The 57,671-nt window shown below is 47.3% G+C and carries 49 protein-coding genes (1 of these 49 running past the window's edge); 10 read left to right on the top strand and 39 right to left on the bottom strand.

The window, feature by feature from the left end; all coding sequences use genetic code 11:
* From J2Z65_RS32415 to J2Z65_RS32345, 15 genes are all read right to left on the bottom strand, one after another.
* A protein-coding gene (locus tag J2Z65_RS32415) for a carbon starvation CstA family protein (protein ID WP_167067795.1) crosses the window boundary here: on the bottom strand, positions 1-992 show its 5' end (the start). Its footprint begins 1,078 nt before the window's first position; the window shows 992 of its 2,070 coding nt (coding positions 1-992); its start codon is at positions 990-992; its stop codon lies beyond the left edge, outside the window.
* A 114-nt stretch (positions 993-1,106) separates the two neighbouring features.
* A complete protein-coding gene (locus J2Z65_RS36010) occupies positions 1,107-1,856 on the bottom strand; it encodes a LytTR family transcriptional regulator DNA-binding domain-containing protein (protein WP_167067798.1) in 750 nt (249 codons plus the stop codon).
* A gap of 6 nt (positions 1,857-1,862) precedes the next feature.
* A complete protein-coding gene (locus tag J2Z65_RS32405; protein WP_167067801.1) occupies positions 1,863-3,467 on the bottom strand; it encodes a LytS/YhcK type 5TM receptor domain-containing protein in 1,605 nt (534 codons plus the stop codon).
* Positions 3,468-4,252: 785 nt separating this feature from the next.
* Complete coding sequence (locus J2Z65_RS32400; RefSeq protein WP_167067922.1) at positions 4,253-5,491, bottom strand: MFS transporter; 1,239 nt, start codon at positions 5,489-5,491, stop codon at positions 4,253-4,255.
* Between the two features lie 193 nt (positions 5,492-5,684).
* On the bottom strand, positions 5,685-6,728 hold the full coding sequence (locus J2Z65_RS32395) for an ROK family protein (RefSeq protein WP_167067804.1): 1,044 nt from the start codon (positions 6,726-6,728) through the stop codon (positions 5,685-5,687).
* Positions 6,725-8,359, bottom strand: a complete 1,635-nt coding sequence (gene nagZ / locus J2Z65_RS32390; protein WP_167067807.1) for a beta-N-acetylhexosaminidase — start codon at positions 8,357-8,359, stop codon at positions 6,725-6,727. Before nagZ ends, J2Z65_RS32395 begins: the two co-directional genes overlap by 4 nt.
* Before the next feature lie 28 nt (positions 8,360-8,387).
* Positions 8,388-9,221, bottom strand: a complete 834-nt coding sequence (locus tag J2Z65_RS32385; RefSeq protein ID WP_240160060.1) for a carbohydrate ABC transporter permease — start codon at positions 9,219-9,221, stop codon at positions 8,388-8,390.
* Positions 9,218-10,078, bottom strand: a complete 861-nt coding sequence (locus J2Z65_RS32380; RefSeq protein WP_338111818.1) for a carbohydrate ABC transporter permease — start codon at positions 10,076-10,078, stop codon at positions 9,218-9,220. Before J2Z65_RS32380 ends, J2Z65_RS32385 begins: the two co-directional genes overlap by 4 nt.
* A gap of 35 nt (positions 10,079-10,113) precedes the next feature.
* A complete protein-coding gene (locus tag J2Z65_RS32375) occupies positions 10,114-11,454 on the bottom strand; it encodes an extracellular solute-binding protein (RefSeq protein ID WP_167067813.1) in 1,341 nt (446 codons plus the stop codon).
* Between the two features lie 94 nt (positions 11,455-11,548).
* Entirely contained in the window at positions 11,549-13,183 is a 1,635-nt protein-coding gene (locus J2Z65_RS32370) for a response regulator (protein ID WP_167067816.1), read from the bottom strand.
* Positions 13,180-15,000, bottom strand: a complete 1,821-nt coding sequence (locus tag J2Z65_RS32365; RefSeq protein WP_167067819.1) for a sensor histidine kinase — start codon at positions 14,998-15,000, stop codon at positions 13,180-13,182. Before J2Z65_RS32365 ends, J2Z65_RS32370 begins: the two co-directional genes overlap by 4 nt.
* A gap of 145 nt (positions 15,001-15,145) precedes the next feature.
* Entirely contained in the window at positions 15,146-15,583 is a 438-nt protein-coding gene (locus J2Z65_RS32360; protein ID WP_167067822.1) for an OsmC family protein, read from the bottom strand.
* Positions 15,580-15,981, bottom strand: coding sequence for a DMT family transporter (locus tag J2Z65_RS32355; protein WP_167067928.1), 402 nt, complete (start codon positions 15,979-15,981; stop codon positions 15,580-15,582). Before J2Z65_RS32355 ends, J2Z65_RS32360 begins: the two co-directional genes overlap by 4 nt.
* A gap of 177 nt (positions 15,982-16,158) precedes the next feature.
* Positions 16,159-16,953: a sugar phosphate isomerase/epimerase family protein gene (locus tag J2Z65_RS32350; protein WP_167067825.1), complete on the bottom strand. Its 795-nt coding sequence runs from the start codon at positions 16,951-16,953 to the stop codon at positions 16,159-16,161.
* A gap of 662 nt (positions 16,954-17,615) precedes the next feature.
* Entirely contained in the window at positions 17,616-19,388 is a 1,773-nt protein-coding gene (locus J2Z65_RS32345; RefSeq protein ID WP_167067828.1) for a methyl-accepting chemotaxis protein, read from the bottom strand.
* A 202-nt stretch (positions 19,389-19,590) separates the two neighbouring features.
* Here J2Z65_RS32345 and J2Z65_RS32340 point away from each other — a divergent pair, with 202 nt between their 5' ends.
* A complete protein-coding gene (locus tag J2Z65_RS32340) occupies positions 19,591-20,508 on the top strand; it encodes a diacylglycerol/lipid kinase family protein (protein ID WP_167067831.1) in 918 nt (305 codons plus the stop codon).
* Here J2Z65_RS32340 and lplT read toward each other — a convergent pair.
* The 4 genes from lplT to J2Z65_RS32320 all read right to left on the bottom strand — a co-directional run bounded on the left by lplT (position 20,505) and on the right by J2Z65_RS32320 (position 25,414).
* Positions 20,505-21,674: a lysophospholipid transporter LplT gene (gene lplT / locus J2Z65_RS32335; protein ID WP_167067834.1), complete on the bottom strand. Its 1,170-nt coding sequence runs from the start codon at positions 21,672-21,674 to the stop codon at positions 20,505-20,507. The genes J2Z65_RS32340 and lplT overlap by 4 nt on opposite strands.
* 14 nt (positions 21,675-21,688) lie before the next feature.
* Entirely contained in the window at positions 21,689-23,848 is a 2,160-nt protein-coding gene (locus J2Z65_RS32330; protein WP_167067837.1) for an AMP-binding protein, read from the bottom strand.
* Between the two features lie 389 nt (positions 23,849-24,237).
* A complete protein-coding gene (locus J2Z65_RS32325; RefSeq protein ID WP_167067840.1) occupies positions 24,238-24,615 on the bottom strand; it encodes a VOC family protein in 378 nt (125 codons plus the stop codon).
* A 67-nt stretch (positions 24,616-24,682) separates the two neighbouring features.
* A complete protein-coding gene (locus tag J2Z65_RS32320) occupies positions 24,683-25,414 on the bottom strand; it encodes a glycerophosphodiester phosphodiesterase (protein ID WP_167067843.1) in 732 nt (243 codons plus the stop codon).
* A 228-nt stretch (positions 25,415-25,642) separates the two neighbouring features.
* Between J2Z65_RS32320 and J2Z65_RS32315 the strand changes: the two genes are divergently transcribed.
* From J2Z65_RS32315 to serC, 4 genes are all read left to right on the top strand, one after another.
* Positions 25,643-26,605, top strand: a complete 963-nt coding sequence (locus J2Z65_RS32315) for a carbohydrate ABC transporter permease (RefSeq protein ID WP_167067846.1) — start codon at positions 25,643-25,645, stop codon at positions 26,603-26,605.
* Positions 26,602-27,423 (top strand): carbohydrate ABC transporter permease, encoded by an 822-nt coding sequence (locus tag J2Z65_RS32310; RefSeq protein WP_167067849.1) that lies wholly within the window; start codon positions 26,602-26,604, stop codon positions 27,421-27,423. The genes J2Z65_RS32315 and J2Z65_RS32310 overlap by 4 nt, the downstream gene beginning before the upstream one ends.
* 88 nt (positions 27,424-27,511) lie before the next feature.
* Positions 27,512-28,897: an ABC transporter substrate-binding protein gene (locus J2Z65_RS32305; RefSeq protein WP_167067852.1), complete on the top strand. Its 1,386-nt coding sequence runs from the start codon at positions 27,512-27,514 to the stop codon at positions 28,895-28,897.
* A gap of 282 nt (positions 28,898-29,179) precedes the next feature.
* Positions 29,180-30,274 carry a 3-phosphoserine/phosphohydroxythreonine transaminase gene (gene serC / locus J2Z65_RS32300; protein ID WP_167067855.1) on the top strand — a complete coding sequence of 365 codons (1,095 nt, stop codon included), beginning with the start codon at positions 29,180-29,182 and terminating at the stop codon, positions 30,272-30,274.
* A gap of 84 nt (positions 30,275-30,358) precedes the next feature.
* Here serC and lpdA read toward each other — a convergent pair whose 3' ends face one another.
* From lpdA to pdhA, 4 genes are read right to left on the bottom strand one after another with little or no spacing between them, the layout of a single operon-like run.
* Complete coding sequence (gene lpdA, locus J2Z65_RS32295) at positions 30,359-31,774, bottom strand: dihydrolipoyl dehydrogenase (protein ID WP_167067858.1); 1,416 nt, start codon at positions 31,772-31,774, stop codon at positions 30,359-30,361.
* Positions 31,775-31,778: 4 nt separating this feature from the next.
* The gene (locus J2Z65_RS32290) at positions 31,779-33,110 is read right to left on the bottom strand and encodes a 2-oxo acid dehydrogenase subunit E2 (RefSeq protein ID WP_167067861.1); all 1,332 of its coding nucleotides are present in this window, start codon (positions 33,108-33,110) and stop codon (positions 31,779-31,781) included.
* Positions 33,111-33,142: 32 nt separating this feature from the next.
* Positions 33,143-34,123, bottom strand: a complete 981-nt coding sequence (locus tag J2Z65_RS32285) for an alpha-ketoacid dehydrogenase subunit beta (RefSeq protein ID WP_167067864.1) — start codon at positions 34,121-34,123, stop codon at positions 33,143-33,145.
* Positions 34,124-34,159: 36 nt separating this feature from the next.
* Positions 34,160-35,242 (bottom strand): pyruvate dehydrogenase (acetyl-transferring) E1 component subunit alpha, encoded by a 1,083-nt coding sequence (gene pdhA, locus J2Z65_RS32280; RefSeq protein ID WP_167067867.1) that lies wholly within the window; start codon positions 35,240-35,242, stop codon positions 34,160-34,162.
* 263 nt (positions 35,243-35,505) lie between these two features.
* Between pdhA and J2Z65_RS32275 the strand changes: the two genes are divergently transcribed.
* Positions 35,506-36,237: an alpha/beta hydrolase gene (locus J2Z65_RS32275; protein ID WP_167067869.1), complete on the top strand. Its 732-nt coding sequence runs from the start codon at positions 35,506-35,508 to the stop codon at positions 36,235-36,237.
* A gap of 399 nt (positions 36,238-36,636) precedes the next feature.
* Here J2Z65_RS32275 and J2Z65_RS32270 read toward each other — a convergent pair whose 3' ends face one another.
* A complete protein-coding gene (locus J2Z65_RS32270) occupies positions 36,637-37,461 on the bottom strand; it encodes a lipoate--protein ligase family protein (protein ID WP_167067872.1) in 825 nt (274 codons plus the stop codon).
* Between the two features lie 192 nt (positions 37,462-37,653).
* On the opposite strand from J2Z65_RS32270, the gene J2Z65_RS32265 reads away from it, so the two are divergent.
* The gene (locus tag J2Z65_RS32265; protein ID WP_209856242.1) at positions 37,654-38,925 is read left to right on the top strand and encodes an ATP-binding protein; all 1,272 of its coding nucleotides are present in this window, start codon (positions 37,654-37,656) and stop codon (positions 38,923-38,925) included.
* Here J2Z65_RS32265 and J2Z65_RS32260 read toward each other — a convergent pair.
* The 10 genes from J2Z65_RS32260 to alaS form a co-directional block, all read right to left on the bottom strand.
* Positions 38,908-40,725, bottom strand: a complete 1,818-nt coding sequence (locus J2Z65_RS32260; protein WP_167067878.1) for a peptidoglycan D,D-transpeptidase FtsI family protein — start codon at positions 40,723-40,725, stop codon at positions 38,908-38,910. The genes J2Z65_RS32265 and J2Z65_RS32260 overlap by 18 nt on opposite strands.
* 150 nt (positions 40,726-40,875) lie before the next feature.
* Positions 40,876-43,053, bottom strand: a complete 2,178-nt coding sequence (locus J2Z65_RS32255) for a methyl-accepting chemotaxis protein (RefSeq protein ID WP_240160061.1) — start codon at positions 43,051-43,053, stop codon at positions 40,876-40,878.
* A gap of 190 nt (positions 43,054-43,243) precedes the next feature.
* A complete protein-coding gene (locus J2Z65_RS32250; RefSeq protein WP_167067881.1) occupies positions 43,244-44,527 on the bottom strand; it encodes a peptidase U32 family protein in 1,284 nt (427 codons plus the stop codon).
* 26 nt (positions 44,528-44,553) lie between these two features.
* Positions 44,554-45,483 carry a U32 family peptidase gene (locus J2Z65_RS32245; protein WP_167067884.1) on the bottom strand — a complete coding sequence of 310 codons (930 nt, stop codon included), beginning with the start codon at positions 45,481-45,483 and terminating at the stop codon, positions 44,554-44,556.
* A 37-nt stretch (positions 45,484-45,520) separates the two neighbouring features.
* The gene (mltG, locus tag J2Z65_RS32240) at positions 45,521-46,621 is read right to left on the bottom strand and encodes an endolytic transglycosylase MltG (protein WP_167067934.1); all 1,101 of its coding nucleotides are present in this window, start codon (positions 46,619-46,621) and stop codon (positions 45,521-45,523) included.
* Positions 46,622-46,730: 109 nt separating this feature from the next.
* Positions 46,731-47,027, bottom strand: coding sequence for a DUF1292 domain-containing protein (locus J2Z65_RS32235; protein ID WP_167067887.1), 297 nt, complete (start codon positions 47,025-47,027; stop codon positions 46,731-46,733).
* Positions 47,024-47,332, bottom strand: coding sequence for a DUF1292 domain-containing protein (locus tag J2Z65_RS32230; protein ID WP_167067890.1), 309 nt, complete (start codon positions 47,330-47,332; stop codon positions 47,024-47,026). The genes J2Z65_RS32235 and J2Z65_RS32230 overlap by 4 nt, the downstream gene beginning before the upstream one ends.
* Before the next feature lie 6 nt (positions 47,333-47,338).
* On the bottom strand, positions 47,339-47,755 hold the full coding sequence (ruvX, locus tag J2Z65_RS32225) for a Holliday junction resolvase RuvX (protein WP_167067893.1): 417 nt from the start codon (positions 47,753-47,755) through the stop codon (positions 47,339-47,341).
* Between the two features lie 18 nt (positions 47,756-47,773).
* Positions 47,774-48,034 carry an IreB family regulatory phosphoprotein gene (locus J2Z65_RS32220; RefSeq protein ID WP_167067896.1) on the bottom strand — a complete coding sequence of 87 codons (261 nt, stop codon included), beginning with the start codon at positions 48,032-48,034 and terminating at the stop codon, positions 47,774-47,776.
* A gap of 114 nt (positions 48,035-48,148) precedes the next feature.
* Positions 48,149-50,776 carry an alanine--tRNA ligase gene (gene alaS / locus J2Z65_RS32215; RefSeq protein ID WP_167067899.1) on the bottom strand — a complete coding sequence of 876 codons (2,628 nt, stop codon included), beginning with the start codon at positions 50,774-50,776 and terminating at the stop codon, positions 48,149-48,151.
* A gap of 461 nt (positions 50,777-51,237) precedes the next feature.
* Here alaS and J2Z65_RS32210 point away from each other — a divergent pair, with 461 nt between their 5' ends.
* A complete protein-coding gene (locus tag J2Z65_RS32210; RefSeq protein ID WP_167067902.1) occupies positions 51,238-51,462 on the top strand; it encodes a DUF3951 domain-containing protein in 225 nt (74 codons plus the stop codon).
* Between the two features lie 225 nt (positions 51,463-51,687).
* On the opposite strand, the gene J2Z65_RS32205 is transcribed toward J2Z65_RS32210, so the two are convergent.
* The 5 genes from J2Z65_RS32205 to cymR form a co-directional block, all read right to left on the bottom strand.
* On the bottom strand, positions 51,688-52,758 hold the full coding sequence (locus tag J2Z65_RS32205) for an AI-2E family transporter (protein ID WP_167067905.1): 1,071 nt from the start codon (positions 52,756-52,758) through the stop codon (positions 51,688-51,690).
* 153 nt (positions 52,759-52,911) lie between these two features.
* Positions 52,912-53,112 carry a hypothetical protein gene (locus tag J2Z65_RS32200; protein ID WP_079419326.1) on the bottom strand — a complete coding sequence of 67 codons (201 nt, stop codon included), beginning with the start codon at positions 53,110-53,112 and terminating at the stop codon, positions 52,912-52,914.
* Between the two features lie 10 nt (positions 53,113-53,122).
* Positions 53,123-53,644 (bottom strand): PRC-barrel domain-containing protein, encoded by a 522-nt coding sequence (locus J2Z65_RS32195; protein WP_167067908.1) that lies wholly within the window; start codon positions 53,642-53,644, stop codon positions 53,123-53,125.
* A gap of 28 nt (positions 53,645-53,672) precedes the next feature.
* Complete coding sequence (locus J2Z65_RS32190) at positions 53,673-54,821, bottom strand: cysteine desulfurase family protein (protein ID WP_167067911.1); 1,149 nt, start codon at positions 54,819-54,821, stop codon at positions 53,673-53,675.
* A gap of 9 nt (positions 54,822-54,830) precedes the next feature.
* Positions 54,831-55,250 (bottom strand): cysteine metabolism transcriptional regulator CymR, encoded by a 420-nt coding sequence (gene cymR, locus J2Z65_RS32185; protein ID WP_167067914.1) that lies wholly within the window; start codon positions 55,248-55,250, stop codon positions 54,831-54,833.
* Between the two features lie 309 nt (positions 55,251-55,559).
* Here cymR and mnmA point away from each other — a divergent pair, with 309 nt between their 5' ends.
* Both mnmA and J2Z65_RS32175 read left to right on the top strand, forming a co-directional pair.
* The gene (gene mnmA, locus J2Z65_RS32180) at positions 55,560-56,648 is read left to right on the top strand and encodes a tRNA 2-thiouridine(34) synthase MnmA (protein WP_167067917.1); all 1,089 of its coding nucleotides are present in this window, start codon (positions 55,560-55,562) and stop codon (positions 56,646-56,648) included.
* Positions 56,649-56,681: 33 nt separating this feature from the next.
* Entirely contained in the window at positions 56,682-57,380 is a 699-nt protein-coding gene (locus tag J2Z65_RS32175) for an AlkZ-related protein (RefSeq protein WP_167067919.1), read from the top strand.
* The last annotated feature ends 291 nt before the right edge of the window (positions 57,381-57,671 follow it).

The following is a 57,671-nucleotide window of genomic DNA, read 5'->3' as shown; positions in this document are numbered from 1 at the left end:
GGGAACAAATTGCCGGAAAACACAGGCCCGGTTCCATCAATAAACTTCGTTACAGCAGGCATTTTCAATTGGGGTAAAATAACCATAATGCCGCCAGCGAGTAAGAGAATGACGCCGATTTTCAAAAATGAGCTTAAATAATCCCGTGGAGCAAGCAGCACCCAGACGGGTAAAATGGACGCGATCAGACCATAGATCACCATCAAAACAGCGATTTGCGGGGCTGTGAATGTAAACATTTTAGCTAATGCCGGACTTTCTGCAATATACTGGCCCGACCATAGAACAATCATCAACAAGACGAAGCCAATGATAGAACCCTCGATCACTTTGCCCGGACGAATGTAGCGCATGTAAAAGCCCATAAATATAGCGATCGGCATCGTCATGGCGATGGTGAACATGCCCCACGGAGATTCCGCCAACGCTTTGACCACAACAAGTCCAAGAACAGCGACGATAATAATTAGAATCGCGAGTGTGGCAATAGAAGCTAAAGTACCGCTAAATCGGCCAACCTCATCCTTGGCCATTTGTCCGAGCGATTTGCCGTCGCGGCGCATGGATCCGACAAGGGTCACAAAGTCCTGCACGCAGCCTGCAAGAACAGCACCGATAATAATCCAGAGAATGCTTGGCAGGTACCCCATTTGTGCGGCTAAAATCGGACCAACCAACGGTCCTGCTCCTGCGATCGCAGCAAAATGGTGTCCAAACAATACAAATTTATTCGTCGGAACGAAGTCTTTGGAATCGTTATGGACATGAGCGGGGGTTGCGCGGTTGTCATTTAGCTCATAGATCTTTTTTGCGATAAAACGGCTGTAGAAACGGTACCCGAACGAATACGTGCATATGGCAGCAATGATTAACCATATCGCCGAAATGCTTTCGCCTCTCGAAAGCGCGAGCATGGCGAAACCTGACGCACCAAGTAAAGCAATGGCAGCCCAGATCACATAGGAAGCAGCTTTGTTTTTTAATAGTAACATGTCTATGAACACCCTCCAATTAACATGATTGTTAGCGCTTACAAGGAGTATATCTTGTTTGGATAACAAGCGGAATACCTGAAACGCAACATGCCAATTTCGTGCCTCATGATGTTAAATTTCGAGTTTCAAACGCAGCAGCTTTACATAATTTCGGCTGACAGGTATGGTGCTGCGCCCAGCATCTTCCATGAGCAGATTATACGCTCCGTTCACCCAGGTCTTCATTTCTGAGATGGAAGCCAGGTTGACCAGATAGCTTTTGTGGCAGCGGAAAAAACCGTATGGCTCCAGCTTCTGTTCCAGCTCCGATAAGGTATAAGAGACAATATAAGCCTTATCATAGAGGTGAACCTGTACATGCTTAATCTCCTTGCTGATATACATAATATCTTTAGGCGATACATAAATAATTCCCTCGTCCAATTCCAGTGCAAGCTTTACGCTTGTCTTAGCAGATAACGTCCGGCTTTGGCTTGCAGACGCTGCGTCGCTGCGAGGCTGCGTTTTGCGCAGTTCGCGGAAAACAATCGCGATATCCTCTTCATCGTACGGCTTGAGCATATAATGAAACGCTCGCAGCTTAAACGCGTGAACGGCATATTGATCATAGGCTGTGGAAAAAACAATTTTCACCTGAGGATTGATTTCTCCTACAATTTCTGCAACCTGCAGTCCATTTAGATCCGGCATGTCCATATCGAGAAATAAAACATCCGGCGCTAACTCTTTAACCTTCTTAATCGCATCCATTCCGCCAGTTGCCGCGGTAACCTTATCCACCTCTTCACAGCTTTCTAAGAGATAGATCAATTCTTCTCTAGCCGGCTCTTCATCATCCGCAATGACAATATTCCAACCCACTCGCCATCACCTCACCCAAAATGTAATCATCGTGCCTTCTCCCGGCTTGCTTTCAATTTCCAGCGGATGCTCCTTGCCGTAATGATAGTTCAAACGCTGCTCGATATTCCGCAAAGCCATCCCCGCATGCTCCCCCTGATTATCGGGTCCCGCAGTTTCAAGACCCACTCCGTTGTCCTGCACGGTAATACGTGCTTGGAGCCTACCCTCCTCCAGCTCCTCCTTTACCGTAAGTCTGATGACGCCGATGCCTGGCTTGTTTTTGATGCCATGAACAATGGCATTCTCGATCAGAGGCTGAATCGTGAACGGAGGAATGGAGTGGTCTAACAGCCCTTCATCAATTTCGGCGTAAAACTCCATCTGATCGCCCAAACGTGATTTGATCAAGCTGAGGTAAGACATCACGAGTTCGTACTCATCACGAATCGTGATGAGACGCTGGTTGCCGTGGCTCATATTTTTACGCAAAAATTTGGATAAGTGCATGACCATCTGACGCGCCTCTTCCGGCCTCGTGCGGATAAAGGATTTGACTGTGTTCAGCACATTAAAAAGGAAGTGAGGATTCATTTGTGCCTGCAGCGAGCGAATCTCCGCATCTGCTAGCAGCAATGTTTGCCTCTCGGATTCAACAAACGCATACTGCTGTGAAAGCAGCTCCGCAAGGGAGGACAGCATACGCCTGCGGGATGGATTATCATCCTGTTCCCGCTCAAAATATAAGCGAAACTGGCCGACCAGCGGCCGATTTGGAACTCGGATGTATAAATCGTTCCAGTGATGCGTTTTTCTGCCTTCTGCTACCCATGCTTCGCCATCTTTACTGAAAAAAGCACCGACGGCCCTCATTTCCTCATTCAGCACTTTCCCAATTTCTGATACGGCTTTATCGAACTCCAACCGCCAGAGCGGCATCGTCATATCCGCAATTTGCAGCGCTTTGCGAGCATGTTCCGCACCAATCCGTGCCTCTTCCCGCTCCATCGTATTATATAGCACAAAATACAAGGCAACCCCGACGCTGTTTGCGAGCGTCTGTGGCAAGCCAATGAGCGAAACCAAATTGGCCGCATCGTCCCATGGTTTGGCTAGAGCAAGAATAAGAACCATCTGCAAAGATTCGGCCATGAATCCAACAAGGAATGCGAGCTGTACGGACGATACTTTACGGAAGCGCTTCTTGAACGCATTGCGGCAAAGTCCTGCTAAGACACCTTGGAGAATCGGCGCAATCATACAAGCAACGGCAACGAATCCCCCTAAGCTGTAGCGATGCACCCCTGCGATAATGCCGACGATGAGCCCGCTTTTTACGCCGCCAAGCAGTCCGGCAATGACAACGCCAACGGTTCGCGCATTCGCGATCGCCGCTGTTGGTGAAACTTCCCCGATCCACGGGGCAGGCCTGTATGTATAATCGGATACCGTCACACCCGAATACGTTGCAAGAATCGCATAGGCTGAAAAAAAGAACAGGAAGCGCCATTGATACGTCCTGTCACCCTGATAGCTCATGTAACTGCGCATCCAGCGGCTGCGGGAGAAGGCAAACGCAAGCGCAATCAAGAAACCGACCCGTTCCATCATATCCACGAACAACTGAAGCATGATTCACTCACCTTTTACATTCTCATACCGTAATCCTAACAGAAATCGCATTTGCTTGCAGTAGGATGAGTTGAAGGGCTGTGGGTCTGAGTAAAACATTGTAGGAAGGCGCACACAGTGGGGAGATGGTGGCTATTCGCAGCTGTAACGATGGGAAACATCGTTACGGGCCTCGAACAGTGTGGAGGTGAGGGCTTTTCGCAGCTGTAACGATGCGAAACATCGTTACGGGCCGGGACTCGCACAGCGTGGAGGTGAGACTTTTTCGCAGCTGTAACGATGGGAAACATCGTTGCGGGCCTCGAACAGCGTGGAGGTGCTGGTTTTTCGCAGCTGTAACGATGGGAAACATCGTTACAGGCCTCGCACAGCGTGGAGGTGCGGGGTTTTCGCAGCTGTAACGATGCGAAACATCGTTGCAGACCTCGCACAGAGAGGAGGTGCGGGTTTTTCGCAGCTGTAACGATGCGAAACATCGTTGCAGGCCTCGCACAGCGTGGAAGTGAGACTTTTTCGCAGCTGTAACGATGCGAAACATCGTTGCAGCGCGTGTCTGCCACGATGATGTAGCTGTAACGATGGAAAACATCGTTGCAGGCCTCGCACAGCGTGGAGGTGAGACTTTTTCGCACCTCCAACGAAGCGCAACTTCTCGGTTGGTGGCACCCACTTGAGAAATCACTTTTCGACTTTTCACCTCCAGCCAAAAAAGGACTGCCCCAAGAAGTCGGATATGACCTTCTCAGAGAGTCCCAATTGTAATTTTTCGACGAAACAATCAAGCTCTACCCTGCTTTAGCTTCTTCATTGCCCGGCTGACCCGCGCCGCTGATTTTGTACTTCAACGTTGGCAGCATAATAAATACGCCAATCAGGAATAGAACAGCTGAAGTGACATAAATGGACTCCAGCGAGAAGGAAGCCTTAATGCTTCCCGCCAAACTCATCGTAAGCACCATCGCTCCCATGAACAGCGGGTTCAAAATCCCATTTACCCGGCCAACAAATGCTTCTTCCGTATTGCCAAGAATCATCGTTGAGATCCCAATTTGGATCGCAGGCATAACTAGTCCGGAGAAGAATTGCATCAAGAGTGCCAGCCATACCAAATGGGTCAATCCCATGACGGCAAAAGCCACAACACTTACACTCATCCCGACAATCAACAGCGCTTGCGGGGACACCTTTTTGGCAAAAGCCATGGTCACACCGCCACCGATAATCATCGCAATCCCGTTGGCTGCCATAAACCATTGCAAATCTTCCTTCGGCAGGCCAAGATTCTCAGTCACTAGAAAGATCCCCAGCGGAGAGATTAAACCGATCGCCAGACCAGCAACGGCAAAGCAGCCGCCTAACGTAACAAGCATTTTATTTTTCAGAACATACTTAAAACCTTGACCCATTTCTGCAAAAATGTGCGTGGATGGCTTCTCGGCACCTTCCTCATTTTTACGATCTGCAGGCAGGAACGTTAGTACGAGCGCGGAAAGCAGGAAGCATACGCCCATAATGGCGACTGCAACTTCAATCCCGAAGTGATAATAGACAAAGGTGCCCATGATTGGCCCCAAGATCATAAAGATCGCCATCATGGATTGAAACAACGACATCCCCATCTGCATTTGGGATTCATGCACATGTACCTTGAACAGCTTCATCCCGGACGGTTGGGAGAACTGGGACAAGATGGAGGAAACCAATGTAGCGAAAAAGATCGCCTTCCAGGAACCGTAATACAGAGTAATCATAATGACAAACACGGAAGCTGCACTGAGGATATCGCACCATACCATCGTCAATTTAGGTCTCCATCGGTCCGCAAAGGCACCGCCGATAAAAGAGAAAATAAAGATCGGCGCGAACTCCGCCACTGAAATCAAAGAAACCGAGTAAGGATCATTATTAGTCATGTCTGTGACATAGAGAAGAATCGCAAAGTTACGAATCCAGATTCCGATTTGGAGAAAAAGACCGGATAGCATGATGGATTGCACGAAACGATTGGCAAAAAAGGAACGCATCGTCGGCGCATCCGAAGCTATTACATTAGACAAAACAAACACCCCTTCGCAAAATAAAGTAGATCCATGAAACATAACTTCTTTCTAACGTTACACGAAGAAAAAAAGTTTCACTAACCTCATCTAATTTAACGAAAAAGGGTGCTTGACGTCTAGTGACATAGGTCATATGACCAGTCATAACATGAATGCCTCAGCGTGACTGAGACATAAGCAGCGCGGCGCCAACGGCTCCTGCGGCTGAACCAAGCGCAGACGTTACGAACCGTACCGGCTTGCGTATTGAAGGCAAACAGCGCTCTTCGATGATCTCTCTCATCGGTCCTAACAAAGGCTCGCCGATATGCGAAGCGCCGCCGCCAAGGATAACCACCTGCGGATTCAGCAGGTGGAGAATGCTCACGAGCCCGATGCCGAGGGATCGTCCCGCTTCGCGCAAGATGCCACTAGCCTCGGCATCCCCTTCCGCGGCTGCGGCCGCGACCAACCGCGCATCCACGCGGTTCGGGTCGCCTCCTGCAAGCCGCGCGAGCGCGCCCGCGCCACCACGTCGCACCTGCTCCGCGCCGCGGCGACCAATAGCAGTGCCTGACGCGTACAGCTCCAGGCACCCCACATTCCCGCAGGGGCAGAGCGGCCCATTTCCATCAATGGAAATGTGACCGAGCTCCCCTGCGTTATGGTTCGTGCCGGCGATCACGCGACCGCCGGAAATGATGCCCCCGCCGATCCCCGTGGAGATCGTCACAAAAATACAGTCCGGCGCTCCCTCGCCCGCGCCGGCCAGCCATTCGCCGACCGCCGCTGCGGTGGCGTCGTTCTCGAGCCTGACCGCGCATGCGAAGCGGTCAGAGAGCACGGCAGCGACGGCCACGTCGCGCCAGCCGAGATTGGCGGCGAAGGTGACGACACCGTTCGCCGTATCGAGCGTGCCCGCGGTGGCGACGCCAATCCCGCGGAGAACGCTGCGGCCGCCGGGCACGGCCGCAAGCAGCCCCTCGATCAGGCTGCCGAGCCGATCGAGCACAGCCGCCTCCCCCTGCTGCGCCAGAGTGGGGAGCTCTTCCTTCGCGATGATGCTGCCATCGCCGGAAATCAACGCGGCCAACATTTTCGTGCCGCCCAAATCCACCCCGACATAGTACTCCCGCAGGAACACGTCTTGACCCTCAGCCCAATCCTTCCCTGCTGCCTTCTCCCCACTCACTCGACCCTCAGTCCATTTCCCACCGCTCATACTTCCTGCCTCCATCCAATCGGGTATTGTTCAGACAAGGTGACTGGCAGTCGCCCTACCGGCTTCTCTATCCCAAGCAGCACATTCGCTAGGGATACCATCGCCAGCGGACGATTTTCGTAACAGGCCAAATACGTCTTCACCTCAGGAAACTCAAGCAAATCATAAGGGTTTCGGCCTGCGGCTACGATAAGATGCAGTTCTTCTTTCTCTGCCAATGTTTTCACCAACCGCGTCTGTCCAGGCGAGAACGCAGCATTGTAAGTCACCACGATCACTTGTTTCATGCCTTCGGCAGCTTGAAGAGTCGCGGTAATCTCCGTTTCCGAAGGGTACAGTCCCAAATACACTTCTCGAACGGGTTTTCCGGAGATTGCTGAGAGCGCGGTGCCCAGCGTCCCCTGCCTGTCCACAACCTCATCGATTTCTGTTCCCGTTTGCACTTCCGTCCAAATTACAAGCGTCGGTTCGTTCATATCCAGAAATTGCCCGACTTCGTCCTTTACCAGCGTAATACTTTTACGGCTAAGCTCTTTAGCCAATAGCTGATTCTCCGGCGTTGAAATAGGTCCTTCCGGGATGGGCTCAAACTTTTCAAACTGAATGTCCCGTTTACATTTATAGGTCATAACCCGCAGGACAGACTCATCAATGCGCGACTCCGGAATGCGTCCGCTTTCGACGGCTGCAATTACTGCTTCAATCGCGGATATTTGACGATCCAACCTATGACTAACCAAAATAAGATCCGATCCGGCTTCTATGGCACGAACTGCGCCTTCTGCGACTCCGATGCCTTCGGAAATCGCCTTCATCTCCAGACAGTCTGTTACGATGAGCCCCTTGAAGCCCAGCTTCTCCCGCAGCAGTTCCGTTAAAATGCGATACGATAACGTAGACGGTACACCGTTTTGTTCCAGTGCCGCGAACACGACGTGCGCGGTCATAATCGCATCTACGCCGCCTTCAATCGCTTTGATGAAAGGGTCCAGTTCGAGCTCCATAAGCCGCTCCATGCTATGCGGAACAACCGGAAGATCATGATGCGAGTCCTCTGATGTATCCCCATGCCCTGGAAAATGCTTAACCGTCGCAATAACGCCCATATCCTGCAAGCCTTTCACGGCGTGCGTCCCCATATCGCCTACGATCGCAGCGGTTTCCCCATATGAACGTACTCCGATGACGGGATTCAACCGGTTATTGTTAATATCGAGGCATGGCGCAAAGTTCATGTTGACGCCCATCTGGCGCAGCTCCTTGCCCATGATTTTGGAGCTGGCATACACGCCTGCCGGCGCAAAGGCAGCCCCTAGCGCCATATTTCCCGGCAGCAGCGTGGCTCCTTCTTCAATCCGCGAGACCATCCCGCCCTCTTGATCCACCGCAATAAATAACGGCTGTCCGCCGCTGCGAAGACTCATCCCTTGCAGTTTTGCCGACAAATGAGCCAATTGATGCGCATCTTTCACATTACGACGGAAATAGATGACGCCGCCTAGTCCGTACTCTTCAATTAATTGCGTAATTGCTGCATTAGGCTCCAGAGACTCAAAGCCGCAAATGAACAATTGACCGACCTTTTGACGCAGCGTTAACGGTTGATGCGGGTTGGTGGATGACGATGACATATGGCGGACACACTCCTTGGTTAAGTGATTAGGCTTTAACGCATTCAATAATGCGTTTCTGCAGAATGACATACATCAGTAGAACAGGGATAAGGCTGAACATAATGGACGCACAAAGCGAACCATAGTTCATATTCAATTGGTCGTAGAAGGCCACCATACTTACAGGCAGCGTTCGAAATTTTTCTTTTGTCAGGAACAGATTCGCCATCATGAACTCGTTCCAGTTGCTGAGGAAATTGAGCATAAACACGGGAATAAGAGGCGGTACAGTAATTGGAACAAGAACACGCCACAGCAGCCCATAGATGGATAACCCATCCATAATGCCTGCTTCCTCCAGCTCGCTGGGAATAGACTTGAAAAACGCACTAATCATAAAAACAGTCAGCGGCAGCCCGACCGTAATGTAAGGGAGAATAAGAGCCAACGGGGTATTATACAAATGCATACTTCTAAGCAGCATATAAAGAGGGACAAGCAAGGAGCCCGCAGGCACAAGTAAAGCAAGCAGCAGCACTCGGTTGATCACCTTGCTCAGTCCCGGAAATTTCATTCGCGTCAAGGCAAATGATGTGGCCGTGCCAAGCATCAACGTCATCATTGCCGATATCAAGGAAATCACTACACTGTTCGTAAAATATTGCGAGACATGCGCCCCTGTCCAGGCGTTCCAGTAATTGGACAACAGCCACTCGTCCGGAAAGGACCACGGGAATGCAATAATTTCTTTATTCGTTTTAAAAGAGGAATTGAGCACCCACACGAGCGGAAAGAGGATGATTCCTATGTACACCACAAGAACGGCATGCGGGATGACACCGCGGAGAGCGCTTGCTTTTCTCATGTTCAAATTTTTCAAAATCGCACCTCCTCTTGCTTCGCCGTCATCCAGCCAAACACAGAAGTCAGCGCCCCTGTAAACAAAAGAATAAGAAGCGCGATGGCGTTCGCATAACCGTACTCGCCGATGCGGTACGCTTTTTTATACATATAAGTCGCCATCACTTCAGTAATCCCATACGGATTGCCGCCTGTCATTACAAAGACGATATCTAAGGCTTTCATCGCTCCTGTAATCGAAAGCAGGATCATCACAATGATCACAGGACGCAGAAGAGGGAACATAATCGACCATGCCTGTCGAGAGCTTGACGCTCCGTCAATTTCTGCTGCTTCCAGGATCGTTTTGGGAATGGCATAAATGGCCGATAAAACAAGAATGACATAAAAACCAACCCATTGCCACGCATTGGTAACAAGTACAGAGAGCATGGCTGTCGATTCATCAGCTAACCATGTATGCTTCCAAGCCCCCAAACCGACAGCTTCTAACAGCTTATTCAGCAGTCCAGCCTCAGGATGATAAATAAATCCCCACAGCACGCCGACGACAGCCGTTGATAGAATCGTCGGAAGGAAAATCATTGTTTTGTAAAAGCCCGTCCACCGCCTTATTTTGCTCACTACTAACGCTAAAAAAAGAATGAACGGGATCTGCAAGCCGACTGAAAAACCAATAAAATACAAGTTGTTTTGCACAGCCATCCAGAAATACTTATCCTGAAACGCTTGAGTGAAATTGTCCAGGCCATTCCACTTTGCCGGCGATATTCCGTTCCATGCTGTGAACCCGTAACGCATGGACATCAGCATCGGATATAAGAAAAAAATGACGAGCAACAACAGCGTAGGGATCGTAAAAATAGCGTATGCCAATGGGTTTCTTCCTGCTTTGTTCATAGTTCATCCTACTAATTCGTATGAGTTTCTTCCTTATTCGAAGCATCCTGCTGCTTCTGGATTTCCGACATCAGGGTAACAGGATCCGTTCTTCCGCCGACTAATTCCTGCATGCCTCGCTCGAGCTTCTCACGGACCTTGGTTTGAATGCGCGAATCGAAAGCGGGGAATGCCCCTTTGCTATTTGCAAACACATCCAAAATTTGTGTAATCAAAGGATTCACATTGCTCGTATCCTGCAGCTTCATGGCCGGCGGCATGCCTTCTTCAACCAGCTGCCTTTTTTGCATCGACTCATTGTACATCTGTACGATGAATTCTTTGATCGCGACAAGCTGCGCGGGAGTTACCTTTTTGGAGAATCCATAGGCGTTTGACCATCCGCCATTGATGTAACCATCGCCGGGCCCGCCCATGTCTGGGAAGCTCATGAAGCCTATATCCTTCACGATGGCAGACTTCTCCGGATCAAGCAGCGGTGTATTGGCCCAACTTCCGTCAAACATGAATGCTGCTTCTCCGCTGCTGAATTTGTTTTGCTGCTCGGCGTACGAAAGCGCTAAGCTGCCCTCTTGGAAGTATCCTTTTTTCACCAGCAAATTGTATTTCTCAAAAGCATCCACGACATCGGGATCGGTCCAATGTTTACTTCCATCAAGAAAACCTTCGATCGAACTCGGCCCTGCTGTGCGTACCCACATCGTATTACTCATCATGTTAATAACCCATGAATCTTTGGCTGCCAGCGCGAACGGCGTTATTTTCTGAGCTTTCAGCTTGGCTGCAGCGGCAAGCAGGTCATCCCACGTTTGAGGCGGTTTGATTTGATTATCGGACAAAATCTTCTTGTTATAATACAAGCCCTCGACATACCCGGCCATGGGGATTCCATAAATTTTACCGTCGACTGTAAATTCCTCAAAGCTATAGAACTTATCCATTAATCCCAGTTCATTTAATATTGGCGTCAGATCAAGCAGTCTGTTGGCTTTCACATAATCCTTCGTGTCCGTTCCGCCGAACAAGTCGAAAATTTCCGGTGGATTGCCAGCAGCCATCTCAGCTCTCAGCTTTTCAAAACGATTCACCTTGTCCTCTACACCATCCAGTGTAATCGAGAGACCCGGCACCTTAGCCTCCGTGTTTTTCACGACCTCCTGCAGCATCGCCAACCGCTTTTTCTGCGTATCTTTGACCTGCGTATGACGGATGGTCAGCATGACAGGTTCTCCTTTTGCCCCGGGGGCAGGCGTTGCGCTGCCTGAATTGGTTAGGTTTAAACTGCTGCAAGCGGACAGGATGAACGATACGGTCACGCCTCCTGCTACCTGGATCAATGTTCTTCTTCTCATCTTCCTTGATCTCCCTTAGGCTTGCAATTTAAGTATAAAATAACGGTTGATCGTCCTAAAGACCGACAAATTCCTTATACAGGGGCAAAATTCTCTACTTCGCCCCCATGCGCTTCTCGCGATACTCCGAAGGAATTTCACCGGTAAACTTCTGAAATACTTTCGTAAAATATCGCCTTTCGATATAACCAACCGACCTTCCTATGTCGGTAATGCTTTTATCGCTATGCAGCAGCATGGACTTTGCCAGCTCCATCCGGTGCTTGGTGACATATTCAACGAAAGTTTCTCCGAAATGCTGCTTAAATAATAAGCTAAAATAGCTTGAAGAGATGCCAAGGGAGCTCGCAATTTCTTCAATTCCGAAATCATTGGAATAATGCGTTCGAATGTATTCCTTCGCTGCTGTCATAAGCAGTTCGCTGTTTTTCTTCTTATTCGTCCCTTCCAATCCGATAGCTGCAAGCTGCACCATGACCTGAAGCAGGTGCGGGATGCTCTCGCTTTTATCCAGCTGGCACCAAATCTGTTCCTCTTCCTGCACATCGAGGGAATTCATCTCGCGCAATTCGCGAAGCACATGGAGGATCAGGAAATGCAGCATTTGATAGGCTCTGGCAAAAGAACTGTTCGGCAGGCCTTCAAGCAGCAGCTTTAACCGGTTCAGAGCATCCTCCGTTTTGTTACGATTCAACTGTTTGAGGCCTGTCACAATCTCCTCGACAAGAAACCATAAAGAGCTATTCGCATCCGAAGGCTCTTTGGATTCCTTATAAGGCAGCACAGACTCTTTCTTATCTAAATTTAACTGCATGAACCGCTGCAGCTTCCGATACGTTGCGGAGAGTTCGCGCAGTCCGACAGTGCCAGGAAAAAAGCCTACGCTAATGCCCAGTTTGACGGATTCCCGGACATCTTTTTGCAATTTAACAGCCACTTCATTTAAGCGAGACCGCACAAAAGCTACATCGGTTTTACTTCCATTACTTCCATTTTCAACGTCTCCGGCATCGTCCCATTGAATAAACAGACACCATTCGCCTTCACGCATCTGCAGAACAGAGAATTCGGCCATGAAATCGGCTAATGAATCTTGCACAACATTCCGAACCGCAAAATTCCACAGTTTTCGTTCTTGCTCGGACCAAGGAAGCGATTTTTGCGAGTAATCATCCACATCGATCATTATGAAAGAATACTGCAACGTTTCCAGGTCCATATGATCTATCGGAAGAAGTGTTTGGGCAGAAATTTCCGTATAATTCATGAGGACATCCTGCAAAATTTTCTCATAGGCCAAATTTTTCATTTTGCCCCACTTTTGCTGCTCCTCCTGCTTGGTGGCTTTGGAGTCCCTGATTTCACTTGCCAGTTTACGAATACAATTTTCTAATTCCTCGTAATTTATCGGCTTTAATATGTAATCACTGACCCCGACCCGCATGAGTGAACGCGCATACTCGAAATCCTGATAGCCAGTCACCATCAACACTTTGCATTCCTCATTGATTTCACGCAGCTTCTGGACGAACGTAATTCCGTCCATCAAAGGCATCCTGATGTCGCTCATCACCAGATCCGGCACATGCAGCTCGCATAGATCCAGCGCTTCGACACCATTCTTAGCTGTCCCGACAAGATCGATTTCCAGCTCTCCCCAAGGAATTACCGCTTGTAAATTCCGTAATATATTAGGCTCATCATCGGCCAATATTGCCTTAAGTTTCATAGGCCTGCCCCCTTTATTTTGGGAATTACGATTTTTATCGTCGTTCCATGCCCTTCCATGCTGCAAATAAACATGCCGTAATGCTGACCGTATTGGATGCGTATGCGATCAGCTACATTGCTGACGCCAAGTCCTCTTCGCTCTTCATTGACATTGGCGCCCAGTATCTCGTGAAAAGGCGTTTCCAGCTCTGTTTTATAATGAAATTTAGCTAATTTCTCGGTGGAGATGCCTATCCCGTTATCTGAAACGTACAAGCCGATCTGTTCCCCTTCATTGGCAACTTTGATCGAAATTACGCCCATATAGTCGATAGGCTCAAAACCGTGCTGCAAAGCATTTTCAACCAAGGGTTGAAGGGTGAGCTTCAAAATACTGAAATCCAAAATCCCAGCATCCGCCTCAATTTCATACCGGAATTGATCTTCAAATCGGAACTCCTGAATTTCCAGATAGCTTTTGAGATGCTCCAGCTCTTGTTTAAGCGAAATCTCTTCCCTGCTCTCCATGCCGATCCGCAGCAAATTACCCAGTCGATACACCATTTGACTGACTTTCTTTCCTTGATTTTGGATCGCGAGCACATTGATGGACTCCAACGTATTAAAAAGAAAATGCGGCTTGATCTGCGCCTGCAGCAGCATAAGCTCTGCTTTATTTTTACGGTCCTGCTGGCGTTTGACCTCTTCCAGGAGATCCTCGACCCGTACAACCAGACTATTAAATCCTCTGGCTAGCGCTGATGTTTCATCCTTACCGCTTTCCTCCATGCGCGTCGTCAAGTCGCCGCGTTCTACTTTTTTCATGGAATTGAGCATGCGCAGAATTAACTGAACAATGCGGCGAACGAACACTAAATTATAGACCAGTGCAAAAAACAAACAGACGAACGTGATCCCGGCGACCAGCTTCATAATCGTCTCGATCTCACCCGCCACGTATTTCCAAGAGGTAATCGATACGACGCTCCAATCCTGTACGCCCATCTGATTAATATTTAAATGATAGAGAGAAACTAAACTTTTTTCATTTTGAAAATTGGCTTGAAAGCTTTGATTGCCTTGCCGCAGATCCAACTTACCTTGCAGCAGCTGAAGCACATTGGCGCCCTCCAAATGCTGCTTATTGTCATAGAAAATAAGTCCGCTTTTATTTACAAGCAAGTAACGCTTCGAGCTTTCTTCATTCGTATTAAAAGATTTGAAAATTTGATCCAGCTCATTAAACTTAAATTTCAACAGCATATAGCCCAGATTGTCCATCGTCCAAAAATCCTTGACCATCCTCGCTTGATAAAACTCGCCGCGGCCAGCACCCATCTCCTTATATTCAGAAGGTCCGATCCACATCGGGCTCCCATTCAATTCCTTGATCTGTTCAAAAGCCGTGCTGCTCGACAGCGTTTTCCATGGCAGCGCATTTCCGCTCGTTCTTCCCGCGCTGAAGGATTTGCCGGCATTGTTATAAATCACGACCGATTGGATCGGCGAATAGGTTAGAATCGAGCCGCGCAGCAGCGTATCAAACGTATTCAAATCGTACGACGAGGGGGCTTCTTCATTGGACCCCACTTCATCAATCGTTCGATAGATGCCTTGAATGCTGTCCTTGACCATCCAGAAGTCAGAGAAATAGTTCGCTTCTTTGAACATGTAATAAATGTTACGGGAAATCGCTTGCAAAGTAACCTCCGTCAAGTCACCGTACTTCTTTTCAATCAGTTGTTGGGATACCGTATATACCGCAGTTCCCAGCACGAACAAAGGGATAATAATAAAAAACAAAAACCCGATAAACACCTTTTTGTTCAAATTCATCGACGTATGGCAGACCCCTTCTAAACCGAATCAGGCACCATCCTCGTGCTGGCGCCTTTTCACTATATCTTTTCATTATAAATGACCCGTCTTTTCGTGACCTAGGGATAGGTTTAGATGCTCAGGGATAAAATCCTCTAGTCAATTATAGGATCGAAATTTCTGGTTCCACTGTCACTTCCACGTTGCCTTTTAACGCTTTGCTGATCATGCATGTCTGTTCTGCGCGATAGGCCGCTTTGTTTATTTTATCCAGCTGATCTGGGAGAGTATGAGCGGCTACTAAAATTTGCGGCCGGTGGATGATGCGGTTCACCTTCATCGCCGGACTGTTCTCAACGAATATCTCCGATTTCAACTCCAGAGAGGCAATACCTTGACGCGCAAGCAGCATGCCGAGCGTAATGAGATAGCAGGTTGCTGCTGCGCCTAACAACATTTCTTCTGGGTTCGTACCGATGCCAGGGCCCTCTAACTGGCTTGGCACCGAAATCGCAGCAAGCAGGTTACCGGCCTGAATGTGGCCAGTGCCGTCCAAACCGCCGGACCATTCTGCTTTTAAATCAAATCGATGCTCGCTCATCGGGTTTCACTCCTTTTTGATGCAGGCGCGGATTGAAGATCTTGCTTATGCGCTTGCGCCGATTTGGGCTGCGCTTCATCTCCGCTGCTGCTTATATGCAGGCCAATTACACCAAGAATAATAAGCACAATAGAAATAACTTTCAAGGTAGACACTGACTCATTAAACCACCATATGCCGATGATCGTAATCAGCGCCGTCCCTACTCCCGACCAGATCGCGTAAGCCAAGGAGACATCAAGCTGCTTCAAAGCCAGCGTTAACAGTGTGAAGCATAGAATGTAGCAAATGCCCATCACCACCGCGGGACCGACCTTCGTGAAGCCGGATGACATTTTCATAGCCGTTGTGCCCACCGTTTCAAATAGGATGGCAAGCAGCAGAAACGTCCAATTCATATTCCAAACCATTTCATCCATCCTTTGCACCTGAGCTTGTAGCTCTCATTGTAAAGGAATGCAATGGGTTTCACCAGTGAATCGGGCGGGAAATCATCCAGAAATAACCGTACTGACAGCAAAAAGGCTGCACGCGGCAGCCTGGATTTTTGATAAGTTATAAGCCTTACCTGACATTCAAGCAAACTTGTTACGAAGCCTTTCGGCCATGCTTAGGCATACCTCCCATAAATTCGACACGGGCTCGTTCGAAAACGGGATCGTATGCATATAACCCGGGGGGCCAAATTCCGGTGTTATTGTGGTAGCTGCATACCCTCTATTCATACGAGAGTTCAAAATATTTTCCCACCACATCTCATGTGTCTCTAGTTCACGTTTATATTCAGGAGCATCGGGATGAGGAACTTGCGGCCCTTGTGCATAGCCTACCCGCGCATGAATATGTATCGTCCGCTCAAAGGCGATCTGCAAATTCTCCTGTTGATCCTCTAGGAGTGATTCACAGACGCAGCACCAGTGGCTGAAATCAGCCGTTATTTTCAAATCAGGAATAGCTTGCAGCAGCCTGGCCGTTGTCCACGGGGTAAACATGGCGCGATGCCTATGCGTTTCATGGCCTACTGGAATACCGTAATGCTTTTCTGCTTCGACAGCATGTCTAAAAAATTGCAACTGGCGCTCCTCGCTCATACAATCCCGGGCACTATGGGAAATAACCAATAACGGGTTTAATGATGCAGCAGCATCGAGATTAGCCGTGAAAGCATCCTCATGATTTCCGGAAGTAGAGATCAGCGCAATATACGCTAGGTTGTACTCTTCCAACAGCTGAGCAAATTCCTTTCGATGCTCCTCCCGTGGAACAGATGCTTCAACGCCTGAGTATCCCGCAGCAGCGATTTTGGCAATTGCGTCACGATAGGAGTACTCTTCCATCCCCCACAATGACTTAAATAACTTTATTTGCATGGCAATTTCTCCTTATCTCATCCATAAGACTTCTATACAAAGTTTATCGAAAATGCATATATGGATCCATGGATACCCGTATTTATTCATGTATAATCGTACGGTTATACCGTTAAACATCTGACATCTAACATATAACAAATAGTCTGGCTTATTTGCATCCAGCATCTATTCGCAATAAAAAAATCGCCCCCGCCCTGTGGTCAGGACGAAAACGATTTTTGTTAACATGCAATGGATGAAGGCTTACTGCACTCAATACAAAATGTGCGCGGCTCTTCCCTTGCTACTATTGATCTCTATGAAAATGCATATTTCATGTGTTGGAATCAAAACAATGAAAGCCCTACCTCTCTTCCATCCTTGCGGCTCCAATGACCGCGCCAGTACGAATTGCTTTACAAACACCTGCTGCCGAAACACGATGACACTGCCTCGGGTTTACCATAAAATGAGCTGATTTTACTGCGTCATTGGGAGAAATAACAAACAAGGAGAGGGGGTTACTTTCTACTCGCTAATCGTCCGTATAGGGGTAAATGAGGGTTGGTCTAAAGTGTTTATATGGTTCATTTCAATCAATCTATATAATATACACGAAGGTTATGAAAGTGTCAAGGAAACAACAACAAAAAACCGCGAGCCTTTGCTCGCGGTCCACGCTAAACCGTAAATTTCTGCAGCGACATTTGAAGCTCCTCTGCAAGTCCTGCCAGCGACTTAGCGGAGTTCTCAATTTCCTCGGTTGTTGACATTTGCTGCTGGCTGGCAGCGGATGTCTCCTGACTAACGGAAATGCCTGTTTCCGAAACGCTGCTGACAATGCTCATCACCTGCTCGATGCGCACATTCGCATCCACGAGCTGATGAATGTTCTGGTTCACACTCTCCACCTTCGCGTTGACTTCTTCAACGGAAGATTCGATGTGAATGAACGATTCTTGAGCCTCGCCGGAAATCGTCAATCCGGCCTGCACTTTGCCCGCTCCATCTTGCATGGAGCTTACGGCGTGGTTGATCTGTCTCTGAATCGTAGAGACCAGATTCGTAATGTTGCGTGCCGACGAAGCAGATTGCTCTGCAAGCTTGCGCACTTCTCCAGCAACAACCGCGAACCCGCGGCCCGCTTCTCCCGCACGTGCTGCTTCAATCGCTGCATTCAAGGACAGCAAATTGGTTTGAGTGGAAATTTCATTGATGACATTGACAATCTCGCCAATTTTATAGGCATTTTTCCCTAGAGCTTCAATGACGCTATTAACTTCCTGCACCGCATCGGAAATCTCGCTCATCTGACCTGCGATGGACACGATGGAACGTTTGCCATTCTGCGCGGCTGCCGTGGCTTGTCCAACGAGATTAGCTACTTCCTGGGCAGATTCATCAATAAGCTTCGTGCTGGTCAGCATTTGATTCACTGCCTCGTTGGCTTGATTGACGCCGGCAAACTGCTTCTCAAAATCTTCCGATAGCTGCTGACTGGAAGTCGCAACTTGCTTGGCAGCAAGGGAGCTCTGCTCCGAGCTGGCCAGAAGCTCTTCGGAACTTGCCGAAAGTGTCAGCGCGTTGTCAGCTATTTGGGCTACTAAGCCGCGCAAACTTCCGGTCATTGCGTTAAAGGAACCCGTTAATTTACCGACTTCATCCTCATACGGGTAGTCGCCCTTTACGGAAAGATCGCCGTCAGCCGCCTTCTCCATATGCTCCTGCAATCTCCGAATCGGAGTCGTTATAATCATATTCAAAGTCAATGCATTCACAGTCATAACGACAATTGCGATAATAATCGTAAGAATGATGACCCAGTGTGAAGTCTTAGAGTCGCTGCTGCTTGTAAGCTGAAACTTCTCAGCGGCAGATTCTTTGAGTTGCACCAGTTTATCGAGTGCTTCTATTGTTTTGTCACCGTGCGGCGACACCTCAGTGTTGTAGACCTGGTAGGCAACTTGATTATTTTGTGTAGCATGTTCTATCGTCTTTGTGACAATCTCAATATACTTCTTATTCAGCTCGTCAAAGCTTTGGAATGCAACCTTTTCCTCTTCCGTCAACCGGATGCCCGCCAGCTTCGTGACAAGCTCCTGATTCTTTGTGCTGTTCTCATCTAGTTTAGTCTTCAGTTTGCCCTTATATTTCACATCGACGGAAAGCATCATTTCCAGCAAATTAGATTCGGTTTCATTAAAATTCGTTTTTAGTTGATTAATCCATTTGACAGATAGCAGACTTTCCTCGTACATTCTAGTAGAATTACTCGACATCTTATCCATGAAATAGTAACCTGTAATACCTACAATCAGAAGGAATAAAATAGCAATAGCGTTCATGAGCAGCAGCTTGTAACGAAGCTTAAGGTTGCGAAGGATGGACAGGTTGGCTTTCACTTTACTTACGTTCTTTAGGCTGTTCGCATTCAAACCCATGTTGAATTTCAAAGTCCCGTTCTCCTCCCGACATGCAGATCCTCTAATTAGATGTTAGATTACCTTACACAAAAGTTATTAATTTACCTATGGTTTATTTTACAAACAAGTGAACGTTATGTAAAGACAAAATTCGCCAAAAAATCGCTTGAGCATCGAACCTTTTACCTAGTCAATTACTACCACTTTATCATGTGGATCGGGGATATTTGCCATGCAATCGATAGGCTTTATTGTGAATCCGCTTTCTGGCGATGGAAGAGGAGCTAACATCTGGAAAGAGGTTGAGACGTATCTACAGCAGAATCAGATCCCGCATGTTTTCAAATTAACGGCAAAAGCCGGCGAAGCCACAGAGCTTACTATCTCAATGATTCAAGAACATAAGGTTGGCAAGCTCATCGTTATTGGTGGGGACGGAACGATCCATGAGGCGGCTCAAGGGTTAGCGCACATACATAAAGAGGGAATAACCAGCAGCCTTGCTGTTATTCCCTCTGGGACCGGCAACGATTTTGCAAAAGCCTACGGCATTCCCATGCATCCACTTCAAGCGCTGAACATCGCGTTAACGGGGACCAAAAGAGTGCAAATCGACCTGCTGCGCACAGCGAGCGGTGTCGTCGCCGTTAACAGTATTGGCGCCGGTTTCGATGGCATGGTAGCCAAACTAACGAATGAATCCAACTATAAAAAAGTTCTAAATCGCCTCCGACTCGGCAAACTGTCCTACTTCCTGACGATTCTCCGTGTGTTCGCGACATACAAACCCTGTACTGCATGGCTAGAGGTGGATGGAAAGGTTCATGAGCTGCCCCATATGTGGTTAGCTGCCGTTGCCAACATTCCCTTCTATGGAGGGGCCATCCAAATATGCCCCTCTGCCTCACCTTACGACGGCATTGCTGATATTGTCGTGATTCAAAGCAGAGGACGCTTCCGGCTGCTTCCTATCCTTTTCACCGTATATCAAGGTAATCATATCCGGCATCCTGCCGTTTCCTTTTATAAAGGCACATCCATTTCGCTGCGCTCACAAACGCCTCTGCTTATTCAAGCGGATGGTGAATATGCGGGAGCAACTCCACTGCAAATCGTGCTTGCCCCCTCAGTGATAACCGTTATTTGTTAAACGGACAGTTTCAAACGTTGGCGCTGCACAATCAGATACACGACGAAGCCTGCTAGAATACAAGCAATTCCTGTAATCGACAGGTCAGGAGATAACCCATCCTTGGATATTTGAGTATAAATGCCGACACCGGCTAACATCATTAAATTCTCCAGGAAATTTTGGACGGCTATCGTTTTCCCTGCGCCTACGATGCCCTGACCTCGATCTTGGAGGACTGAATTCATCGGTACGATGAACACGCCGCCGCTGAAGCCTACCAGGAGGAGCAGACCTATCGTCGCATACAAATTGGTAATGAGAGGGAACATCAGAATGCTGATAATCATGATGATTCCAAAAATAAATGAGTTATAATAACGCTTGGCGGGAACCAGTTTTGGCGTCATCAGCGCCCCAATCATGATCCCTATACCGGTTACGGCTACGAGCATAGAAATTTGATCAACGGAATGTATGCCAAGATGAGCGGGAACCCAAGCAATGATCGCCAAACGAACGACAGAGGAAGTCATCCAAAACGAGCCTGTGCCGACGAGAGAGAAACGGGTTGCACGGTCTTTTAACAAAAACTTCAAATCGGAGACGAACGCTCTCGCGGCCCTGCCATAGCGGATTGATGGATTTCCTTCCAGCTTAGGCATTTGCAGTGTCATTTGCAAAGAAATCAAGTACAGCGCGAGACAGGAAATCATGGAACCTGACAGCGATATTTTAGCCAAAATACCGCCACAGACGGAACCAAGCAAAATCGCCATTATCGTGTAGCCTTCCATGCGCGCGTTTGCTTGGAGCAGTTCGTGCTCGGAATGCGTTAACGCAGGCAGTATGCCATATTTGGCCGGTGAGTAGACCGCGGCTCCTATGCCGACGATGCCATAGCTGACAGCAGGGTCCACGTGAAGGAACATCGCGACGATGCCGATGCTCTTGATCGCATTTCCGACGAGAAGAACGCGGGATTTGGAGTTTTTATCAGCAAAAGCACCGACGAATGGCGCCAGCAGCACGAACGCTACGAGAAAAGAAGCCTGCACAACACCGATATAATAGTCGGAATAAGCATTTTGCTTAATGATTGCCAAAGTAATGAAAAGTATCATATTGTCGGCGAAAGCGGAAAGAAATTGTGTCAAGTACAGTGTCTGTAGCGGCTTCATTTTCATATCATTTCTCTCCCTTATGATGCATGATGATCCTCTTGTGCACTTCGTTTGATTGTTACATAGTCTACTTTTCCGCTGCCCAGAAGCGGCAATTTCTCCACATAACGAAGCTCTGAAGGCATATAAATGGCCGGAACGTCTTTCTGTTTCATAGACTCTCTAAGGGACTGAAGCTGCTCAGAAGCACTGTTGTGGTAGATCACAATCCGTTCCCCTTTTCTCGCGTCCGGTACAGTGATGGCTGCGCACATCGTTTGGGGCGGCATGCAGGAGGCAACTAGCTCTTCAACCATCGGCAGCGACACTTTCTCCCCGCCAATCTTGGCAAAAGACTGCATTCTCCCTTGAATTGACAGATAACCTTCTTCATCCATCTGAACGATATCGCCGCAGCTGTACCATTCCGGAACAGGGACAAAACCCTGACCATGGATCAAATATCCTTTCATCACATTGGGACCTTTGACAAGCAAATTGCCGCCAAGCTCGATCCCATCCACCTTCTCAATCCGAACCTGCATACCTGGCAGCACCCGGCCAACTGTTCCCTTCTTGACATTCATCGGCGTATTTAGCGAAATAACAGGCGCTGTTTCGGTCGTTCCGTAGCCCTCCAGAATTCGGATGCCAAATTTATCTATCCAGGTTTGGCGAACCTCCTCTTTCAGCTTCTCGGCGCCAGCCACAACATATTTCAACGAACAGGCAAAATCATAAGCATGTGCGGTTCTCGCGTAAGCTGACAGGAACGTTGATGTCCCGAATAAAATCGTAATGTTCCGATCGTAAACAATCTCCGGAATAACTTTATAATGCAAGGGATTGGGATACATCACCATCTTCATGCCGGAAAGAACCGGGAGCACCGTGCCTGCAGTCAATCCAAAGGAATGGAACATAGGCATCGCCCCAAGCAGAATATCAGAGGCATTAAAGGCAATCACAGCCTTGGCCTGCTGAATATTAGCAAAAATATTACGGTGGCTCAACACGACCCCCTTCGGCTTGCTCTCACTTCCTGAAGTGAACAGAACAACCTCGTTCTGATCTTCGCCAAACGGCCCTTTCGCTTTGGTCATATAGTCGCGCATGCCATTCCATTTATGTTTAAAGGTAATGCTCTCTTTAACTTCTTCGAGGTAAATAATGGTGTACGCTGCGCTGGCACTTTGGATAAAATCAGCAAGCCCCGCCTTCTCGATAAAAGCCCTAGACGTAATAATCGCCTTCGCAGAAGCTGTTTCGCATGCGTCCAGCATGGCCTGCTTCCCTGAAGTGTAGTTCAAGATCGCCGGCGTAACGCCTAATCGGAATAATGAAAACAAAGTGATGACATGTGCCGCCGCATTCGGCAGTAGAACAGCTGCGCGCTTTTGATTATCAAGCAGCACTTTCAAGCGTCCTGCCATCGTATATGTGGTCAGCAGCAGCTTGCGGTAACTTAAAGCGGTATCCGATATCACATCTTCACAAATGATTTTCGAGACGCCATGCTGCTTGGCAGCGATGAGAAGTTCATTGAATAAATTAAGCTCCGGCTTCATTCGGCTGTCCACGATATGACTCTGCATGCGGCTGCCAATAAGATCCGTTGCCCGCTCCTTCTGAGCTCTTCGAGTGAGACACTCATCCACCGGCACTTGAAAAGCTTCACCAATCGTAATGGTTACCGCCGGAAACCAAATCTGCTTCATTTTGCCCCGAAGATATGAAAATTTGGAGTGCTCCAGCCCGCTAATAGCGATCGGCACCATTTGTGCCTGAGATCTCGAAGCAATATAACCGATGCCACCATAGAGCTTCATCATGCTGCCAGTGGTTGTGATGCGTCCCTCCGGAAAAATCACGAGCGGCGTACCGCTCTGCACTGTTTTGAGCATTTTCCTTACCGAGTAAGGATTCAAGGGATCTACGGGGATGTGCGTGCGAAAATGAAGCGGCCAGGCAAAACGTTTGGCCATTCGGGTATTCACCACAAAGGCCACTTCTTCAGGCAGGATCAGCGCCAGAATTACAGCATCCAGCAAAGACACATGGTTAGGTATAAGCACCGTTTTCTCGGTGAATTGTAATCGTTCTATCCCCTTTACTTTTACACGATAGATTCCCGATAAAGCAGGGCGCAGCAGTGGAAGCAGAAGCCTTAACAGCGCAATAAACAACCATTTGATCATCGTGACTCCTCCTAAGCGTTCGCATGGCAAATCTGAGAAAACCTTTGGTTGGAACTAAGCTAGCATCCATTCGGTTATTGGGCTTCTCTTAATACCTGGTCATAATCCCATTGTATGCATTTGCTGCGATTCTGATAGTACTAACTTTGCCTAGTACTGCAAGCCAATCACCTGTCGGATGCGCGCCTTTACGGCTTTGCCGCCACTATCAGCCCCCTTACCGCCACCTGCATCAGCCAAGGATAAACGACTTCGTCGTCCTTTTAGGACGAGCGCGTTTGTCAAGGTAGATGCGAAGCAAAAGTATAAAACTAATACTTGCTTATCTACTAATAAAAAAAGACCACAACATCCGAATCCGAATGCAGCGGTCTTTCTTATATCCTATTTCACTTCGAAACTTCACTCGTTAAAGCTAGTGTATTCCCCTCGGAGTCCCGGAAGAACGCCATCCAAATATCTACACGGCCCATACTCGCAACCACATGAGATTCGCTAATAAATGCAACACCGCGTTCAAGAAAAACTTCATAAACCTTCTTGATGTTCTCCACTTTATAATAAATAACCGAGCCCGGATGGTTAAATTCCGGCTTTTCAGGGAGGCTGAGCATCAAGCGAATGCCACCGCAGTCAAAGAAAGCCATTTGAGAAGCTTGAAACAAAAACTTCATGCCCAGCGTGTCGCGATAAAATGCAACAGCCCTTTCAATATCCGCAGCATTAACAGAAATTTGTCCAATTTGAGTTAAACTATTTTCGCTCATATGTCGCCACGTTTCCCTTCCAAACAGAGATACCCATATTCTACCACAAAGGCAAAAAATGTTGTACCTATGCGCCCAATACCTTCCGTAACCTCGCCGGAAAATCCGTAATAATCCCTGTAACCCCAGCGTCGATCAGCTTCTGATAATCCCGCACATCATTCGCCGTATAAGGGTAAGTGGCAAGTCCTGCAGCCGATGCCGCAACAGCATCTTCTTTTTCAAAATGATGATGGCTAGGGTGTAAGGAATGCACCTCAACGCCGATTTGCTGCGCATAGGCGGCATGATTATACAGGTCCGCGCTATACAGCAGACCTACCCTCACCTCAGGCTCAGCCTGCTTGATCCGGTGAATCACTTTGTGATCGAAGGAAGAAATCACCACATCTTCGATTCTGCCGCTCTCTCGCAAAAAGGCGAGCAGCGCCTTCTCCATACGTCCTTCATATGCATGCTTCACTTCCACATTGATGAAAAGACCGCGCGGCACAAGTTCGAAAACCTCCCGCAGCAGCGGTACTCTTTCCCCAACGAACGCGTCGGAAAACCAGAAGCCGGCGTCGAGTTCTTTTACTTCTTCCCAGCTTTTTTCGCAAATAAGTCCTGAACCATTCGTCGTTCGATCGAGTGTTGCATCATGACAAACAACAATTTCACCGTCTTTTGTGATATGAACATCCAATTCTATGCCATCTGCCCCCTGCTCGAATGCCAAGGCAAAAGATCTTAACGTGTTTTCCGGCGCTTCCCCAGCGGCTCCCCGGTGTCCTATTACAATCGGTTGATGTGTGTTCATTGTACACTCTCCTTACCTCATTAACTGCTTATGCTCAAATTATAGTGGAGTAGATCGGCATTTGCCCAGTAAATATTCGTAAATATTATGTAAACACGGGAGAAAACTTCACAAATCATTTGTGCCTATTTAACATTGGTCAAATAACTCGGCATTAAGCTAATAGACATAAAGCTAGAGCTAGAACCAGAGCTAGAATTAGCCTAATAATCAAGTGGAGGACAATAAATGAGTACGCTGGATCAAGATTTGCCTTTTACAACGGCTCCAAAAAAAATAACAACACGCGCCGGGCTTCCTCCCCGTTCCATCTTTTTCTCGAAATGGGCGGAGACGCTGCTTGGGTATGTTTTCTTATTTCCGTCGCTTCTGCTTTTTGGCATTTTTCTGTTCTACCCGCTGATTCAAACCTTTTATCTCAGCATGCACGAAACCGATCCCAGAGGCAGGGTCGCTTCCTTTGTCGGCTTTGATAACTTTACTGCCATTTTCACATCAGAGAAGTTTTACAAAAGCTTGGAAGTTACAGGTCTTTTCACCATCCTGACAGTACCGACCAGCATCGCTCTTGCGCTTCTTCTTGCCGCTCTCACGCATAATCAGTTAAAAGGCATGCGCTTTTTCCAATTTATTTTCTCGTTGCCTGTCGTTCTGTCCGTCGGCACTTCCTCCGTCATCTGGATGATGCTTTTTCATCCTAGTGTTGGCATGCTTAACTATCTGCTGCAGCTTGTGGGCTTAGAGCCTGTCGCATGGCTAACAGATCCAAGATGGGCGCTGCTTTCCGTCTCCATGATGACCGTATGGATGAATCTCGGTTTCAATTACATCGTCTTGTTCAGCGGCCTGCAAGGCATTCCCGACGAAATCTACGATAGCGCCAAAATCGACGGAGCCGGTCCATTTCGGACGTTTGTTCAAATTATTTTACCACTGCTTTCTCCGACGGTGTTCTTCGTCACGATTGTATCGATCATCGGCGCTTTCCAGTCCTTCGGACAGATCCATATTCTGACCAAAGGCGGTCCGATCAACTCCACCGATGTTCTCGTTTATAACTTGTATCAAGATGCTTTCATTAACTTCCGGTTTGGGACGGGAAGCGCGCAAGCCCTTGTACTGTTCACGATCATCCTGATTTTCACCTTTGTGCAATTCAAAGTGTTCGAAAGGAATGTGCATTATCAATGAACCGTCCACTTCAGAAAACATTCGTTTATATCCTGCTGGCCATTGCAGCCGCACTTGTGCTGTATCCGATCTTCTACACGTTTTCAGCAACGTTCATGACACCAGATGAAGCTTCGGCTTATCCGCCCCGCTTCTTACCGAGCGGTTTCTATGTGGGCAGTATTCTAGCCGTTTTTCAACTCGTTCCCATAGGCAAATTTATTACCAACAGCTTGGTCGTCTCGTTGCTCATCATGATCGGGCAGCTGATGACTTCCTCAATGGCGGCATACGCTTTTGCCAATATTCGTTTTAAAGGAAAAGCTTTCATCTTCTCCTTGTTCATGGCGACGATGATGATTCCTTGGGAAGTCACGATTATTCCGAATTATTTGACGGTCAAAAAGTGGGATTGGCTCGATAGCCTGCAAGGCCTCACGGTTCCATTCCTGGCAACAGCCTTCGGCACCTTCCTGCTCCGCCAATTTTTCCTGCAGCTGCCCAAAGAACTGTTCGAAGCGGCGCGCATCGACGGCTGTGGTCATATCCGCATCTTTTTCCGAATCGTGCTGCCTTTGGGGCGGCCCGCACTTGCAACGCTTGCTGTTTATGCGTTCTTGAACGCTTGGAACATGTACCTATGGCCGCTGCTCATTACAAACAGTGAAGAAATGCGGACCGCACAAATCGGCATCGCCATGCTTCAATTTGAAGAATTAACTGTGTGGAACCTTGTTCTGGCGGGCGTAACGATTGTCCTCTTGCCATCCCTGTTGTTGCTCGTGCTCGGTTTAAAGCAACTCGTCCGCGGACTTACCGCAGGTGCTGTAAAAGGTTGACCTTGTTGGCTGCTCTGCTCAGCTATTTAGCTAAAGCAGATTTCCATAAATAATTTAAGTTTTAAAAAAAAGGGAGAGAAATAAATCCATGAATTCCGTAAACATAAGAACATCGGTTCTAGCAATGACAGCACTCACTATGATGCTAACAAGCGCATGCGGCAAAGCGGAAGTAACACCAGCAAGCAGTGCTGCACCTGCAAGTTCAACTGCCGCTTCAACAGCACCGACGAAAGCCGCTGAGCCAGTCAAAGTCATTTGGTGGCACTCCATGAGTGGAGAGCTTGGCAAAGCCGTAGACAAACTAGTCGCAGATTTCAATGCTTCCCAGAAAAATGTGCAAGTTGAAGCGGTCTTCCAAGGTACTTACGATGAAAGCTTGAATAAAATGAAAGCTTCCATGGATACAAAAAGCGGCCCATCCCTCATTCAAGTTTACGAAATCGGTTCCCGTTTCATGATCGACTCCAAGGCGATTACGCCTGTTCAAAAGTTTGTTGATGCCGATAAATTCGATCTTTCCCAACTCGAAGAAAACATTTTGAATTATTACAAAGTTGACGATAAATTAAATTCCATGCCTTTTAACACTTCGAACCCAATCCTTTACTACAACAAAGACATGTTCAAAGCCGCTGGACTGGATCCAGAGAAGCCGCCAACTACATACGAAGAAGTAGCAAAAGCCGCGCAAGCGTTAAGCAAAGACGGTAAAGCTGGCGGATCCTTCGCGATTTACGGTTGGTTCATGGAGCAGTTTTTCGCTGGACAAGGCGCAGAATTCTTGAACAACGGAAACGGCCGCACCTCCGCGGCTACAGAAACGCTTTTAAACAATGAAGCAGGCGTCAAAACATTGACTTGGTGGAAGGGAATGGTCGATAACAAGTCCCTCATGAATCTTGGTCGCAAAACCGATGATACGAAAAAAGCTTTCCTCGCCGGTCAAGTTGCGATGACACTCGATTCTACAGCTTCTTTACGTGGAATTGTTACAGGTGCAGAAGGCAAATTCCAAGTTGGAACAAGCGTTATGCCTAAACCTGCTGATGCCAAAGAAGGCGGTGTCGTTGTTGGTGGCGCAAGTCTTTATATCTTGAACAACAAATCCGAAGCTGAACAAAAAGGCGCATGGGAATTCATCAAATTCTTGACGAATCCACAAACGCAAGCTTGGTGGAACGTTAACACAGGATACTTCCCAATTACGAAAAAAGCTTATGATGAGCAAATTCTAAAAGATAATTTAGCGAAATACCCGCAATTCCAAACGGCAATTGACCAACTACACAACACGAAACCGAACAAAGCAACTCAAGGTGCGGTCATGGGTGTATTCCCAGAAGCTCGTCAACTCGTTGAAACGGCCATTGAAGAAGCACTCACTGGTAAAAAATCACCGAAAGACGCCTTAGACGCAGCATCAAAAAGCATTGCTGAGAAGCTTGCCGCTTATAACAAAACAGTAAAATAAAGCATTGACCTTTTTAATCAATAGGCATATACTTTTATTCAACTTCTATATTTGATCGTGCCTATGATGAGAATCCAACTCGGAGGCGTTATCGCCAAGCATGCCTGTTGAACTTAAGGTCATGCTAAGTTAACCGGCACCGCCCGTTACCGCGGAACCAAGTGGAGAAACATTCACGTATTGTTTCTTAAATTGGGTGGCACCGCGAGCAAACGCTCCTCGTCCCAATCGGATGAGGAGCGTTTTTTGTTGGCCAAAAATCGGTTACGGGAGGCAACACACATGAACAAAACAAAACGCAGGTACAATTTCAATCCAGGTCCAGCCGCACTGCCATTCGACATCCTCGAAGAGGCCCAGCAGCAATTTGTGGATTACAACGGCATGGGGATTTCTCTGCTCGAAATGTCGCACCGAAGCCGCATTGTCGAGGAACTGAATCAGGAAACGCAGCACCTTCTTCTGACTTTGCTCGGAATACCTTATGGATATGAAGCGCTCTTTATGGGCGGAGGGGCAAGCACACAGTTCGCTCTCCTTCCGATGAACTTTTTAAAGCCTCATCAGACTGCTAACTATGTATTAACCGGAAGCTTTGCGGAAAAAGCTTATAAGGAAGCTGCGTATTGGGGCCGCACTCACGTCGTGGCAAGCTCCAAAGACCAGAAATGGCGCAGCATCCCGGCCATCAACGAGGAAGATCTCAGCGAGGAATCTGCATACCTGCATATCACAATGAATAATACGATTGAAGGCTCGCGTTATACATCGATACCTGAAGTGACCTCCACACCTCTCGTTGCCGATATGACAAGCGAAATCCTTAGCCGAAAGTTGGATCTTCATAAATTTTCGATGATTTATGCCGGCGCTCAGAAAAACCTTGGTCCAGCAGGTGTCACTGTAGCCATTATCCGCGAAAGCTGGTTGGAGCAAGCTTCCAACGAGATACCGGAAATCATGCGCTACAGCACTTTTGCCAAAAACAAATCCCTGTTCAACACGCCTCCCGTCCATGCCGTTTATATGATGAATTTGATGCTCAAATGGGCTCAGAAGCAAGGCGGCGTGGAACAATTAGAACAGCATAATCTGGTAAAAGCCGGCCTCATTTATGAGGTAATCGATGCGAGCGGCGGTTTTTATCAAGGGATTATTAAGGCAGAAGACCGTTCACCGATGAATATCACTTGGCGCATGGCCAATGAGGAGCTGGAACGTCAATTTATTTCGGAGTCCGAATTTCACGGTTTTGAGGGGCTGGCTGGGCACCGCAGCGTTGGGGGGCTGCGCGCTTCCGCATACAATGCAGTCCCTTATGAAGCATGCAAGGCATTAGCTGATTTCATGAACGATTTTGCCCAGAGACACGGATAATAAATAAAAGAGTCCCGTAGAGCGGCTTGCGCCATGCTCTCGGGACTTTTTATCTAAAGGTATTGGAAACCGCTCTAATGATGCTTATTTACCAAGTTGGTGAATCGGGTGTCCAAGCGCACCTTCAGCCGCATCCATGATCATTTCAGTTAATGTTGGATGTGCGTGAATGGTGAGTGCGATGTCTTCCAGGTTAGCGCCCATCTCAACCGCAAGAGCGAGCTCTCCGATCAAGTTCGAAGCTTCTGGACCCACAATTTGACCGCCCAGCAGTTGGCCTGTTTCTTTGTCGCCGACAAGCTTCACGAAGCCTTGGCCTGCATTCAAAGAGTTAGCGCGGCCATTAGCTGCGTAAGGGAATTTACCGATCGTCACGTTGATGCCTTGAGCTTTTGCTTCCGTTTCACTCAAGCCTACTCCTGCAATTTCCGGATCAGAGAATACAACAGCCGGCATCGCTTTGTAGTCTACGATGCTGGAGTGACCTGCAATCGCTTCTGCCGCCACTTTCGCCTCATAAGACGCTTTGTGAGCCAGAGAAAGACCAGGCACAACATCTCCGATTGCAAAGATATGCGGAATGCTTGTTCTCCCTTGGTTATCAACCTCGATCAAACCGCGGTCTGTCATTTTTAAGTTGATCAGATCAAGTCCTAGTTCGCCATCCGTGTTCGGACGACGGCCAACTGTTACAAGTACGTAATCAGCTGTAACTTGCTTCTCTTCTCCTTTAACTGTGAAAGTTACGGTTACGTCGTTCTCTGTTTTAGTGCAGGATTGCGCCAACGCTTCAGTATGAACCTCTACGCCAACTTTCTCCAGATTGCGTGCAACCAACTTCGTCAATTCTTTCTCGAAGCCAGGAAGCACATGGTCTGAACCCTCCAACACAGTTACTTTCGTACCGAACTTCGCGTAGGTTTGACCAAGCTCAATACCGATGTAGCCGCCGCCGATAACGACCATGCTTTTCGGAACTTCAGGCAAGTTCAAAGCTTCCGTGGAAGAAATAATTCTTCCGCCGTAAGGGAATGCTTTTAGCTCAATCGGACGGGACCCCGTCGCGATAATGCAGTGCTTAAAGCGATAGCGAGGAGCTTCCGCATCATTGAACACACGTGCTTCGTGCTCATTGATGAACATCACTTCCCCTTGGAACGTTTGGATCTTATTGCCTTTGAGCAGCGCGCTAACGCCGCCCGTTTGTTTCGCAACAATGCTGTTTTTCCATGCTTGTACCTTTGCAAAGTCCACTTTCACGTTCTCTACAGAGATACCCATGCTGTCAGCGTGCTGAGCGTGCTCATACGTGTGAGCCGCGGAGATCAATGCTTTGGAAGGGATACATCCGCGATTCAAGCAGACGCCACCCCAGGCATCTTTATCAACTATAAGAACGCTTTGGCCAAGCTGAGCTGCACGAATGGCTGCGACGTAACCGCCTGGGCCCGCACCAATGACGAGCAAATCAATATCTAAAGAAGCATCTCCTACTACCATGCTGTTACACCTCCAAGACGAGAAGCTCTGGATCAGCCAGAAGCTGTTTGATGTAGTTCAAGAAGCTTTGCGCTGTCGCACCGTCAACGATACGGTGGTCGAAGCTCAAGGAAAGCGCCATAACCGATGCAGCAACGATTTGACCGTTTTTCACAACTGGTTTCTCGGTGATGCGGCCTGCACCCAAGATCGCAACTTCAGGGAAGTTGATAACCGGTGTAAAGAACATTCCGCCAACGGAACCGATGTTTGTAATGGAAATGGTGCCGCCTTTCATCTCATTCGGAGACAATTTGCCTTCACGTCCGCGAAGAGCCAAGTCTTTGATGGAAGAAGCGATTGACCATACGTTTTTGCGGTCTGCGTCATGGATAACAGGAACGAGCAAGCCGTTGTCTGTATCTGTGGCGATGCCGATGTTGTAGTACTTTTTGTAGACGATCTCTTGCTTTTCTTCGTCGATCATCGCGTTCAACGCTGGGAATTGACGGCAAGCCGCTACCAATGCTTTCACGATGAAAGGAAGGTAAGTCAGCTTCACGCCTTTCTTCTCAGCAAGAGGCTTCGTGCGCTCGCGCAGAGCGACTAACGCGCTCACGTCGATTTCGTCCATCAGTGTCACGTGCGGTGCCGTATACACGGATTTCACCATCGCGTTCGCGATCACTTTCCGGATTCCTTTGAACGGAACCCGCTCTTCTACGCGATCGCCCGCAGCGACCTGCGTGCTAGCCGCAGGTGCTGCGCTGCCAGCTGCTTCCGCTGCAGCTGGCGCTTCTGCAGGAGCCGCGGCGTTGCCCGCTCCGTTAAAGCCGAGCACGTCCTCGCGTGTAACGCGGCCGTGTTTACCTGTAGGCGTCACCTCTGCGAGTGTGATGCCTTTTTCTCTTGCCAGCTTGCGCACGCTTGGCGTCGCAAGCACTTCACGGCCAGCGCCGGCGCTTGGCGGCGCTGTTGGTGCTGGAGCAGCAGCTACTGCTGGCGCTGCTGCAGGAGCCTCTGCTACGGCTACCGCTGTAGCAGCAGGTGCCGCTGCGGAAGCAGACGCAGCGTGGTTGGAGCTGGCGTGATGCATGGATTCAGCCGGCATCTCGCCTGTGACGTCGATTGTCATCACGAGCTCGCCAATCGTACATACTTGTCCGTCTTTTACAGCAACGCTAACGATTTTGCCTTCTACTGGACAAGGAACTTCTACGACTGCTTTATCGTTCTGTACTTCCATTAGAATCGTTTCGTCCGTTACGGTATCACCCGCTTTAACGAGCACCTTTACGATTTCGCCTTCATGTATGCCTTCGCCAAGCTCTGGGAACTTGTATTCAAACAATGCCACGTGTACAACCTCCTGTTACCTTCGACTGTGAATTAGAATTCGAGTACTTGTTTAATTCCGGCAATAACACTTGCTGGGCTAGGCAACCAAGCGTCTTCGATTTGTGCGAACGGATAAACGGTATCCGGAGGCGCAATACGCAGAACTGGAGCTTCCAAGTGAAGAATTGCTTTTTCATTAATTTGAGCAATAACCTCTGCGGCTACACCAGAAGTTTTTTGCGCTTCTTGAACGATAATTGCACGGTTTGTTTTCTTGATCGAAGCGACAATCGTATCGATATCAAGAGGAAGCAGGGTACGAAGGTCGATAACTTCCACTTTCACACCTTGAGTTTTTTCGATCTCTTCAGCTGCTTTTACGGATGTATGAACCATTGCCCCGTAAGTAATGATGGTAACGTCAGAGCCTTCGCGAACAACGTTCGCTTTGCCAAGCTCAATTGTATATTCGCCTTCAGGTACTTCAGCGCGGAATGCGCGGTATAAGTTCAGATGCTCCATGAAGAAGACAGGGTCATTATCGCGAATTGCGGAAATGAGCAAGCCCTTCGCATCGTAAGGGTTGGAAGGAACGACAACTTTAATCCCCGGTGTTTGCACCAATAAACCTTCGAGTGCATCCGTATGAAGCTCAGCCGCTTTTACACCGCCGCCGTAAGGCGTACGGAATACGATTGGCGAGTTGTAACGGCCGCCGGAGCGGTAACGCATACGAGCAGCTTGCACACAAATTTGGTCCAGTGCTTCGTAAATAAAACCTACGAATTGAATTTCAGCGATCGGACGGAAGCCTTGAACCCCAAGACCTACGGCAAGACCGCCAATTGCAGACTCGGCAAGCGGCGTATCGAAAACGCGGTCTTCGCCGAATTCTTTTTGCAAACCTTCTGTAGCACGGAATACGCCACCTACATGGCCAACGTCTTCGCCGAACAAAATTACATTTGGATCTCTTTCCAGTTCCACGCGCATTGCGTCTTTAATCGCTTGAATCATCGTCATTTGTGCCATGACTTCTCCGTGCCTCCTAAGAGTTTTTGCCAGATTTTATTTATACGCTTGCTTCTGTTCTTCAAGATGTGCCGGTGTAACTTCGAACATGGAATCGATTAAGCCCGGAACTGTCATCTTCTCAGTTTCCTCAGCCTTTTTGATATGTTCAGCGACAGTCGCTTTGGCTTCTTCTTTTACTTTAGCCTCTTCTTCCTCGCTCCACAGACCTTTTTTCGTTAAGAAAATACGCATGCGCGTAAGCGGATCTTTCGGCTCCCAATCGGATTCCTCGTCTTTGGTACGATATTTCGTCGTATCATCAGCCAAAGAGTGCGGACGGTAACGGTATGTTAATGCTTCAATCAATGTAGCGCCTTCGCCTTTACGGCCTCTCTCCGCTGCTTCAGTTACAGCTTGAACAACAGCCAGAACGTCCATACCGTCTACTTGCACGCCTTTGATACCGGCAGCAAGTGCTTTATGTGCAACGGAAAGTGCTCCTGTTTGTTTGGAGTAAGGTGTTGTGATCGCATAACCATTGTTTTGTACAAAGTAAATGGCAGGCAGCTTGAATGCTCCTGCAAAGTTCAAACCTTCATAGAAATCGCCTTCGGAGCTTCCTCCGTCCCCTGTGTACGTAATCGCTACACGCGGTTGGTTGCGTTTTTTGAAAGCCATAGCCACACCGGTTGCATGCAATATTTGTGCACCGATGATGATTTGCGGCATAAGTACGTGAACATCCTGCGGAATTTGTCCACCATGTTGGTGTCCGCGGGAATATAGGAATGCCTGGTAAAGCGGAAGTCCGTGCCATACAAGCTGCGGCATATCGCGGTAACCCGGGCAAATAAAGTCATCTTTATTTAAAGCAAATTCACTACCGATCATGGAAGCTTCTTGTCCGGATACCGGCGCATAGAAACCAAGACGTCCTTGACGACCGAGATTAACTGCTCTTTCGTCCCAAACACGTGTGAATACCATTCTTCTCATTAATTCTTTTAATTGGTCATCGCTAAGTTTAGGCATTTTGTCGGGATTTACAACTGTGCCGTCTGGAGCCAGTACTTGTAAAGGCTCAACCTTTTCTGTGGTCACTTCGTAATTTGCTTGGCTGACAAGTGGCTTACTCATACCATTTCACCTCTTATATGATTTTGATGCCTGCTAGCTACACTTCTGTTATAGTATTATTATAAACCTGTTTTTATGAATTGTACACCAGTATCCTTATGACATATGACCTTTTTTCGCTCTAGTGAATAGTACAGTTCATGAAAATATATAATACAGTTAACAATAAATTCACAACTGCTATAATACACCTTACCCACTCCATTACCAACTTACGCTTCCCACACCATTTTTCCCCAACAGGAATAAGAAGGAGATTACTTATGTCTGATGACTCTCGCTATTATCAAAGAACCATTGTAAAAGATGAACTCACCTCTGTCCTGCTTCAAGAAACTCGCCCGCTTCGCATTTATTTGCCTCCCGGTTACAATGAACTGCTCTCTTATCCGGTCATTTATTGCCAGGATGGCGAGCAATTCTTTAATTTCGGTCGCATTGCCACAACGATCACCCGCTGCATTCTGGATGAAGATTTGGAGCCAGCCATTGTGGTCGGTGTCGATGTGAAAGCAGCCAACCGTACGTCCGAATATGCGCCGGAAGGTGAGCGTCATGACGCGTACTGCCGCTTTTTCGCTGAAGAGCTCCTCCCTTACGTGGAAAGCCGCTACCCCGTGCGTACAGAGCGGAGTGAACGCATTGTCGCAGGCGATTCTCTCGGAGGGACCGTTTCCTTGCATCTCGCCTTAGATTATCCTAGCCTTTTTTGCCGCGTTATATCCTTATCAGGCGCATTTTTCGACATTACCCGAGAACGCCTTAAGGCGGAGGAGGACTTATCCTGGCTAGAAATGTATATGTTGATTGGCTTGGACGAAACCGATGTGAAAACCGAGCGCGGAACCTTCGACTTCGTCAGAGAAAACCGTTTGGCCAAGGAGGATCTGGAGAGGAAAAATGCGGTGCTTCATTATATTGAGAAGCCTGGCAAGCATTTGTGGGGATTTTGGCAGGGTGAGCTGAGAGCGGCTCTGCACTATTTTCTGGCATGAATCACATATGAAATGCTGAATGAATGTCTGGGTGGTTCAAAAATTCTCAATTACTTGTAGTATATAGAGAATTCTTGTATGAAGGGAACTAGGGTCCGCTATTTCGTCAAAACCAGCCATTTGTCGAATTTGTGGAAACTAGGGTCCGCTATTTCACTGATATCCGCAGATTGAAGGGGATTGTTGAGAGATAAGACCCTGTAGTTCCTTTAAGATCATGAAAACAGCCTTTATAGCCCAAATAGCGCCATGTAGTTCCGCTAAACTGGAACGAGTCGGCTGTTTGGGCTGCTGCTGTTGGACTTCTGCTGTGGGCCCCGATGTACTCTCTAATCTGCTGCTATGACATAGAAAAAAAACGGTCCCTCTTACGTCAGTTGACGAAGTCAGACCGTTTCTTTACTGTTTAATCGCATATCGCTCTCTCATTAATTCCACCATGTCGGCAATTTGACCTTCATCCGGATAACCCGGGATCGCATCAGACCCTTTCACTTGCATTCCTCTGGTACTCAACATCTCAATTAAGTTCTCAGTGAATTGTTCAGCTGTTAAAGGGATATTCAAGCATTCCGCCAAACTGGCCATGCTGCCTGGAGCTACTGCCGGATAATCGTTTGGATCCGCGGAGCCGGCCGCGCGCTCGTAGAACCCCCTAGCCAGCGAAGCTTTCGCTTCCCCTTCACCTTCCACGATAATGAAAGCTTGTACCGATAAAGCCCGCTGCTGCCTGCGCTGTGCAATTCCGCAAAACTTTCGCCCGCCCACACTTAGATCGAACTCTCCCGGACAAAAGGAACCCATGATCTCACCTTGATCGATACGATCAGTAAGTTTACTCATCAGTTCACGAATCAGAGCCACCATCAATTCAAAATCCTTGCGGTGCTCCATGTCCCCTGCCTCTTTAGGCAGAAGCAAAGAGACATTCACAACGCCCAAATCCAGCGGGACCGCTGCTCCTCCTGAGTTTCGTACGGCCGTATCATACCCTTGCTCTAGCAACCACTTGTTGGCGAGTGCCGCTTCCGGGAGCCGACTGTCTCTAAGTCCCATGACAAAAGCTCGCGGATGCCGCCATATGTGTAAGACAGGAGGGGCTGTTTTGCCAATTGACCGGCATAAAAGCTCCTCTAGCGCAAATGCGTATAGAATGGACTTTGATTCAGATTCATGCGTCCGATCAAGGATAACCATAGAAGAAGAAAGTGGTGCATTTGTCATTTTCATATTCTCCTGAGCCTACTATTTATGTTCACCATCGAATTGTAAGCGAAACAAGCCATAGCCGCAATCTGAAAATCGGTGTCATTCGCCAAAAAACATCAAATTTTTGGATACAATTCAAAGGATTTTCAGATTTCTTGTCGAAATCAATGTAGAGCTATCAAATTATTAATTAAGTAGGCGAGATCTTTGAATTTATTTGACGACTTACTCCTCAATATCCTTGTACTAACCATCCCCATTGTTTTAACCCACATTGTTTGGCTGGATAGGCCGGGCACCCTAGACAGCTACGATAGGTACAGTCAGGTATTTATCATATTCATTTGCACACTAGCCGCCATATTCTGTATGACTCATCCCTTTTTCAAGCTTATAGGCAATCATTTCGATCTTCACATTATTCCTGTACTCATTGCTTTCTTATATAGTGGCATACGCGCGGGACTTGCCGTTTCAGGAATCATACTGACCTACGCGTATATGATGAATGGTCCGAATTTCATCTGGTTCGTTACCTTATTAGCTATTCTAATCCCCTTCATCCTGGCTTTCATCGCGCTGAGCAATTGGAAGCACTTAGCCCCTAAAATGATGTTTCCCACCCTGCTTGCTTTCATAAGTGCTTTAGCTACTTTCTGTATCACCCTGCTGTATCGGGTTAGTTCATTTATCCCGGTAGATCGTGTTTTTTTGCTATACGGTTTATTGTATTGTCTGGTTCACCTGTTAACCATGTGGCTCTTGACTTATTTAATCTCCCGAATCCGTGAAAATATAACGATGCGCCAAGAAACCCAGCGTTCCGAGAAGCTGAATGTCTTAAGCGAATTAGCCGCCTCAGTCGCCCATGAAATTCGCAATCCCATGACCGTAGCCCGCGGCTTTATGCAAATCCTCAGTCAATCTCAAGTCTCAGAAGAGAAAAAACAAGTATATACAGGCATGGTTATTGAAGAAATTGACCGAGCCCAGAGTATTATTACCGACTACTTATCCTTTGCCAAGCCGGAAGCTGAGAAGTTGGAACCACTGGATGTATCTGCATTGCCATCAAAGCTAAGCAATCTTCTTCAACCCTACGCCGCTGCACGTGGTGTTGACATTCAATTCGACATGGAGCTTTCCCTGGTCATCCAAGCCAATGTTGATAAAATGATGCAATGCTTAGTCAATTTAACGAAAAACGGCATTGAGGCCATGCCTGCCGGAGGCGTCCTGCATATCGAAGGCTTCAAAAAAGGCAAACAGGTTATTTTGAAAATTAAAGATAATGGAGTTGGCATGACAGCCGAGCAGATTAATCGTCTTGGGACCCCTTTTTACTCTACGACCAATAAAAGCACAGGTCTTAGCATGATGGTCTCCTATCGGATCATTCGAACATTTGGTGGCTTCATTGAAGTCACGAGCCAGCCCGATCAGGGCACCTGTTTTACGATCTCACTGCCCGCTGTTTGACGCGCTCGCTAGAATATCCATGATCCCTTTGAACAAAGGAATGGCCTTGTTGCTCTCTGAAGGGTCCGTGTTCTTGATGACCACGGAAACCGCATACTTTGGAGAATCAATCGGGCCATACCCGATAAACCATTGATTTATTTTCTCCTGCTTGCCTACCATTGTTTGCGCTGTACCCGATTTCCCTGCAAGCTTCCACTTTGCATCCTTCAAACCTTGACCTGTCCCTTCCGTCACGACCTCTCGCATCCAGTTCAAAAGTGTACGGCTTGTCGAAGCCGAAACGTGTCCATTGCTTCCCTCCAACTTTTGCGGTTCAAAAGTTTCCATCACCCGGTCAGTTTGATACCGAATGTCTTGGACCACTCTTGGCGAGAAGCCTTTTCCATTATGAAGTAAAGTAACAATCATATTAGACGCCTGCAAAGGGGTCATCATGACGTCTCTTTGACCAATCGCTGTTTGCATAAGAACTCCCTCATCGTTGTGAGGCGTTTGAGCGCCAAAGAGCTGTCCGCTCTCTTCGCTGTCTAACTGGTGCAGAATCATCCTCGTGTCAGTCTTCCCTGTCCAGCCTACCTCGTCAAGTACGCCCAGCTTATGAGCGAAGCTTTCCAATTGAACAGGCGTCAAACGCTGCATGACTTTGGCGAATACGATATTGCAAGACTGAGCAAAACCCTGCTCTAAGGTTAACGGGCCATGACCTTCTTTCCTCCAGCATGTAAACCCATACTTGCCAAGAGCGCCTTCACAGGTGAACGTCTCATTGGGCTTAACTACTCCTAAATCAAGTGCAGCGGCAGCAACGACTGTTTTGAAAATAGAGCCGGGAGCAGTCGCTTTAAGTGCATAGTTGCTCCAGCTCTTACTGGCAAGATCCACAGATGCCGGATCATAATTGGGCCTGCTCGCCATGGCGACGATATCGCCTTGTGCCACTTCCTGAACGACAGCAGCTCCATCGCGTATATTCAGCTTATCCATGAGCTTTTCTACCTGCTGCTGTACACCTGCATCGAGAGTCGTAACTAATTTAACCGGATAAAAAGCATTGTCAGGCGCTATCATACGGGCATCGAGCCCTGCTAAAGGTCTTTTCCCGGCATCCATAAAATACGAGATCGAAGTCTCTCCTATACCGCGGAGCCACAGATCAAACGTTTTTTCGAGTCCGGCTCCGCCAATCTTTGTTGTCAGTGCAACTTTGCCTTTCTCCAAATCTGCGCCATACAGGTTCATCACGCGATCCGGATTTTGCCCGATGAACCCAATCAGCTGCCGTGCTGTCATCCCGCTAGGGTAACGATCCTCCATCTGCACCACTTTTACATTCGGCAAATTAAGCGCATCAATCTGCTCCTCCTGCCTATCCGACAGCGCTGCCGGCTTGCCTCCGTCGGCGCTGCGCCACACCTGCGGCTCTTTCAAATCTTTCACGAAAGCGCGCCATGACTCCGTATTCGTCTGCAAGATTCGGACAAGTTGATTCACCTGCTGCGGAGTGGCCTGCAGTTCGTTATGAATTGGAAACACGACAAGGGATTTCACAATCCTTCCTGTCATTGGTTGCAGATGACGATCCAGAATTTCCCCGCGACCGCTATCAAGCACAAGTGCACGCTGCCTTTGAACAACCGAGTTCTTAAGCAAATTTATCCCGTGTGAGCTGTAGTTTTCCGTAGCGGCGATCTGAATCCAAAAAAGCTTGCCGGCTATGCCAATAAACAGGAGCAAGATCGTAAGAAGAACAAGAAAAATACGACGTTTTTCAAGTGAAGTTAACTGTTTGACCCTCATACGCCTAACTCCTAACTTATCATCAATCATTAACTCTGATCTTTTCAGTATCGTCATTCCTGTTCATGGCCAAACCGTCAAACGCCTCTCTTTCTAACAAAAAAAGCCCACCCTCTTTAATAGAGAATGGACTGCGAATAGTATGTAGAATTACACTTCGAATTTGGATAACGTTTCGTTCAGAGACTTGGAAAGCAGATCCAGCTTGTCCGACAATTTCACTAAGCCGTCGCTAATGCTAAGCTGCTCAGAACTCAGGGAAGCTACTTCCTCCGATGTTGCAAGGGATTCCTCAGCTACCGCACTGACATTCGTCATAGCGTCAGAGAGTACAACTTGGGACTGCTCCAACGTGGAAATTGAGTCGCTTACTGTGCTCAACTGCTCAATGAACCCGCCCATGTGGTTGGTTACTTGTTTGAAAATAATATCGGCTTCTTTCACCGCTAAAATTTGCTCTTTGAAGATCGGTGTCGCTGTCGAGAGCACTTTCACCGTCTCATCAATTTCTTTCTGAATGGTTTCTGTAATTTGACCAACGACATCAATGGATTGGCGGGATTGGTCCGCCAGCTTGCGAATTTCATCCGCAACAACCATGAAGCCTTTGCCGGCAGCTCCTGCACGTGCAGCTTCAATCGTCGCATTCAAAGACAAAATATTCGTCTGCTTCGTCATATTATTCAAGAGATCCAAAATTTTGCGGATCGAACGGGTGCTGTCTTTCAAATTGTCGACTTTATCCACCATCGATCGGATCATTTCTTCCGTCAGATTCGTTTTGGAGATGAGTTCGGACATATACTTCGTTCCTTGCTCACTGGAGCTTTGCACATCCGCAGCAGCAGTCCCCATCTCGAGGTTTGCTTCGATCACCTGCTTCATTTGGATGCCAATATGATGCGTCAGCTCATTTCCTCTTTCAGACTCCGTCGCCAAGCCTCCGGCTCCATTGGAAATCTCATCTGTAGCTACAGCAATTTCTCTTGCCGCCGTAGCCGTTACCTTGGAGGAGTTCGTTAACTCTTGCGCGGTTTCAAAAACCGCTTGTGCAGAGGAACTGGTTTGTTGAACCAATGTCGTAATCTGCTGCATCATGACATCGAAGCTCGCACCTAGCTGTCCAATTTCATCCTGTGTTGTATAGTTTGCGCGTACCGTTAACTTACCTTTAGCGCCTTGCTGCATCAGGTTGCGGAGATTAATGAGCGGTCGTCCAATCATTCTAGCAACGAATAATCCGATTAGCACCGCCGCAATAGCCGCAAATAAAGCAATTAGCAGCGTATAGTTGAAAATTTTCTTAGCATCCTTCACAAGAGCGCTAACCGGGATATCCCCAACCAGATTCCAACCGGATATTGAGGATGTGTAATAGGCTACCAAATGATCGTCTTTCGTAATAAAAGAGCCGTGTTCTTCTTCCCTCTGATCCTTGGACAATTGAATGGGAGCATCTTTTTCAAGATCCGCAATCTCTTTCACTGCGATGTTTTTGTTCACTGCATTCGTAATGACAACCTTACTGTCATCACCCAAAGACATGCCATTAATTTCCTTATTCAGGAGCTCTGTACTGAGTTCTAGTAAAAGAACGGCAGACGTGCTGTTCGTCAATGTATTTCGCATTAAACGGCCAATGGCAAACGTATTCGTAGAAGAACTGGAATAGCCTTTGACTTTACTGTCCAACCAAGTGACTTTTCCACCGTTCTCTACAATCTTCTTAAACCAGTCACTCGACCCGGAATTGTCGCTTAATGTACTTCCCCCTGATCCCGTAATGACGATCAGCTTGCCGTCAGGCCGATAGAGATGAAGCGTTTTAATAGACTTGTTTGCAAAGGTCACAACGTTTAATTTATCTGTTAATTGGCGAACAACTTCCAGCGATTCATAAGAAGCAGGATCTAGCGTAGGAACTTTGTCCAAAAGGTCCTGCAGCTCCTTGTTCAACATAATTTGTAAGGATGCATCATCAAAAGTTTGATATAAGAAATCTAGCTTTTGACCCGCTTGCGTCACCGTTTGCAAAGACGATTCTGACACTTTGTTCTTAATAACGTTTTTGGATACGCTGTAAGAAATCATACCGACAATGAGAACGAAGAATAGAATGCTGATAAAAAACATTAAAAACAGCTTCATGCCAACGGACTTCACCGGATTTTCCAACTTAACATGCCTCATTTCTTTAAATGCGACTGTACCCATTTCCTTAGATGTCTTACTTGCTGCGCCAACCATACGACCCCATGGCACATTTCGGCTTGATTGAACGAAGACCTTGTTTAAAAATGCGAGAATACTTTGAAGTCTTTTTTTCATTTTTTTCACCGCCATTAGTTTCTGTTTCTTGTCCCCCTTACTTTTGTCCTAAAATGAAAAGGGTTTCAATTAAGCTTTTAAATTGATTTCGACACAGTTTAACAATTTCCTTTAATATTCGCTCTAAAAAGGCAATAAAAAAAAGAAACTTTCTCCAATATACCCCAGTCTGGAGAAAGCTTCCATGGTACTATTTTCCTGTTTTTTTGCGCATCATATCCCATTTTTTTACAGGTTTTTCCGTTTTAAGTTTAATCACTTGCAGCGGATGCCTTGCTGCATCCAGCTCCTGGCCTTCCTCATTCCAAATCGCGCCAACCTTTTGTTTAAAATGCGTTCCCTCTGGTCCAAAGAATTCAATTTCTTGCCCTGGCTTAAAATGGTTTCTTTGCTGAATCAGCGCGGTGCCGGAGATTTCATCATAAGACAGCACCAAACCTACGAAATCAAAACCGACCACCTTATCTTCTGGTTCGAAAATATGATCTTCATGTCCAGGTGCTTCATAGAAGAAGCCTTCGTTTAAAGGCCGGTTGGCTGCTTTGTGTATCTCTTCCTGCCAAACAGGATTAAGCTTAAAGTGGTCCGGATCTTCAAAGTAAGCATCAATAGCTTGCCGGTAGGCGTTAACAACGGTAGCTACATAATGGATACTTTTCATCCTTCCTTCAATTTTGAAGCTGTCTACGCCCGATTCGATCATATCGGCTATATGCTCGATCATGCTGAGATCCTTCGATCCCATCGTAAAAGCATCATCTTCATCGCCAAACAAAGGCAAATCTGTTGCGAGCGGCGCTGATAAAGGTTGGTCCTTCGCAAACAGATCGTACTTCCAGCGGCACGATTGCGAACAGCCTCCGCGGTTGGAGTCACGATCCGTGAAATGATTGGAAAGTACGCATCTGCCGGAATAAGAACTGCACATCGCCCCATGAATGAAGGCTTCAATCTCAACATCGACGTGCGCTTTAATCTGATCGATTTCCTCCATACTCACTTCGCGGGCCAGAACCACGCGTTCGATACCTTGCTCCTTCCAAAACTTCACGGTTTGCCAGTTCATCACAGACTGCTGCGTACTCACATGGACTTCCAGCTTGGGCGCCACTCTCCGGCACGTTTCCATAATAAGCGGATCCGCCGCGATAATGGCTGAAATACCTACTTCTTGAAGTCCCCGTAAATACTCATCAAGCCCATCAATGTCCTCGTTGTGCGCATAAATGTTCGTGGCAACGAACACTTTTGCCCCGTATCCATTAGCAAACTCAACTGCTTCACGCATTTCCTCCAGCGAGAAGTTATCTGCGCTCGAACGGAGTCCATATTTCTGACCACCAATATATACGGCATCGGCTCCGTAATGAATGGCGAATTTCAGTTTTTCCAAATTGCCTGCAGGGGCAAGTAATTCCGGTTTATGCAGTCTTACACGCTTTCCTCTTGCTCGTGCTTCTAATGCTGTCGTCATCTCGAAAACGCACCTTCTTCCATCTATCAATATACCTGTTCCTTATAGAAAAACCCAAACGACAATTCACGTTCAGAATCTTGCAGTTCCGCTATAGCATCCAACCATTCCTGTTGAAACACAAATCCTTCCGGGTCAGCTGCGTAAGCGTCAATGACGGCACGATAGCTTCTAACGACCGTTTCATTATACTCAGCTGATTTCAATAAACCTTCGATTTTAAAGCTATCGATGCTTCCATCCATAAGCTCAGGCAAATTCTCAAGCATGCAAACATCTTCGGAGCTCATGATGTGCGTGCCATTGCTGTCCTCATACACAGGATAACGCTGATCGCGGCGTTCATGCTCAATCAGGAACAGCCCGCGTTCGATAGAGCGATCCTCGGAGGACGCATCTTTACCTTGGTGCTCCATATAATTTTTCACTAACTCGCGCTTGGAGTGATAAATATTTGTGATGCCATGCACTTGCACTTCAACAGCTAGCTCTGTATGTTCTTTAAAAGCCAATACCTGCTCCATGTTCAGCTCTCTAGCCAGCACAACACGGGCTGCTCCTTGTCTTCCCCAATAGTTCGCAGTCGCGAAATTAGTAGAAGTCATCTCTGCATTCCAATGCAGCGTTAACGGCTTAGGCAAATTGCGCGCAGCCATGAGCACAGCGGGGTCACCGAAAATAACCCCATCCACGCCATACTCCTGTAACTTGCTTAAATACTCAAATAGCCCATCTAAGGAGGCATTATCAAAAATTTTGTTGACCGACACATACACCTTTGCCTGCTTCTCATGCACCCAAGCCACAGCATCCGCGATCTCATCCAGCTTTACTTCTCCGGGAAGCCGCATGGCGTAGCGTTCTTCTCCAACAATCACGCTATCTGCGCCTGCTTCAATAAACCTTTTCAATTCAGCGACTGTGCCGCAGCTTATTACTAGCTCTGGTTTTCTCACTTACTTACCCTACCTTCTGTCAGCTTCCTAAGTCATTCTATTTCGCTGTTTTCTTACTTTCTGCAATATTCTTCTTATGTTCCTCGAATGTTTCGGCGAATAAATGCCCCTTCGTGCCATCCTTCTTTGTTACATAAAACAAATACTTCGTATCCTGCGGGTAAATCGCTGCTTTCATCGAGGCAAGACTCGGACTGGCAATCGGCCCCGGAGGCAGACCTGTATTCAAGTACGTATTATAAGGGCTCTGTATTTGCAAATCCTTCTCCAACAACCGCTCTTTGGACTTATCAAATAAATACTGCACCGTAGCATCAATTTGCAGGGGCATATTCTTCTTCAATCTGTTTTGGATAACGCCGGAAACTAGCGCCCGTTCTTCGTCCTGAACGACCTCCCGCTCAATTAAGGAAGCGATCGTCAACATCTGATGCACGCTTAACCCGCGCTCTTTAAGCTTGTCCTTCCAGTCTGGAGGCAGCGTAGCCAGCTGTTTGTCGAGCTGTTGCAGGGTTCGCTCAATAAACTCTTGTTCCGTTGAACCCTTCTTGAACTCATAAGTCTCCGGGAACAAATACCCCTCAAGCCGGTGCTTCAGACTCTTGTTGTCAGGAATACCGCTCGCGGCGGTGTCTCCTGTCAGGCCTGTCGGAGCATCTGCCAGCTGAAGAAAGACATCCTTGCTCCAAGGCGTCTGCTCACTTATTTTAGATGCAATTTGATCGATAGTGAATCCTTCAGGAATGGTAACGCGAATAACCTCTTCCTTTACGATTTCCCCTTTATTCAGTTTTTCAATCATCTCATCGAACGAAATGCCGGGTTTCATATCGTATTCTCCAGCTTGAAACTTGGATCCCTGTTTTTTCAGTTTCAAATAATACGTAAAAATCGATGCGTTCTTTATAAGTCCCTTCGTTTCAAGCTCCTTAGCGATTTGAGCAGATCCAGCGCCTTCAGGAATGGATACTCTCACTTCCTGCTCAGAGGCTGTTACCGGCTGTAGCCCATTTGCAATATACAACCCAATCCCGCTTGCTGTCCCGATGATAATGAGCAGAATCAGACCCAAAATCAGAAGTGTGAGCTTCAGCTTGCTTCGTTTCGTCGTATACCCTTCGCTCTCTTGATCAAGCATGTTGTTCACGATAATCCTCCTAAGCTGTTTGCTGCAGTAAAACTCTACTATCGCAAGCTCTCCAAGCAAACAAAAACGAGCGGATGCGCTCCGCTCGGTTGTTTACTTCTTACAAGTCATCCTGATCTGGAAATACCATCTCATCGTAGAGCTCCGAAACGGTTTCGTATTCGTCGTCATCTTCGATGGTTTCCAACTCGTATTCCCCGTCCGCCCCTTGAGTCACTCGGAAAACAGCAACTTCGTCTTCCTTCTTGAGTTCATCGGATTGCAAAACGGCATACGTTTTATTGTCATACACGAATTCTTTAAGAAGATGATACACCGTTGATTCATCTTGCTCATCAAATAAAATAATATCATCCCCGTAAGCTTTACGCAATACGTCAGAAGGTGCCGTACTCATGCTTCTTCTTCCTCATCGAACTCTGCCATCAATGTATTGAATGTTTCTTCCACGATGTTCCATTCTTCTTCATCTTCGATGGTAAACAGCTTCAAATCCTCGCCGTCGTCATCTTCTTCATAACGGAATGCGTACACTTCGTCGGATTCTTCGTCTCCTCCGTCAGTAGGCACAACCATCATGTACTTCTTGTCAGAACCGTCCACTTCGAATTTCATGATAACCTCGAACTCTTCTTCGTTGCCTTCATCGTCCGGGATGTAAATGATTTCTGGTTCCTCTTCACGCAATTCTTCTTTGGACATGTTCATTCACCTCTTCATATTGGCATCCATATACCCTTGCAGGATGATCTGCGCAGCCATTTTATCAATGACCTGCTTCCGTTTCTTACGGCTCACATCTGCTTCAAGCAGTGTGCGAGTCGCCGCGACGGTAGTTAGACGCTCATCCCACAAGTGCACTGGTACACTTAATTTTTGTTCTAATTCTTTCGAGAACTCGATGGCAAGTTCGCCACGAGGACCGATCGTATTGTTCATATTTTTGGGTAAGCCGACAACAACTTGCGTGACGCCATACTGTTTGACAATGGCTTCCAGCCGGTCGATGTCTTCTCCTGGCTTACGACGATGTATGACTTCTAGCGCTTGAGCCGTCCATCCGAGCTCGTCGCTCATCGCTACACCAATCGTTTTGTCCCCATAATCCAAGCCTATCCATCTCATGCCGGTTCTCATTTCCTTCTATTTGTGTTGACCCAGATAAGCACGAACTAATTCTTCAATCAGTTCGTCCCGTTCCCGTTTACGAATGAGGCTCCGGGCATTATTATGCCGTGGAATATAAGCAGGATCTCCGGAAAGTAAGTACCCGACAATCTGGTTGATCGGATTATACCCTTTTTCCTGAAGAGCATCGTACACCGCTAATAACACATCTCTCGGCGATGTCTCAATTTCTTCTGCTTTCACGTTGAACTTCATCGTTTTATCCATGGAACTCATCAGGAGCACCCCACTTTCCTTGTGATACCTTTTGTAAAATATTTGAAAACTGTTCCGTGTATACTGGTTTATATTCTCTATGGGTTTAAAAATTCCTGTCCCCAAAAAAAATAATTATGCAAATTGGGAAAGAAGTCCTTCTACGCCGGATAATGCAGCCTCCAATTTGGAAGCATCTTTACCGCCTGCTTGCGCCATATCCGGTCGACCGCCGCCGCTTCCGCCAACAGCCGTCGCCACTTCTTTAATGATTTTGCCGGCATGGAAGCCTTTAGCTACAAGATCCGGTGTGACTGCAGCGACTAAATTGACTTTCTCGTCCGCGACTGCTCCAAGCACGATCACTGCAGACCCAAGTTTCGCCTTCATCTCATCGACAATGTTGCGAAGCGAGTCCATATCCGCTGCGTTCACTTGTGCAGCTAACACGGATACACCTGCGACCTGTTTCACTTGGTCGTTTAACGAACCCGCTTCAATACGCCCGAGCTTGCTGCGCAGCGATTCGTTTTCACGTGCCAGTTCCTTCACTTGCTGCAGCGTTGCTTCCACACGTTTAGGAACATCTTGAACGTTTGATTTCAGCATGCCAGCTGCTTCTTTGAGCAAATGCAGTTGCTGGTCAAGGTATTCGTACGCGCTGCGGCCAGAAACCGCCTCGATCCGACGTACGCCAGATCCGATTCCGGACTCGCTGACGATTTTGAACAATCCGATTTGTCCGGTGTTCTGAACGTGACAGCCGCCGCACAGCTCTAGGCTGTAGTCGCCTACTTGTACAACGCGCACGATATCGCCGTATTTCTCGCCGAACAAGGCCATAGCCCCCATTGCTTTGGCATCAGCAATTGGTTTCAATGAAATATCGACTTGGATGTTATTCCAAATTTGACGGTTCACACGTTGCTCAACATCCTGCAGCTCCTCGCTGCTAATGCTTCCGAAATGCGAAAAGTCAAAACGCAAACGATCCGGCTCAACAAGGGAACCTGCTTGATTAACGTGCGATCCCAAGACTTCCTTCAGCGCTTTGTGCAGCAGATGCGTAGCTGTATGGTTCTTAATGATATCTCCGCGCTCCGCAGCTGCCACTATGGCTTCTACGGTATCTCCTTTGCGCAGAACACCGGACTCCACTACAACCTTATGAATGTGCTGCCCATGCGGCGCTTTGCTAACATCTTCAACCTTCAGCGTTACTTGATTGCTGCGGATGATACCATAGTCGCTCACCTGGCCGCCGCTTTCCGCATAGAAAGGCGTGCGGTCCAGAATCACCTGGCAAGTCTCACCTAAGCCTACGATGTCGACTAGCTCGTTCTCATGAACAATGGCTTCGATTCTAGCAGTAACTACCAATTCATTATAACCAACAAATTCGCTTTTAACCGTCAATTCAGATAGCGGACCGCCCTGTACCTTCATTCCGCCTTCTTTTTGACTAGCCGCCCTTGCACGGTCGCGCTGCTCCTGCATCGATGCGTCGAACCCTTCGCGATCAACCGTCAAGCCCTTCTCTGAAGCGAAATCCTCGGTCAAATCGAATGGGAAGCCATACGTATCATATAGTTTGAAGGCATCTGGTCCACTGATTTGATTCGTACCGGCTTGACGTGTCTTCTCGACCATCTCGGCAAGAATGACCAAACCATCGCTTAGCGTCTCGTGGAAACGCTCTTCTTCAGTACGGATAACCTTCTCGATAAATTCACGTTTGTCTACAACCTCTGTGTAGTAAACGCCCATGATCTCACCGACGGTAGCTACAAGCTTATACAGGAACGGTTTATCCTGACCAAGCACTTTGCCGTAACGCACAGCACGGCGCAGCAAGCGACGAATCACGTAGCCGCGACCCTCATTGGAAGGGAGTACGCCATCGCCTACGGAGAAAGCGACTGTCCGAATGTGATCGGCGATCACTTTAAATGCCACATCGTGATCATCGTTCACATGATAGTTCACACCTGTAAGCTCAGACGTCTTATCGATAATCGGTTTGAACAAGTCCGTGTCGAAGTTCGAATCTACGTCCTGCAGAATCGAAGCGAACCGCTCCAGACCTGCGCCCGTATCGATGTTTTTGTTAGGAAGCGGCGTATAGCTGCCATCCTTGTTATGGTTAAACTGTGTAAATACGAGGTTCCACACTTCCAGGAAGCGCTCATTTTCTCCGCCAGGCCAGCACTCCGGATCAGATAAGTCGCCGTATTTATCCCCGCGGTCATAGAAAATTTCCGTACAAGGACCACATGGACCTTCGCCAATGTCCCAGAAATTATCTTCTTTGAGCTTGTAAATGCGCTCTTCAGGAATACCGATTTGTTTATTCCAAATGTCAAAAGCTTCTTCATCGTCTTCATGCACGGTAACGGAAATACGATTCGGATCAAAACCGATCCACTGCGGATCCGTCAAAAACTCCCATGCCCATGGAATGACTTCTTTCTTAAAGTAATCGCCGATGGAGAAATTACCTAACATTTCGAAAAAGGTATGGTGACGCCGCGTTTTCCCAACGTTTTCAATATCATTCGTCCGAATACATTTTTGTGCGTTTGTAATCCGTGGATTTTCCGGGATTTCCCGTCCGTCCAAATAAGGCTTTAACGGGGCAATACCTGCGTTAATCCATAGCAGTGACGGATCATTATGCGGAACAAGCGAAGAGCTGGGCTCTACCTTATGCCCTTTACTTGCGAAGAACTGCAACCACTTAGAACGAATTTCACTTGCCTTCATAACTCTCAAGCCTCCATATTTTCTATATTGTTTGAAAACAAACAAAAAACGCCCCTGTAACATACAGGGACGAATCATCGCGGTACCACCCTGGTTATTGCGTTCCCCACCGTCCTGACTAGCGGCAGAGGAAACCATGCAATCTCCTTGTGCGGATCTGTAACGGGTCCAACCGGTGGAGTTCTTCCACACTCCGAAATCAGCGTTCAGCCATCCTAGCACCGAGAGGTTCTTGCAGCCGGATTCGCCATGAAATCTGCATTCCGGAACCTCATCTCTGACAGTGGACTATGACTTACTTCGATTTCATCAACGTTTTTGCAATAGATCTAGATAAGGCAAATTATAACTATATGCTGTAACCGTGTCAATATTCATAAACGTTCATGGAACCTTCCTAGGGTGGGCATCGTATCTAACATACATTCCTGTAAAAGTATATCCTCTAGGAAGTGATACGATTGGATCTCTCAACGCTTACACTGCTCGGTTTAATTACGCCTGTTTTTGTACTTGTGATCTATATCATCACCAAAACGCTTATTAAGAAAGAAATTCCGGATAGCCGATATAATCCTTTCGATTATATAACCGGTCAGTCCCGCGTTGAATTTCAAGAGCAAAAAGAGCAAAAAGAAGAAAAGAACGATCAAGGAGACGATAAAGAAAAAGGTCTAAAATCGTAGTTGACAATCGTTCTCAACCAGCGTATACTAAACTCATTGATAATGATTTTCATTATCGAATCGAGCAACAAAAACGAATCAACGCATAATGAATTCCGTAGCCCATTCGATGGTTTACGTACGCCACACCCTTTAATATCCTCAACCCTCGTACAAAACCCCTATGTACCATGATCCCGCAAGTCATGGTGCACGGGGGTTTTGTGCGTCTTCCTTTCTATCCGGCTAGGTTGTAGGCCTGTGGACATAATGCAGGAAGACGTGCTGAATGATAACCTTCATGACCGCGAAAAAGGGTACCGCCAATATTAATCCCACAATACCTGCTACTTCCCCGCCGACCAATAAGGCAAAGATGATGACTAACGGATGCATATGCAGCTTTTTGCCCACCACTTGCGGCGATATGACATTTCCTTCCAGAATTTGGACGGTCAGATTAACGAGCGCAACGAACAGCACCATTTTCAAAGAAATAGTTGAAGCCATAATGATCGCTGGTGCCGCTCCAAAAAACGGCCCTAAATAAGGAATGATATTGAAGATCGCGACCACACTCGCAAGCAGAAGCGCGTAAGGCATGTCAATGAGCCAATACCCCAAATAGGCAAGCCCCCCGATAATAACGCAAACCATAAGTTGGCCGCGAATATAATTTCCAAGTGCCGTATCAATATCAATGAGAAGCTTGACTGTTTTCTTGCGATGCTCCTTAGGAACGATGGCTAGCGCTGTCTTCTCGATAATTTGAAAGTCTTTCATCATATAAAAAGCAACAAACGGGACGATAAAAGCGATAAACAGCATGGAGATCGTACTGCCAATTTGGTTCATGTAGTTCGAAATGGCCATGGAAATGCTGTTTTCCAGCTTTGTTAATGAATGATTGAAACCCATACGCACACTGTCAGGCAGCAGTTGATTTTGATTAAAGCCGTCGACAATCGATTGGGCGCGCATTTCCATCTGCGGCATATGCTCGTTCAATTCCGCGATTTGGGTCATAAACACCGGGGTCATATTCATGATAATGACGGTGAGTGAAGAAATAAATACACAATATATCAGCAGCACGGCAATCGTTCTTGGCACTTTGCGCTGGTTAAGCATATTCACCACCGGGTTCAAAATGTAAGAAATAATCACCGCGATGAAAAATGGCGCTAATATCGCTTTTAAAAAAGTAAACAAGCTTTGTAGAATAGGCTTAATTTGCAGCAGCATATACAAACATGCCAGAGCCAAAAGCAGGTACACCAGCCCTACAAACCATCGATTTCTCCAAAAACGTTCCACTTCGTTCACCTCAGTGATTCCAAATATGTTTGTGCCCATACAGTATATGTACATGCTGGTCAAATTAACCTTCGCATGCTAAAAACAAAAAAACGTTACCTCTCCAGCACAGGGTGTGCTCAAAAAAGTAACGTTTCCAGCTTGCAAGTATGATTAATTTGCGTGTTCTTGGATCAAAGGCATTTCTTCTTCAAAAAATAAATCATCCAGAGAACTTAGCGTTCCGTCTTCCTCTACTTGATACACGGACATTTTCTCTCCGTTGACGCTGAGTTCGATAAAGCAACCCCAGCAATAAAATTGATGGGAACCGATCTTTCCAATATCTTTGGAATTACAGTTTGGACAACGCATCTTGCTCACCCTATTCTTCTTTGGATACGAAGAGTTCTTCTACTTCCTGAGAGCAATGTACAGGCACTATAATGGCATCTTCCCCTTTGGTTGCCGAATCCGGCTTGGGAAGCCATCTACGCCCTTCCTTTAAATCAGAAATAAACCCTTCGGACAATTCATAACCTACTATTTGTTTACCCCAATCTTGGGTTAAATAAACATCTTCAACCACGCCTAATTTGTCTCCACCGACAGTAACCACTGGAAGACCCTTAATCGGGCGGCTGCCTTCCAGAAAAGCATGACATTCATCCGCATGCTCAAACTCGATAATGACATTTTCGTTCGGTATGGTAACGGCATCTTCCCCTGCAGCGATGACTTCATCCCACGGTATGTACCGTAAGGAGGTAAACCACATCTTTGCTTCAAGAATGATGCCTCGTATGTTCCACTCAGGGTCAATCAATAAATCTTTAACTTGGCCTAACTGCTTACCGGAATCTACCGTCAGAACGGGAAGTCCGATCAAATCATGCGCTTTGCGCAAGGTGCTTTCCCCCTAGAACCACCCGGTACTAATTATTACGCAGCCGTTTGACAATGGTTGCAATTTTCTGGGCAGCTGTTTCAATTTGATCTTTAGAATTCCCCATTCCAAAGCTAAATCGAACAGCGGAGGCTGTAACATTTTCTGGGAGTTTCATTGCTTGCAGAACGTGGGACACCTCAAGTGAACCTGACGTACAAGCAGAACCGCTTGCTGCAGCTACATTTTCTAAATCAAGATTCATAAGCAGTGTTTCTGTTGATATTCCTGGAAAACTGATGTTCAGAATATGCGGAACACGTTGTTCGGCATGGCCATTTATCGTAAATTGATCACGGCCTAAATGCTTCTCCAAGCTAGTCACCATGCACTGTCTAAGTTCGGCAGCTTGCTCATACAGATTGTCCACCTCAGGCAGAATCACCTCTAAGGCTTTGGCAAACCCTGCAATGGCTGCGACATTCTCTGTGCCTGCGCGGCGCTTTCTCTCTTGAGCGCCACCATAGACATGAGGAACCAGCTTCGTGTTCTTAGATACATATAACGCGCCTACACCATTAGGCCCATATATTTTATGAGCGGATAAGCTCAATAAATCAATCGGGAGTTCATGAAGATTCAGCGGCAGCTTGCCTAGAGCTTGCACGGCATCAACATGAAATGGAATTTGCCGGCTTTGCGCTATCCGACCTACTTCTTCAATCGGCTGAATCGTGCCGACTTCATTATTCACATACATGATCGAGATGAGAGCCGTATCGGGACGAATAGCCGACTCCACATCTTCGACTTGAATAAGACCAGTCGGACCTACTGGCAGGTAGGTCACCTCGTAACCAAGGGTTTCCAACCGTTCACAGGGATGCAAAACCGCATGATGCTCAATCTGTGTCGTGATGATATGTTTCTTGCCTTCTTTGTTCGCATTGATGATCCCGAAGATCGCCATATTGTTGCTTTCGGTACCGCCGCTCGTAAATATGAGTTCTCCAGGCAAACACCCTAAAGCCTTAGCCGAACCGTCGCGAAACCGATTAAGCGCGGTTCTCGTCGCTCTGCCAAAGCTATGTGTACTAGATGGATTACCAAAGTATGTTGTATAAAAAGGAAGCATAGCTTCCATGACGTCGGGATGCACCGGCGTAGTTGCCGCGTGATCAAGATAAATAGAATTCATAGGACACCCTTAAATATAAAACATGTAGTTGTCGTGCTTGCCAACATCCTCGAAAGAGATCAGATTCGCAAGCGTAGTCGAATCGAGCACTTCCGCAATGCTGTCGCGGATACGCATCCATAAGTCACGCTTTGCCGGGTCATCTTCCTCCGTAAAGTCAACAGGACTAATCGGTCCTTCCAACACACGAATCACTTCTCCAGCTGTCACTTGGTCAGCGGCTTTAGAAAGAATATATCCACCGTACGCTCCACGAATGCTTTTGACCAATCCCGCGTTACGCAAAGGAGCAACAAGCTGCTCGAGATAATGCTCGGAAAGCTGGTGCTTCTCGGCAATACTTTTCAGTGAAGTCGGACCTTCACCAACTCGATTGGCCAGCTCCATCATGATCGTTAGACCATAGCGGCCTTTTGTGGAAATTTTCAAAATTACACCTCATTCAACATTTATGCCATCAAGGGGGCTAATTGATATTACGAAAAAATCTGTTTTGCTTACCATCTGCTTGTCACGCTCAAACATGATACTCGTCCCTATCTAGGTAAACAGCGTTTCCATTTTTAAGAAAAACATTCCTAAACATCCGTATATCGTATATATGTTATCATAAATTCCTTGTTCTGTGGGGGAAAAACAATGACATTCTCATGAAATATTTTAATTTTGAACCATAGAGATGTATAATAGTGAGAGTTTCAAAAAAGTCTTACAGGATGGAAAAGAGGAACACAAGCGATGAATAAAAAAACACGTGTCATTCTGGGTATGTCCGGAGGTGTCGATTCTTCTGTTGCCGCGCTGCTATTGAAAGAGCAGGGGTATGAAGTCATTGGCATTTTCATGAAAAATTGGGACGATACCGATGAATTTGGCCATTGCACAGCCGAAGAAGATGCAGAGGATGTCCGAAGAGTTTGCGACCAGATCGGGATCCCTTTTTATACAGTTAATTTTGAAAAACAGTACTACGACAAGGTTTTCTCTTATTTCTTGGACGAGTATACCAAAGGCCGCACGCCGAATCCTGACGTCATGTGCAACAGGGAAATTAAATTCGGTGAATTGCTCCAAAAGGTCATGGATCTAGGCGGCGATTACATTGCAACAGGCCATTACGCGCAAGTGAAAGAGCAAGATGGTGAATATGTGCTTCTGCGGGGCAATGATCCAGGCAAGGATCAAACGTACTTCCTCAATGTGCTTACGCAGCAGCAGCTCTCGAAAGCGATGTTCCCCATCGGACACCTGCCGAAGCCCGAGGTTCGTAAAATTGCCGAAGCTGCCGGCCTTGCCACAGCCAAGAAAAAAGACAGCACAGGCATTTGCTTCATCGGCGAGCGCGATTTCAAAGAGTTCCTCAGTCAATACTTGCCGGCTAAACCAGGCAATATGGTCGATATTCGCAACGGTGAAATCAAAGGCCGCCATGACGGTCTAATGTACTATACGTTAGGCCAAAGACAAGGGCTTGGCATTGGCGGTTCAGGTTCTGGCGAGCCATGGTTTGTCGTGGACAAAAACTTGGAAACCAACGAACTTCTTGTCGTTCAAGGCGAGCAGTACCCAGGACTCTACTCCAAGGGGCTAACAGCGACAGATGTGAACTGGATCTCTCCGAATAAGCCGCAAGGACCTCTCACTTGCACGGCTAAATTCCGCTACCGTCAGCCTGACCAAGGCGTCGTTCTGACTTTTAAAGAGGATGGCACTGTTGAAGTTGTTTTTGATACGCCTCAGAAAGCCGTAACACCCGGGCAATCCGTTGTTTTCTATGACGGTGACATTTGTTTGGGCGGCGGTGTGATTGATAAGGTTCATAAATAAAATCAAGCCATGTACATGGGTTTAGGTGGAAGGATGATCAGTTTGGCTAAAGTGAATGAAGTAATCAGGCATGCAGCTACGTATGAGGATGTTACGAAAATCGTGAAAGAGGTCGGCATTCTCCCTCTCTCTTCTTTTATTCCCGATCATCCTTCCCTTGAATCTGTGACAACACACGAACAATGGCATACCGGATTAGAGACGGATCCTTGGCTCTGGCGAGATCGCCTGCCGGGTGACGGACTTGCCGCTTATGGACGTTTTTTTGCGAAGAAGCCTCTATTGATTTCAGCGGACCTTTTTCCATTGGTCAAAAATCTGCTAGAGGAACCTTATTCCGTAGAAGAACGCTACGAGGACGGGCAGCTTCCCAAATCGGCAGTAGAGCTGTATCAAGCGGTCGAGGCGAACGAAGGCATTGATGTCAAAGAGTTGCGCGCTGTCACTGGCATGAAGGCCAAGGAATCCAAAAATGAATTTGACCGGGCGCTCGTTGAACTGCAAAGCAAAACAGATATTGTCATTGCGGGGATTAGCGAACGATTGAATGCCAATGGGACGAAGAACGGCTGGAACAGCACCTGCTATATGACCGCGCTGCATTGGATGGAGCTTCATGGCTTAACGGTGAATACTTTACCCACTCCTGAAGCGAAAAGCCAGTTCAGAACGTATATTCAGGAACGTTACAGTGCTGCTGCTGCTCAATATCTTGGCAAGATTTTTAAGTAATAGGGAATTGAAAGATGCAAGGAGCTAAGCGATTTTATTCGTGCTTAGCTCCTTTTTTGTGGCGTCCACTGCCGCTTTCTAGTGTAGGTTATGGGCATGTGAAAGCTGCCCGGGCCGCAATGTCGTCCCCGGCATAGGGTTGTGCAATGGGCACTACAGGGCGCTATTTATGCCAAATAGGCTGCATTTACGGGCTAGCGGTTTGACCCCCTAATTCCGGAGAGTTACCAGTGTAAGAAACAGTAACCTTAGAATTACGTTAATTTGCGTTTGTTTCCGCTCGTTTCCTCC

This window comes from Paenibacillus aceris, assembly GCF_017874035.1.
GTDB lineage: Bacteria > Bacillota > Bacilli > Paenibacillales > NBRC-103111 > Paenibacillus_E > Paenibacillus_E aceris.
This window is presented reverse-complemented; position numbering and strand designations above follow the sequence as displayed.

Coding starts and splice junctions, on each gene's coding strand:
- J2Z65_RS32370 (WP_167067816.1), bottom strand. CDS start 13,183: ATGAAACTTAAGGCAATATTGGCCGATGATGAGCCTAATATATTACGG.
- ruvX (WP_167067893.1), bottom strand. CDS start 47,755: ATGAGATGGATAGGCTTGGATTATGGGGACAAAACGATTGGTGTAGCG.
- J2Z65_RS32220 (WP_167067896.1), bottom strand. CDS start 48,034: ATGAGTTCCATGGATAAAACGATGAAGTTCAACGTGAAAGCAGAAGAA.
- J2Z65_RS32340 (WP_167067831.1), top strand. CDS start 19,591: ATGCAATCGATAGGCTTTATTGTGAATCCGCTTTCTGGCGATGGAAGA.
- J2Z65_RS32325 (WP_167067840.1), bottom strand. CDS start 24,615: ATGAGCGAAAATAGTTTAACTCAAATTGGACAAATTTCTGTTAATGCT.
- J2Z65_RS32255 (WP_240160061.1), bottom strand. CDS start 43,053: ATGAAAAAAAGACTTCAAAGTATTCTCGCATTTTTAAACAAGGTCTTC.
- J2Z65_RS32405 (WP_167067801.1), bottom strand. CDS start 3,467: ATGCTTCAGTTGTTCGTGGATATGATGGAACGGGTCGGTTTCTTGATT.
- J2Z65_RS32285 (WP_167067864.1), bottom strand. CDS start 34,123: ATGGCACAAATGACGATGATTCAAGCGATTAAAGACGCAATGCGCGTG.
- pdhA (WP_167067867.1), bottom strand. CDS start 35,242: ATGAGTAAGCCACTTGTCAGCCAAGCAAATTACGAAGTGACCACAGAA.
- J2Z65_RS32275 (WP_167067869.1), top strand. CDS start 35,506: ATGTCTGATGACTCTCGCTATTATCAAAGAACCATTGTAAAAGATGAA.
- J2Z65_RS32230 (WP_167067890.1), bottom strand. CDS start 47,332: ATGTCCAAAGAAGAATTGCGTGAAGAGGAACCAGAAATCATTTACATC.
- J2Z65_RS32330 (WP_167067837.1), bottom strand. CDS start 23,848: ATGATCAAATGGTTGTTTATTGCGCTGTTAAGGCTTCTGCTTCCACTG.
- J2Z65_RS32200 (WP_079419326.1), bottom strand. CDS start 53,112: ATGCGTTGTCCAAACTGTAATTCCAAAGATATTGGAAAGATCGGTTCC.
- J2Z65_RS32305 (WP_167067852.1), top strand. CDS start 27,512: ATGAATTCCGTAAACATAAGAACATCGGTTCTAGCAATGACAGCACTC.
- J2Z65_RS32310 (WP_167067849.1), top strand. CDS start 26,602: ATGAACCGTCCACTTCAGAAAACATTCGTTTATATCCTGCTGGCCATT.
- lpdA (WP_167067858.1), bottom strand. CDS start 31,774: ATGGTAGTAGGAGATGCTTCTTTAGATATTGATTTGCTCGTCATTGGT.
- J2Z65_RS32270 (WP_167067872.1), bottom strand. CDS start 37,461: ATGACAAATGCACCACTTTCTTCTTCTATGGTTATCCTTGATCGGACG.
- J2Z65_RS32355 (WP_167067928.1), bottom strand. CDS start 15,981: ATGAATTGGACGTTTCTGCTGCTTGCCATCCTATTTGAAACGGTGGGC.
- J2Z65_RS32235 (WP_167067887.1), bottom strand. CDS start 47,027: ATGAGTACGGCACCTTCTGACGTATTGCGTAAAGCTTACGGGGATGAT.
- J2Z65_RS32320 (WP_167067843.1), bottom strand. CDS start 25,414: ATGAACACACATCAACCGATTGTAATAGGACACCGGGGAGCCGCTGGG.
- J2Z65_RS32365 (WP_167067819.1), bottom strand. CDS start 15,000: ATGAATTTGAACAAAAAGGTGTTTATCGGGTTTTTGTTTTTTATTATT.
- J2Z65_RS32395 (WP_167067804.1), bottom strand. CDS start 6,728: ATGAGCGGTGGGAAATGGACTGAGGGTCGAGTGAGTGGGGAGAAGGCA.
- alaS (WP_167067899.1), bottom strand. CDS start 50,776: ATGAAGGCAAGTGAAATTCGTTCTAAGTGGTTGCAGTTCTTCGCAAGT.
- serC (WP_167067855.1), top strand. CDS start 29,180: ATGAACAAAACAAAACGCAGGTACAATTTCAATCCAGGTCCAGCCGCA.
- mnmA (WP_167067917.1), top strand. CDS start 55,560: ATGAATAAAAAAACACGTGTCATTCTGGGTATGTCCGGAGGTGTCGAT.
- J2Z65_RS32375 (WP_167067813.1), bottom strand. CDS start 11,454: ATGAGAAGAAGAACATTGATCCAGGTAGCAGGAGGCGTGACCGTATCG.
- J2Z65_RS32360 (WP_167067822.1), bottom strand. CDS start 15,583: ATGAGCGAGCATCGATTTGATTTAAAAGCAGAATGGTCCGGCGGTTTG.
- J2Z65_RS32250 (WP_167067881.1), bottom strand. CDS start 44,527: ATGACGACAGCATTAGAAGCACGAGCAAGAGGAAAGCGTGTAAGACTG.
- J2Z65_RS32400 (WP_167067922.1), bottom strand. CDS start 5,491: ATGCGTTCCTTTTTTGCCAATCGTTTCGTGCAATCCATCATGCTATCC.
- J2Z65_RS32175 (WP_167067919.1), top strand. CDS start 56,682: ATGATCAGTTTGGCTAAAGTGAATGAAGTAATCAGGCATGCAGCTACG.
- J2Z65_RS32190 (WP_167067911.1), bottom strand. CDS start 54,821: ATGAATTCTATTTATCTTGATCACGCGGCAACTACGCCGGTGCATCCC.
- J2Z65_RS32350 (WP_167067825.1), bottom strand. CDS start 16,953: ATGCAAATAAAGTTATTTAAGTCATTGTGGGGGATGGAAGAGTACTCC.
- nagZ (WP_167067807.1), bottom strand. CDS start 8,359: ATGTCATCGTCATCCACCAACCCGCATCAACCGTTAACGCTGCGTCAA.
- J2Z65_RS32260 (WP_167067878.1), bottom strand. CDS start 40,725: ATGAGGGTCAAACAGTTAACTTCACTTGAAAAACGTCGTATTTTTCTT.
- J2Z65_RS32315 (WP_167067846.1), top strand. CDS start 25,643: ATGAGTACGCTGGATCAAGATTTGCCTTTTACAACGGCTCCAAAAAAA.
- lplT (WP_167067834.1), bottom strand. CDS start 21,674: ATGAAAATGAAGCCGCTACAGACACTGTACTTGACACAATTTCTTTCC.
- mltG (WP_167067934.1), bottom strand. CDS start 46,621: ATGCTTGATCAAGAGAGCGAAGGGTATACGACGAAACGAAGCAAGCTG.